Here is a 56251-nt window from a genome sequence, read left to right as displayed (position 1 = left end):
GTGACGAGCACGGCGGTCTGATCGGATTCGCGGACCGGCTGGCCGCCCATCTGAACACGCTCCACCCCGGGCTCGCGTACGCCAATCTGGCCGTGCGCGGCCGCCGGATCGCCGACGTGCTCGACCACCAGTTGCCGCTGACGCTGTCGATGCGGCCCGACCTGGTCACCGTCTGCATCGGTATGAACGACGTCACGCGGCCCGGCCGGTCGTTCGGCGCGGCCATGGCCGATCTCGACGTCGTCTACGCGAGGTTGGCCGCCTCCGGCGCCACCGTCGTCACCACGATGTTCCCCGACATCGCCGCGATCCTCCCGGTGGGCAGGCTGATCAGCGGGCGCGTGCGCCGGATCAACGGCGTCATCAGCACCGCCGCGCACCGGCACGGGTTCCGGCTCGTCGACCTTTTCCACGCCGAGTCGATGCGCGAACCGGACACCTGGAGCGCCGACCGCGTGCACGGTTCGGCCAAGGGACACCGGCTGTTCGCCGCCGCCGCGGCCGAGGCGCTCGCCCTGCCCGGCAGCGACCACAGCTGGGCGGCCGCGGACGCGCGCGCCGAGCAGTCGTCGATCCGATCCCGGGCGGCGTCCCAGGTGTCGTGGACGCGGAACATGTTCGTCCCGCACCTGTGGGCGCACCTGCGGGGCGTGCCCAGCGGCGAGGGGCTCGCGCCGCGGCGGCCGCATCTGGCGCCGGTGTCAGATTCCGGACCAGGACTCGTCGATCATCTCGGCGACGTTGATGACCTGCGCCTGCTTCGACTCGGGGCTCTCGATCTCGCCCGCGACGTGGGCGGCGATGAAGCGCTTGATCTCGGAGTCGATCCCACCGATGACGCGGACCACCTCGGCGCGCAGGGACTTGGACGTCACGTGGATCGAGATGTCCGACGGCCGCGGCTTCTTGACGTCGAGGATGAGTAGCAGCGGATGCGCGGCAAGCGCCGACGCCCGTAGCGAGATCTCCCCGTACACAACGAATTTCGGCTTGTCGATGCGCAGATCGACGGTCATGTCGATCTCGAGCGGGATCCGGATCGCGAACGTGATCATCTCGCCGACGTGGCGGGTGACCCGGGGCTGCTGGATCTTCACCCGGGCGGTCACCTTGGCGATGCCGCCGGGCCCCTGACCCATCGGGCCCATCTCGAACGCGTCGCCGGCGATCTCGCCGATCGCCGCGCCGACCCGTTCCTCGGTGACGGCGACTTCGAAGAACCTGCGTCCGAAGTCCTCGTAGGTCATGTGTTGGCGGTCAGACATGGTCGTCATACCGTCTCATGTCCGAGTTCCGGTGAGGTGCAACCCGGCCGTCCCGCCCCGATTCAGTTGCCCTGCTGCTGTGCCCGGGCCTCCGCGCCGCTCTGCTCGTCATCGAGAGCGTCGTCGCTGCCGGTGCGGCCGACGTACGTGCCGTCCTCGTCGTCGCTTTCCTTCCCGGCCCGGGAGGAGGCGACCTTCTGGTCCTCACCGACGTCGGTCTCGTTCTTGTCGGCTTCATCGCTGGGTGTGCTCACGGGGCAGGTCTACCCGCGGTCCTGCACGGTTAACCGCGCGAAGAGACGCAGGCGCGTGATCGTGATCGGCCGGGCCTCGACGTCGGCGATCACCACCACGGATTCCCCGTCCGGCCTTCGCAGCGCGGCCACCACGTGGCGCCCGGCGGCGACGAGCTTGTCGCACCGCGCACCGGCGAGCAGGGCGAGCAACTCGGCCCCGCTCATCGGAGCATGATCACCGACGGTGACCCGCGTACCCCTGCCGAGCCTGCGCCGCACCGCGACCTCGTCGCCGGCCGCGGCGTCGCGGAGCAACCGGTCGACCTCGCCCCTGCCTGCGGTACCCGCACCGCGCAGCCCGGCGAGGAACCCCGCCACACCGGCCGGCCCCTGGTTGCGCAGCAGCGCGACGCCGAGCGCCCCGCCGACCGGCACCGCCCGGGGTCCGCTGCGCACGAACTGGCCGACCATGGCGCGCAACTCCCAGTACGCCCGCAGACGGGTGATCTTGAGTTCCCCGCCCACCGCGGCGAGGTCGTACCGCAGGAAGGCGGGGATGTGCATCGTCACGTCCGGGGACATCCGGACCTCGAGATCGACGTCGCGGAGGACCGTCTCGTCGACCACCAGGTCGGTCCGGACGTGGAAGGTGATGTCGCGCGGTGCGATGAACGTCGCATAGAAGCGGTCGATGCGATCGGTGCCGCGGTGTGGCCGGCTGCCGACCGGATCCTCGATTCGGGCATCGGGCGTGTACAGCGAGACCCATCCGGCACGGTCGTGCGCGGCCGCCAGGTGAGGTGAGCGTTCGACGGCGGACAACAGGTCGGCCTGGGTGAACGTCATGCGGTCGCCTCTCTGTCGCGCCTCGGAACGAAACGTGAGTACCGTGAGTGTTGCGGTACTTGAGGAGGACGGCAATGAGCAGCAACGGACCATTCGGCTTCGACCCCGACGACTTCGACCGGGTCGCCCGCGAGGCATTGGAAGGTGTCGGCCGGTTCTTCACGACCTCCGGTGAGCGCGCCGGGTGGAGCGCACTGCTCGACGAGCTGGGACGTGTCAGCCGTCCGCGGACCGAACCGGAGACCACGGGCGAGACCGGCGACGGCGTGTGGGCGATCCACACCGTCGACGCCGACGGCGGCGCCCATATCGAACAGGTGTATCCCACCGAACTCGACGCGCTGCGCGCCAACAAGAACAACACCGACCCGACCCGACGGGTGCGGTTCCTGCCGTACGGGATCGCGGTCAGCGTGCTCGACGCGAATACGCCCGACGAGTCCGCGGAGTAGGCGGAAAGCGGTCGCGCCCGAGGGCCACCGGTTACGCTTTGCCGCGAGGCCATCGAGTCAGCCGTGAGGGTGGGACATGTTTCGTGAACTCTTCGTCGCCGCGACGATCGCGGGTGCCGCTGTCGGATTGGCGCCGGGCGCCGTGGCAGATCCCTCCAACGACTTCCACGACGATCCGGGCCGGTATCCCACCGACGTACCGGGGATGAGTTACGAGGCCAAGCTCGGGGCGCCCTGCTACAGCTGGGAGCGCAACGTGTTCGGCCGCGGCCGCGGTGGTGAGCCGCTGCAGTGCAAGTGGATCCCCAACCAGTGGCCGCCGGTGTACACCGGCTTCTGGACGACGACCTACGCTCTGCACGGCGTCCAGGACATCGGCGCCCCGTGCCCCGGACCGCAGTCGACCGCCCAGGCCCCCGACGGCAGGCCATTGCTGTGCGTCGGCGCGCGCGGATGGCAGCCGACCGTGCTGACCGGCAGCGGGCTGCACCCGGCCTGAGACCTCCGACCATACGGAGAGCGCGTGGTTGTATGGTCAACTCCATGACCGACGGTGGTGTTTGTTTCGATCTGTCGACCGTGTTCAAGACGGTCGCCGAAGCGGTTCCGGACAACACGTTCCTGGTGTGGCGGGACCGCAGGCTCAGCTACGCCGACGCCGATGTCCGGATCGACGGCGTCGCGCACTACCTCACGTCGGTCGGGTTGGGCTGCCACACCGAACGCGACCGCCTGCAGGGCCACGAATCCGGTCAGGACCATCTCGGGATCTACCTGCGCAACGGCAACGAGTATCTCGAGGCCATGATCGGCAGCTACCGCGCGCGGGTCGCGCCGTTCAACGTGAACTACCGCTACGTCGACGAAGAGCTCAGATACCTGCTCACCGACGCCGACGCGAAGGCGCTCGTGTACGCGGCGGAGTTCGCACCCCAGGTGGCCGCGGTCCGGGACCGGCTGCCGAACCTGCGCGTGCTGATCCAGGTCGCCGACGACTCGGGCAACGAACTGCTGCCCGGCGCAGTCGATTACGAAACCATCGTCCCGACGTCTGCGCCCGCGGCGGGAATGCCCGTGCCGACCGGCGACGATCTCTACATCCTCTACACCGGCGGCACGACCGGCATGCCCAAGGGTGTGCTGTGGCGCCAGCACGACATCTTCCTGTCCTCGATGGGCGGGCGGCCGTTCGGCAGCGACACGTTCATGACCTCGTATGACGAACTCGCGGAGCGGGCGCGCGCCGGCGCGGGCGCGATGGGCCTGTTGATGATCCCGCCCTTCATGCACGGCGCCGCGCAATGGGCCGCCTTCAACGCGGTGACCATGGGCGGCCGGCTGGCCATCCCCGACCACGTCGACCGCCTCCACCCCGACGACGCGCTCCGCGTCGCCGCCCGCGAGCGGGTGCTGAGCATCCCGATGGTCGGCGACGCGGTCGCCCGCCCACTCGTCGACGAGATCGAACGGGGCGACTACGACCTCTCCGGGCTGGTGACGCTGACCAACGGCGGCGCACCGCTGTCGCCGACGGTGCGGGACCGCATCCTCGCCGCGCTCCCGCACGTCATCGTCATGGACGCGGTGGGGTCCTCGGAGTCCGGCGCACAGATGAGCACCTACGCCAGTGCGGGCGCCGAGGTCGAGGCCGCGACGTTCACACCGCAGAGCGACACCGCCGTCGTGTCAGCCGACTTCACCCGGGTGCTGCAACCCGGTGAGGGGCAGGGTTGGCTGGCCCGCCGTGACCTCGTCCCACTCGGGTACCTCGGAGACGCGGCCAAGACCGCGAAGACGTTCCCCACCATCGACGGGGTCCGCTGGTCGGTGCCGGGTGACCGGGCGAATGTGTTGGACGACGGTCGAATCGAGCTTCTCGGCCGCGATTCGGTCACGATCAACTCCGGCGGAGAGAAGATCTTCGCCGAGGAGGTGGAACGCGCGGTCGCCGCGCATCCGGCGGTCTACGACGTCGTGGTGGTCGGTCGGCCCTCCGAACGGTGGGGCAGCGAGGTCGTGGCGGTCGTGCAGTTCGCCGAGGGCGCGTCGGCGACCGACGAGGAACTCGCCGAGGTGTGTTCCCGTTCCATCGCCCGGTACAAGCTGCCCAAGGTCTACATCCGGACCGACAGGGTCGTCCGTTCACCCGCGGGCAAGGCCGACTACCGGTGGGCCAGATCTCTTGCCGCGGAAAGCGTCAGTAGCTGAAATTTCCGCACTGAGCGCCTCCTGCTCCGGCCGGGGATGAAAGGATCGTCCCGATGGATGTGCGCTCACGGAACAACGTCCGGATCGTCGGGGCCGACCACGGACCCACAGTCATGCTCGCGCACGGATTCGGTTGCGACCAGAATCTGTGGCGTCTGGTGACCGCGCGGTTGGTTCCGGAATTCCGGGTGGTCCTGTTCGACCACGTGGGCTCGGGTGCGTCGGACCCCGCCGCCTGGGACGCCGAACGGTACTCGTCACTGCGCGGCTACACCGACGACATCCTCGAACTCGTCCGCGAACTCGACCTGCACGACGTCGTGTTCGTCGGGCATTCGGTCGCGGCGATGATGGGCGTTCTCGCCGTCTGCGCCGATCCCGCCCGGTTCGCGAGACTCGTGCTGCTCACCCCCTCACCGTGTTACGTCGACGACGGCGACTACCGGGGCGGCTTCTCCCGGGCCGACATCGACGAACTCCTCGAATCCCTGGAGAGCAACTACCTCGGGTGGTCCCGCGCCATGGCCCCGACCATCATGGGGGCGCCGGATCAGCCCGAACTCTCCGAAGAGCTGGCCGAGAGCTTCTGCCGCACCGACCCGACGCGCGCCCGGGTTTTCGCGCGCGCGACGTTCCTGTCCGACAACCGTGGCGATCTCGGCGGCGTGTGTGTGCCCACGTTGGTCATCGAGTGCGCCCACGACGCGATCGCCCCCCGGGGGGTCGGCGCGTTCGTGCACGGCCGCATCGCGGGCAGCACCCTGGTCACCCTGGACACCACCGGCCACTGCCCTCACCTGAGCGCCCCGCAGGAGACCGCCGAGGCCATCGCGGCATTCGCCCGGTCGACGTGACCGATCCCGAGGGTGCGGCACCCGCACCGGAGCCCTCCGTCGAGGACCTCTACGAGCTCGCGCCGTGCGGCCAGTTCGCGACGGGACCCGACCGGCGGATCACCGCGGTGAACCAGACGCTGGCCCGCTGGCTCGGCCGCTCCCGCGATGAGCTGATCGGCACACCGTTCACCGAACTGCTGACCGTCGGGAGCCGGATCCACTTCGAGACCCACTTCGCCCCCCTGCTGCACCTGACAGGTGAAATACAGGGCGTGGCAGTCGATCTCATCGCCACCGCGGGGACCCGGCTGCCCGCCCTGATCGCCGCGAACGTCCACACCGACGCGTCGGGGAAACCGACGACGATCCGGTTCGCACTCCAGGACGCGAGCGACCGGCGGGCGTACGAGCGCGAACTGCTGGCCGAGCGGCAGCGCGCCGAACAGGAACGCGCCAGAGCGACCGCGCTGGCGCGGACGCTCAAGCAGTCGCTGCTGCCGCCCGCCCTCCTGCCGCCTGCGGGTCTGCAGGCCTGCGCCCACCTGCACGCGGCATCGCACGACGAGGTCGGCGGCGACTTCTACGATCTGTTCCCGCTGGCCGACGGCCGGTCGGCGTTCTTCCTGGGCGACGTCTGCGGCAAGGGTGTCACCGCGGCGACGGTCGCATCGCTGACCCGCTACACGCTGCGCGCCGCCGCCGTCTTCGACGACGATCCGGTCGCGGTGCTGCACAACCTCGACACCGTGCTGCTGACCGAGTTCGGCGCGGACCGTTCGCATTTCTGCACCGTGATCTTCGGGGTGCTCATCCACCGTGACGACGGCTTCGACGTGCGCGTGGCCAGCGGTGGCCATCCGCCGGCGCTACTCCTGCGGGCCGACGGCAGCGTCGAGAAGATCAACACCGAGGGCGGCCAGGCCGTCGGGATCTTCGCCAACGCCCGATTCGCCTCGGCGCGCGTTCATCTCGGCGCCGGTGACACGCTGGTGATGTACACCGACGGTGTCACCGAGGCCCGGATCGGCCGCGGCGCCGAGCGCTTCGACGACCACGACGCGCTGATGGAGTTGGCCCGCGCGCACGCGCCCACCACCGCGACCGGAATCGTCAAGACACTGCGGAGCCTGCTGGCCGACCTGGGCGAAGGAGTCGAAGACGATGCGGCGGTGCTCGCGCTCGGAGTCCCCCGGTGACGGTGTTCCTGCACGACCTGGTGACGACCGCGGCCGCCTCGGATCCGGACCGTCCGGCCGTCATCGGACCTGACGGTGCCGTCACCTCGTACGCCCGGTTCGACCGGGAGATCCGCTCGGTCGCCGGCTGGGTCGCGGCCCACAGCCGCCCGGGTGATCGCATCGCCGTCATCGCCGACAACAGCACCGCCTACGCCCGGTTGTATTACGGGGTGCCGCGCGCAGGCCGTGTGCTGACGTTGATCAACCAGCGGTTGAAGGCCGCCGAGCGGTACCCACAGTTGACCGTCACCGAACCCACCGTGGTCATCGGTGATCGGGCCTACCTGAGCGAACTCACCGAACTCCCCGAGGTGGTCCCGTCGGTGCGTCACGTGGTGGCGGCCGACTCACCGGAGCTCACCGCCGCATCCGCCGACCCCGTCGACGACGCGCGGTGCACCACCGACGACCCGGCCTGGCTGCTGTTCACCAGCGGGTCGACCGGGACCCCGAAAGGTGTTGTGCACAGTCACCGTTCGATCCTGGCCGCGGTGCGCGGATCGGTCATCGGCCGCGCCGTGCCCCGTGGTGGGGTGTATCTGTTGCCGTTCCCGATGTGCCACGTCGCCGGCTACAACATGCTCGTACAGCACGCCGTCGCCGCGACCGTCGTGCTCGCGGCGCAATTCCGGGCCGAGGCCATCGCAGCGACCATCAACGAGCACGCGGTGACCGCCTGTTCGCTGGCGCCGACCATGTTGCACGCACTGCTGGACCACCTGCAGGCCACCGGTGTCACGCTGCCGACGCTGCGGTCGATCGCCTACGGCTCCGCCGCCATCCCGGCCGACCTGTTGCGCACCGCGCTGGATCGCCTCGACGTCGACTTCCACCAGGGCTACGGCATGACCGAGACCGGGGGCAACGTCACCTTCCTCAGCCCCGAGGACCACCGGCGCGGACTCGCCGGGCAGACGGCGATCCTCGCCGGCGCGGGGCGGCCCCATCCGCATGTCGAGGTCCGGATCGGCGGCGACGGGGAGATCCTGATCCGCGGCGATCAGGTGGCCACCGGCTACTGGCCCGACCGCCCCGCGGTGGATGCCGACGGGTGGCTGGCCACCGGGGACGTCGGACGCGTGGACGCCGACGGCGGGCTCTACGTGGTGGACCGTCGCAAGGACATCGTCGTCACCGGCGGGGAGAACGTGTCCTCCCGCGAGGTGGAGGACGTACTCAGCCGGCACCCGGATGTGCGATCGGCCGCCGTGGTCGGGGTGCCGGACGACTACTGGGGTGAGGCGGTGTGCGCGGTCGTCGTCGCAGCCGACGGGAGACAGCCCACCGAATCCGGACTCATCGAGCACGTCCGGGCCCGGCTCAGCGGGTTCAAGCGGCCCCGCCGCGTGCTGTTCGTCGACGCTCTGCCACTGACGGCGAACGGCAAGGTGGACAAGAACCGGGTCCGTCACCTCGCCCGCACCGCCTTGCCGTGACCCGGGGACGCGAACGGCCCGCACCGTGCGCGGTGCGGGCCGAACGTCCGTGAGAGCCGGTCAGTTGTCGGTCTGTTCCGACTTCTGGCGCTCCTCGGCGACCTTGGCCGACCCGCGTGCGGCCTCGGCTTCGGCCTCCTTCTTGGCGGCGTCGCGTTGGGCGTCCGCCTTGTCCTGCTGGGCCTGGCCCTCCCGGTAGAGGTCGTCACGGCCGAGCACCGCGCCGGCGACCTCCTTGGCCTTGCCCTTGACCCCTTCGACCGCGCCCTTGACCGCTTCCTCGGGTCCGGTGTTGCCGCTGTTGTCGTCAGCCATCGTGCTGATCCTTCCTGGTCACAGCCCCACATCGAGGCGTCGGGACCTCTGTTCCCAGAAGTGATCACGTGTCAAACCTGTTGCGTCACCCCGATGGTGTCGCGTTCGTGACAGACCGCACGGCCCCGTTTGCCGCCGACGGCCACCGGCTAACCGTCCTCCGACGAAGGGACGGTCCCGATGTTCGGTTCAGCGTTTCGGATCGCCGGCCAGGTCGCCGAAGGCGTGGGGGCTCTGGTGGGAATCCGGCACGGCACCGAGGAACCCGCGCACACGACGCAGCGTCTCTCGGCGTCGGTCGAGGTCCGTCGTTACGACGAGCGCATCGCCGCGGAGACCACGGTTTCGGCCGACGAGGAAGCCTCCCGCAACGAAGGTTTCCGCCGCCTTGCCGGCTACATCTTCGGGGGCAACCGTCGCGACTCCGAGATCGCGATGACGGCGCCCGTCGCCCAACAGCGCGGCACCACCATCGCCATGACGGCCCCGGTGGCGCAGTCTGCGGGGTCGGCAGGCGAGTGGACGATCCGGTTCTTCATGCCGTCGAAGTGGACGATGGACACCCTCCCCACCCCGAACGACCAACGCGTGCGGTTGACTGTGGTGCCCGCCGAAACGGTCGCGGTCCTCACCTTCACCGGCGACCGCGGGCCGGAAGCCGTCGCCCGGCGCACCGAGGAACTGCGAAATGCACTGCGCAACAGTGATTTCGAGCCCGTCGGCGAGCCGGCGGCGTGGTTCTACGATCCGCCGTGGACGCTACCCTTCCGGCGTCGCAACGAGATCGCGATCGCCGTACGGGAGCGCACCGTCCACTGACCCGGGCGTCAGCTCATCCCGTCCCGCAACTGCTGCAGCGTCTTGGCGAGGATGCGGGAGACCTGCATCTGCGACACACCGATGCGCTCGGCGATCTGCGTCTGCGTCATCGAGGCGAAGAACCTCAGACTGATCACGGTCCGCTCGCGTTCGCTGAGCGCCGCCAGCAGTGGACGAAGCGATTCGCGATCGGTGATGTGCTCCATGTCGGCGTCGACCTCGCCGAGGGTGTCGGCGAGCGAACGGGTGGTGTCGTCCGCAGACGAGATGGGACTGTCGATCGAACGCAGGCTGTAGGCATCGCCGGCCACCAGGCACTCCACGACTTCCTGACGGTCGGCCCCCAGCTCGGCGGCCAGATCGGTGGCAGTCGGCGCACGACCGAGCGACTGCGTCAGGCGCGGGGTGGCCCGGGTGATCTGCACGTGCAGGTCCTTGAGCCGTCGCGGGACGTGCATCGCCCATCCGTTGTCCCGGAAGTGGCGCCTGATCTCACCGAGCATCGTGGGTACGGCGAACGACAGGAAGTTGGCGCCGTTCTCCGGGTCGAAGCGGTTGACCGCATGCATCAGTCCCACCCGCGCGATCTGCACGAGATCGTCGAGGTTCTCGCCCTTGCGGTGATAGCGGAACGCGATGTGGTCGGCCAGCGGCAGGCATCGCGTCACGATGCGTTCGCGCTGCCGGTCGTGCTCCGGGGCGCCTGCGGACAGGACCGCCAGGAGCCGGAACATGTCGGGAACGTCGGAGTAATCGTCCTGGGTACGGGTCGACGGCCTTCTGACCGTCATCTGGGGTGTGTCATCAATGATCGTCATCGCGGGTCCTTCCGGACTCGGTGCGGACGCGAAGACAACGCCAACTAAGGCGACGCGTGCCTGCTTATCCGGGAGGCGGCGGAGCTGCTGCCGCCGAGGGTGTTTCACCTGACAGCGGGAAAACGGCGGGAATGAGACCGTTGGCTCGATCGGACTTCCGCCTACAGCGGTCCGCTTTGAACTAAACGGTGACGCCTCCCGAACGGGATGTCGTTCACTCTACTCCTCCGAACCGGCTTCAGTGCCGTTGCGAACCACCCGGACCGAAGAACTACGTAATCAGTCGTGGCGAAGCCGCGATCACAGCAAATTCGTCCACCCGGTGCGCGACGCTCGGGCAAAACTGCAGGTAGAGGCGCACCTGAGAACCTCCTTAAGCTTGTAGTAATACGACGCATTCCGTAGTAATCTGCGTCACAGGTTGAGGAGAGCAGCCAGCGGCAAGGTCATCCGCGCAGGGCATGCCGGGTGGCCGCACAACCCGTCGGGGCAACACAATCGAGGGAGTTCCACTCATGATTGACGTCGGAACCATCCGGGTCTTCCGTCCCGACCCCTCGGCAGCCGAAGCGCCACAGCAGCGTGGGCGCGCAGTCTTCTCGATCACGTCACCCTCTCCGGTCCTCTCGGTGATCACCGCGGTCGGAGAGATCGACGCCACCAACGGGCGCGACCTCGGGCGCTACGTCGAGCGGCACACCGCCTCGGCGACACAGCTCATCGTCGATCTCACCCGGGTCACCTTCTTCGGCTCGCAGGGTTTCAGCGCGCTGCACTACATGAGCGTCAGCTGCACCCGGATCGACGTCGACTGGGTGATCGTGCCGGGCGGAGAGGTGCGCCGACTGCTGCGGATCTGCGACCCGCAGGGAGAACTGCCGCTCGCCGACAGTGTCGACTCGGCTCGCGCCCGACTCGACCGGGTCACGCGTCGGCGCCAACCCGTTTCGTGGGCCGGCTGACCCGAGGTCTTCAGGTCGCGAGTTCGACCTCGTAGCACACCGCATACCGGCGGAAGTTCGGCGTCGGCCGGAAGAGATGACCCGCGTCCGGTGACCACGTCACCACCCGCAGCAGACGTTTGTACGACGGCAGTCGCTTGGCCACCAACTCGGCCAGCGCAGCGCGCGGTGAGTACCCGCAGCGATCGTCAACGTCCTTCGGGAGCAGCACATCCCACATGGTTTCCTCAACCCGCATGCGAAAAGTCTCACGTGCGCACGGCCGTTCGCCGGGACCTCACGCCGTCGTGTCGCAGATCGAGACCAATTAGTGACCTTGGTCACATGTCAGTCGGCCGCCGGGTCGAAGCGAACCCGGTACATCGTCGACCAGTTCTTGCCGGTGATCAGATACTCCCCGTTGCCGGCGTACGCAATTCCGTTGAGCACGTTGGCATCTGACTCTGCTCCACGTAGCGCCGAAGCGTCCGCCGAGGCGGTCACCGCGCCGGTGCCCGGGTCGATCCGGATGATCTCGTCGGTGGGCCACACATTCGCCCACACCTGGCCGTCAACGCATTCGAGCTCGTTGAGACCGGTGACCGCCGCACCGTCGGATCGGGTGACGGTGACGCCGCCGGTCTCGGCGAAATCCGCGGGTGCGACGAACCGCAGCCGGTCGGTGCCGTCGCTGCGGACGATCCGGTCACCATCGAAGCAGACACCCCACCCCTCGCCGTCGATGCGTACCTCACGGGTAGGTCTCAAAGTCGTTGTGTCCCATTCGATCGCAACACCATCGCGATAGGTGACCTGCCAGATGCGATCGCCCACCGCGGTCATGCCCTCACCGAAGTACGCACCGGGAAGCGGCGTCGAACGGCGGACCGCGCCGGTGGCGGGGTCGAGTTCCCGCAGCTGTGACTGCCCGACGAGCCCGGTGGTCTCGAACAGTGCGGCGCCGTCGAACTCCAGACCCTGGGTGAATGCCGAGGTGTCGTGGGGTATTTCGCCGAGGACCGATATGCGGAGTTCCGACTGCGCGTCCGGCGCCGCGACGGCATCGTGGGCGTCGGCGCAACCCGCCGCCAGCAGCACAGCGGTGAGGCCCAACCCGGTCAGCACGCGTAACCCGCTCATCACCGACATCGTGCCCCATCCCCTGCGCCGGCGTTCAGCCGCGGTAGAACATCGCCGGCGGCAGGGGCCGCAGACCTCCCCCGCTGTTGCTCGCCGCGAAAGACACCGACGCCTGCGGGATCTCGTTGCCGAGCTGGATGTCGCCCACCCGGTGGAAGCGGCCGATCACGCCGCCGACGAGGAAGTCGAGCCGATCGCCGCGACCGAGTACCCCCGAGCGCGAACCGGCCGCGGCGGCGGCGCCGAAGACGACCGGACGCACGCCGGCGAGGTAGAGCCACAGCGAGGAGTAGAGCTGGTCGTCGGCGCGCGATCGCGGGAAGGTGAAGTGGTGCAGCGGGGCGCCGTCACCGGAGGACGCGAACAGGAAGTCCTGATCGCTTCCCGGTCCGTAGGCGTCGGGGAACTTGACACAGACCGTGCGCACCACGGCGTCGGTACTCCTCGGCGCGACACGGACGAAGGTCGTGTACCGCCGTCCGGGGCGCAACAAATGCGTGAGCCCGGGTGTCCGTGCGTCGTCGTCGAAGGTCACGTCGGCCTCGTACACCGGGCCGGGCTCGGCGAACAGCCGCAGCGGGTCGCCGAGCACCCCGGAGACGGTCGAACGCACAGCGGACGGCAGCGTCGCCAAAGTCTCAGACATACGGGCTGACTACCCACGCGCGGCGAATCTCAATATGGCGCGCTCCGGCGGCCCAGCAACCACGCCGTACCCGATCGTTCGTCGGCCGCGAGGATCTGCAGGTCGGCGAACGCGCCGGTGAGCGCACCGGGTGCGACCCGGTAGCGCCCCGGGGCCGCGCCGACCTCGCTCAGCGCGGCGATGGCGAGTAGCCCACCGGGCCTCAGGCGTGCCACCAGCGCCCGGTCCAGCCGCTCGTCGCGGAACAGGTGGCAGACCACGACGTCGACGGGTGGCCCCGGGGGGAGCCCGCCGTCGAGGTCCCCCACCTCGAACCGGCAGCGGTCGGCCACACGGTGCTGACGCGCGGCGGCCCTGGCGTGTTCGATCGCGACCGCGGAGATGTCACATCCGAGGACGGTCAGGCCGCGCTGGGCGAGCCACACCGCGGTGCGACCCTGCCCGCACGCGACGTCGAGCGCGGACCCCGCAGTCGGGAAGAGATCTGCGTGCGCGGCGAACAGTGTCGGCGGTCCGACCGACGCGGCCGCCGTGGGACCCAGTTCGGCGTATCGGCGGTTCCAGTGGTCGCCGTCGGTCACCGCCACCCGCGGGCTCCCGGTTCCACCCGATCGTGATTCCCGACGGCGGAACCGGCGCACACCCGGGCGGCCACCGCCGCGACGAGGAAACCGCCGAGCGCGGTCCATCCGCCTGCACCGGCCAGCCCCTGCTTGGCCATCAGCACCGCGGCCACCCCTGCGACGCAGACCAGTACGCCCGCGCAGGCCGCCCGGGCGCCGGCGGCGCCCGCCGGATCGTCCCACCACGGGAGCGGGCGGTGCTCCAACGGGGCGAGCAGCCGGAACAGCAGGGCCATGACGCCGGCGAACACGACCGCCCGTAGCGCGAGCAGCCCCCAGAAGTGCGGCGCATCCACGTCGTAGGCGTCCAGGCCGACGGCATGCAGCGAGAACGCGGAGATCGCGATCGCGGGGATGTGCCACAGGTAGAGCGTCATGGCTCCGGCGTTGCCCACCGCCACGACGTGCCAGACCCGCGGCCGCGCCGCCCACCGGCGCAGTGCCGCCGCCACGACCACGAAGGCGCACGACATCCACGTGCAGTGCAGGCCGAGCAGCAGCGTGGGCGGTGAGGTGTTCGACACCTGCTCGACGCCGGTCACCACCAGCGCGACCTCATACACGCCGCTGGCGGCGAGGACACACTGTGCGGCGAAGGCGGCGACCGCGCCGGCGAACGCGGCGGGCACGCTGATCGACCGGCGCGCGTAGGCCACGCCGATCACCACCGGAATCAGCCAGACCACGAGGAAGTTGAGCAAGCCGGCCTCGGGGGTGCCGACGGCGGACCGGACGCCGTCGACAACCCATGCGGCGGCGAGCAGCGCGGTGACCACCAGCGTGACCGAGGCGCCCGTTCGCAGACGGGTCAACACCGGCACGAAGGCCAGCGCGATGATATACACGCCCAGGAACCACAGCAGCGCGACGCTCTCGCGGCCGAGCGCGTCCGCCGACTTCGCGCCCAGGAGCACGCGCACCACGAGCAGGCCGGCCACCCACGCCGCCAGATACCAGAACACCGGCCGGCACAGCCGCTGCGCCCTGGTGAACAGCCACGCACCCCACGCCGTACCGGGGTGCCACCCGTAGGCGCCGGCAGCCCCACCCGCCAGGAAGAACAGCGGCATCACCTGCACGACCCAGGTGACGGGGGCGATCGCGGGCACCTCGCCCAACAGGTTGCCGATCCGCACTCCACCGGAGTCGATGGTGCCCAGCAACAGCGCGCAGTGGCCGAACATCACGACCACCAGGGCCGCGAGGCGGGCGACGTCCACAGCCCGGTCGCGGCGTCGCGCGGTGTCCTCGGAGGGACGCATGTCGAGTTCCGGCATGACCACAGCTTCCCCCGCCGAGCGTGTGCGCGGATGCGTAGGACTACCTGCATTCATGATCGAATATTTCGATTCGCCGAATCGGCGCGGAATCCCCGTGCCGCACCGCTTGGAACTCTAGAGTGCTGCGCATGGGGTGGAGGATCTCAGCGAAGGGCACGGGCCGCTGGATGGCGCTCGTCGCCTCGCTGGTCGTCTCCGCGGGGATGGTCTACGCCCAGGACACCGATGCCCCCGCGGTCGCCGCCGAGGCTCCCCCCGCCGCGGCCGCCCCGACCGACGTGCCCGAGGCCCCGCTGTCCGTCGCGCGCCCCGCCGAGGCCGAACTCCTGGCGGCCAGCGCGCCCGTGGCCGCGCGGGACTTCAAGTTCGAGCTGCCCAGCGGTGTCGCGCCGGAGGGCGGGCTGCAGGTGAAGACGATCTGGGCGGCCCGCGCCATCAGCGTGATGTTCCCCGAGATCAAGACGATCGGCGGATATCGCCAGGATCCGCTGAAGTGGCACCCGAACGGGTTGGCCATCGATGTGATGATCCCCAACCACGGTAGTGACGAGGGCATCGAACTCGGCAATCAGATCGCCGGGCTGGCGTTGGCCAACGCCCGCCGGTGGGGCGTGCTGCACGTCATCTGGCGGCAGGGCTTCTACCCCGGTATCGGCGCGCCGAGCTGGACGGCGGACTACGGCAACGAGACGGCCAATCACTACGACCACGTCCACATCGCCACCAACGGCGGCGGTTTCCCCACCGGGCGCGAGACGTACTACCTCGAATCGATGCGCCCGGCGCCGCCACCCTGACGTCCGCTCGGTGTGTGGTCCACCCGCCGACACAGCGGGCACCATGAGACGCATGGAACAGTCGACCGGATCAACGGCCCGTCGGCCCGGCTACCGCGCTCTGGTGGTCGACGACGAGACTGCGCTGGCCGAGGTGGTGGCCAGTTACCTGGAGCGCGAGCAGTTCGAGGCCTCCGTCGTCGGCAACGGCGCCGACGCCATCGCCGTCGCCCGCGGTCTCGACCCCGACGTGGTCATCCTGGACGTCGGACTGCCCGGAATCGACGGCCTGGAGGTGTGCCGCCAGCTGCGCACGTTCTCCGACGCCTACGTGGTGATGCTCACCGCCCGCAACGCGGAGATCGACACGGTCCTGGGGTTGACCGTGGGTGCGGACGACTACGTCACGAAACCGTTCAGCCCCCGGGAACTCGTCGCCCGCATCCGAGCCATGCTCCGGCGACCGCGCACCCTTCCCGGCGCGGGCGTCGCGTCGCCCGCAGACAGGCCGGCACCGCGGATCCTCGGCCCGCTGAGCATCGACGTGGCGGCACGTGAGGTCAGCGTGGACGGTGAGGCGATCCTGTTGACGCGCACGGAGTTCGACCTTCTCGACGCGTTGTCCGCGCGACCCGGGGTGGTACTCAGTCGCCGCCAGCTCCTCGAGCTCGTGCGCGAGGGACCGTGGGTGGGCAACGAGCACCTCGTCGACGTCCACGTCGGCCATCTGCGGCGCAAGCTCGGCGACGACGCCGCCAACCCCCGGTTCATCGTCACCGTCCGGGGTGTGGGCTACCGGATGGGACCCGCCCGGTGACCGGCCGACCGCGTACGGGACGCGTACGGCGACGCCCGGGCATCGGCGCGCGCCTGTTCGCCGCACAGGCCCTCGTCCTCGCGGTCGGCGCCGCCACCACGTCGATGGCCGCCGCGATCGTCGGGCCACCCCTGTTCCGCGACCACCTCCACCAGGCGGGCGTACCGGCGAACTCGCTGGAGGAGATGCACGCCGAGGAAGCCTATGGATACGCCACCGCCCTCTCCATCAGCGGTGCGCTCGCAGTCTCGGCCCTTGCGGCATTGGCCGTCAGTTGGTATCTGAGCCGCCGACTCCAGCGGTCGGTCACCGAGGTCGCCTCGGCGGCCACCGCGGTCGCAGACGGGAGGTACGACATCCGCGTCTCACCGCCCCACCTCGGTGAGGACTTCGACGCACTTGCGAACGCGTTCAACCAGATGGCGTCGCAACTGCAGTCCATCGAGGCCACTCGTCGCCGCCTGTTCAGCGACCTCGCGCACGAGATCCGCACACCGGTCGCCGTGCTGGAGGCCTACGTCGAGGCGATCGAGGACGGGGTCCGCAGCCTGACACCGCAGACCGCCGCCATGCTGCGCGACCAGACCGAACGCCTCGTCAGGTTCGCCAACGATTTCGCGGCGCTGGCACGAGCCGAGGAGAGTTCGGCATCGTTGGAGTGCACGATGATCGACACCGCGCCGCTGGTACGGCGTTGCGTCGCGGCCGCTCAGCCCGGCTACTCCCGAAAGGGCGTGGAGCTCACGACCGCAGTGGATGTCGACCTGCCTCGACTCTGGGGCGACGAGCTGCGCCTGAGCCAGGTGCTGGGAAATCTGCTCGACAACGCGTTGCGCCACACCCCAACCGGAGGACATGTCGAGGTCGCCGCCCGGCGTGACGGGGGCTCCGTCGTGATCCGCGTGTCCGACAACGGTGGAGGTATCGCCGCCGAGCATCTGCCCCACATCTTCGAGCGGTTCTACCGGGCCGATTCCGCCAGGGCCCGCGAGAACGGCGGCGCGGGAATCGGTTTGGCGATCGCGAAGGCCCTCGTCGAGGCCCACGGCGGCACCATCACGGCCGACAGCGGCGGACCCGGCGGCGGGGCGGTCTTCACGGTCGCGGTTCCCGTTCGCCAACCCGCACCGCATCGCACGACCGCCCCTGCCGTGCCGGCCGCGCGGCCCTGAATCTCACAGCTCCTTCAGCAGTCTCTCCATGGTGGTGATCTCCTCCTGTTGCGCGGACACGATCGCCCGTGCCATCTGCACCGCCGGGGGAAACTTGCCGCCGTCGATCTCCTGCTGGGCCATCGTGATCGCGCCCGTGTGATGCTCGATCATCTGGGTGAGGAACAGCCTTGCGGCCTCGGCGCCCTGCGCGTTCTGCAACGCTGTCATATCGCCCTGCGACATCATCCCGTGGCCGCCCGCTCCCATTCCGGGCATGTCGTGACCCGGTGCCATGGCACCCGATCCGGGCGGACCTGAGACACCCCACTCGTCGAGCCACCCGCGCATCTGTTCGATCTCCGGCGCCTGAGCGTCTTTGATGTCGTTCGCCAGTGCGACCACCTGGGGATCGATCCCCTGCTTGGTCAGCAGCATGTCGCTCATCTCGACGGCCTGTTGGTGATGCGGGATCATCATCTGCGCGAACATCACATCGGCGTCGTTGTGTGCGGACTCCGCAACGGCACTGCTGCCGGTCGGCGCTGCCGCCCGCGACGTCGTGCCAGACGGTTGCGTCTCGGTCCCCGAGCCACCGCACGCGGTGAGGGTGAGCATCGATGTGACCGCTGCCGCTGCCAGGTAGCCGTACCGCCTGTTGTGCATTCCTGCCCTTTCGTCGTCCGTAGCGATGCCGAGTCTTGGCGTGCCGGATGTGGGTTGGCTCGAGGTGACGTCAAGATCTCGTCAAGGTGCGTAGAGGAGACCGATTCGTGACGGTTGCGTGATCTTGACCCGCGGCGGGTAACCACGCCCCATCGACGAAGGGGATGACGTCATGGGTACGGGCTGGTTCGCCGACAAACCGGGTATGGCTGTGTGCAGGGCGTGTGGATATCCCACGTTGGGCGTGAAGTACTGCGCGCTGTGTGCGCATGACGTGGTCGCCGCGGCCGCGCACCCCGGCCATGACGCTCATCTGGATCCGGGGGTCAACCCGGCAGCGTGAGGTTCGCGCGGCTCAGCCGTCTCCGCCGCGCTTTTTCTCCTGCTCTCGCTTCTTCTCTTCCTTGTCCGGCTTGCCACCGGGCTGAACTCGTGGCTGTTCGACAACCGACGACGGCGCCGGCGGTGGAGGAGCACTGCTCGACGTGGGCGGCGGAGGACTGCTGGTGCTGACCGGACCCGTTGACGGTGCGGTGGAGAACGGGTCGGCAGCCACTGCGAGACCGGCGACGGTCAGGCAGACCAGAATCGCGGCCGCGAAGATCGCCTTGCGGGTGCGCCCCGGCAAGCGGCGCCACAGCGATGGGGCGGGGGGTGGCACGACGTACTGGGCCGACGGTGGCAACGGCTGGTCGAGAATCCTGGTGGCAGGCCGCGGCGACGCCGCCATCGCGGGTGCCGCTCCGGCGAGAAGCGCCTGACGGTCGCCATTGACCGCGGCACGCATCTGGGCGGCGTCGCCGAAGCGCCGGGCGGGGTCGCGGGTCATGGCGCGGTCGATCGCGCCGGCCAGCGCAGGGTCGAGGTCGGGCCCGATCTCGCTCAACGGCCGCGGCGGGTCGTCCATGATGGCCCGCGCCAGGGCGACCGGCGTGTCCTGCGGGAACGCCCGGCGGCCCACGATCGCTTCGTATCCCACGACACCGACCGCGTAGAGGTCGTCGGCCACCGACGCCGGCGCGCCGGTGACGCGCTCGGGGCTCATGTAGGCCATCGTGCCGACGATGTGCCCGGTCATGGTGTGAGCGGCACCACCGGCCTTGGCGATGCCGAAGTCCGCGACTTTGAAGCTGTCCGCCGTCGCCGAGAGCAGGATGTTCGCCGGTTTGATGTCGCGGTGCAGCACTCCCGCGGAGTGGGCGACGGTCAGGGCCGCCAGGACGTCGTCGAGCATGGAACGGACGTGGTCGGGCGGCATCGGACCGTGTGCCATGACGTCGAGGAGTGTCCCGCCAGGCAATCTCTCCATGACGATGAACGGGGTGCCGTCCTGCTCGCCGTAGTCGTGCACCGCGACGATGTTCGGGTGCGACAGCATCGCCGCCGACCGCGCTTCGTCACGGAATCGGTCGAGGGTTTCCGGTTGCGCCTTCATCGCGGGGTGCAGGAGTTTGATCGCGACGGCACGATCGAGCCGGGTGTCCCAGGCGTCGCGCACCTCGGCCATCCCGCCGGCTCCGAGCAGCCCGCGCAGCACATAGCGGCCCGCGAACAAGTCGTCCCCAGTCACGTCCACAGCTTGCCCCACTCAGCATCGCCGTGACAGCGGGGTGCCCCACACCGGTTTCTCAGCGATTCCCCGTGGCCCGGCAGGGGTATCAGTCTCCGCCGCCCCCGCCGCAGTCACCACTGCCATACGTTCCGCCGGTGCCATAGGTTTCTGACCCGCTTCCGGTGCCCCCCGCCCAGCGGAGAAGTCGTTCCAGGCGCTTCTGTCTACTCCGCCTGAAGCCGACGATGAACGGGATGGCGAGCATCGCGAGGAGCACGGCCGTGACGGCCCACCCGAGTGCCGCTTCGCTCATGACCGCAGGTTACGCCCGCAACTTCGCCAGCATCGCGAGATCGCCTCTCGCGATACGACTCTCGAGATGTGCGGCGGGTCACCCGGCGAGAACGGAGGCGACGGCTCGTGCCTGGCTCGTCAGCGCGACACACATCCTGTTGAGGTTGACGACACCCAGCAGCATTCCCGACATGACCCGGCATGCGCTGCCCGTGCCGGGAGGTGCCGTCGACCTCGGCGAGAGGGCGTACGCGCCGCAGACCGGCCATGCACCGATCCCCTGGGTGCGCAAGACGCGCTCGGCGATGAGGATCTGGTACTCGCGCGGTGTCCGCTCCGGGGAGCCGACACCGCCGTGTTCCCGCCAGGTGGCCGGCAGGAACTGCAGGCCGCCGTAGAACCCGTTGCCCGTGTTGATCGCCCAGTTGCCGCTCGATTCGCACTGCGCGATCGCATCCCAATTCACCGTGCTGGCTTGGGCGTTCGGCGTCCCCACTGCAACCGACGTCACCGACAGCGCAGCGGCGGTCAGGGCCACACCCACTCCCTTGACTATGCGCACTCGAATTCCCTTCTCCGCCGAACGCCGAGTGAGGCGCCCTGACGTAGTGGTCGATCTTCGATGACGGCCATTGTTACTCGTGATATCACAGTGAACTTTGAGGAGACGGTGATAGTTGTTCACAACTTCGAGGTGGCGTGCGCGGTGTCGGCCGGCGCCCGCACCACGGAAAAGGCGGCCTCCGAGTACTCGGAAACCGCCTCTCAACTGCAAGAACTTGGTCGGGCTGACAGGGTGGTATTTCAGGACATCGGAATACCGCCGCGCAACCCAACGAACGCTGGCAAGCCGACTTCACCCACTGGCGCCTCAAAAACGGCACCCGAAATCGAGATCCTCTGCTGGCTCGACGACTGCTGACGCCCAGCCATTGCGCGATCAGGTGACAGTTTCGGTCACGCGGCCTGTCGACGTCGGCGGTGGTAGGTGCGTTCGATCCAGGTGACGATTGCGATGCGAAGTTGTTCGCGGGTGTCCCAGCGGCGGCGGTCGAGCACATTCTTCTGCAGCAGGGAAAAAAGCTCTTCATGGCGGCGTTGTCGCCCGCACAGCAAAATTCGTTGCGCCTACAACCAGCTGTTCACTCTCTTCAAGCTAGCACTTCTAACAGCACGCCAGGACGCTATAGTCGGTTGACTGGTGGCCGGGGGGCGACTATCCGATGAACGAGGGGGCAAACACATGGGCGGGAATCTACGAGCGCTTCGCGGACTTGCCGTCGGCGTTGTCTTGGCAGGTTGTGCAATCGGGTTGGCCAGCCCGGCTTCTGCCGAACTGGTCGACGGCACCTACCAAGAGACGTTCGAGGGTGGGTCGTCATCAACAACGAAGGTGGTTACCTCCTGTGGTAGTGGCTGCAAACTCGTCAGAGCAGCCAACGGGACCACCTTCGAATTCCACCTGCAAGGAAACACCTGGACCGCCACTGCGCCCTCCGGCGCCTCGGTGGTGACAATCAACAACGACACTCTTGCTGGTGCTCTCGACACCGGCGGAATGGTCAGTAATTTTCAGTGGGTCAAGATAGGTTGACACCGCAGGCCCCCGCCAGGGACTTCTCTGAACCCTCCGAGTCGTCGGCCGGCGGATCACTCTGCTCGGCGGGCGGCTCCTCCTGCTGCCCGGCTTATAGAGCCGGTTCGGGTATTCCGTTTGGAAACAACAAGAAAGGCACCTCCTCGAAGTGAGAAAGTGCCTCTGACCTGCGTCGGGCTGACAGGATTTGAACCTGCGACCACTTGACCCCCAGTCAAGTGCGCTACCAAGCTGCGCCACAGCCCGTTGCCGCGCGAGTGCTCCTGCGGCAGCACGTGAGCCTACCGCACCGACGGTCCGCAATCCCAACCGCCCGCGCCACCTGCCGCGACGACACCGCGAAAACCAGGTGGTCGTACCACATTTGATTGATCAGGACAGCGCATCGGTCGCTCACCGGATGAAACCCGAAAACCAGCACTCGAGCGGCCGATAATCGACCACTGGGGGGGTCGAAGAGGAAGGGAAAAACCATGGCCGAGGCAGCACTATGCACAGTGTTCGGACAGCCCGTACCCGGCCGGGAGAAGCAAGCCCTGAAGGTCTACGCAGACACGGTGGACTACTGGGGGCGTCTCCAGAAAGAAGGACAGATCGAGCGCTTCGACATCACCGTGCTCACACCGACCGGTGATCTGAACGGGTTCATCCTGGCTCGCGGTAGCGCCGCGAATCTCGACACGATCCGCCGCTCCAAGGAATACCGGCAGCTGATCAACCGCGTCCAGCTCGTCGTGTCACACCTGCGGGTCTGCGATGCCTTCGTCGACGAGGGACTCGCCGAGGTCATGACCCAGTACCAGGAAGTCGTCGAACAAGCCGACTGAATGGCGGGCTACTGCGCCGGTTCCTCCAGTTCGGGGTGCAGCCCGTACAGACAGTCCAGACTGCAGAAGCGGTCGCTGCCCGCCAGATGCGGCCAGCGCTTTCCCTCTGGAGGGACACGGCGGCAGTTCGTACACCGGCTCATCGGCCCCAACAACACAACACTCATCGCTTCTCCACAACCGCAGTTTCGACCCGCATACCCTTGCATGCGGGAATCATTCCTGCCGGTTGAGGGTGTTCCGCGCGTATGACGCGTCGCTGACGCCGCGCGAAGTCACGCATGGCGACCGCGCAACGCTCGTAGTCTCGGATCGGTGACCGATACGCGGGACGACACCCCCCTGTGGCTGTTCGCCGATCAGCTCGGCCCGGCCGTCCACGGTGGCGAGCATGCCCACCGCGAGGTGCTGCTCATCGAGGCCGAGCACGCACTCCGCAAGCGCCGCTACCACCGCCAGAAACTGCACATCGTGCTCTCGGCCCTGCGCCACGCCGACCGCGACCTGGGCGACCGCGCCACCCTCATCCGCTCCGAGACCTACACCGATGCGCTCGAACGCTTCGGCCGGCCCGTGCTCGTCCACGAACCGACATCCCTCGCCGCGGAGAGATTCGTCCGCCGCCTCACCCAGCAGGGCCTGGTCGCCGACGTCCTGCCCACCCCGACATTCGCGCTGCCGCGCAAGGATTTCGAGCAGTGGGCGGGCAACCGCACCCGCTTTCGCATGGAGGATTTCTACCGCGACCAACGGCGACGGTTCGACGTGCTGATGAACGGCGCCGACCCGATCGGCAATCGATGGAACTACGACGAGGAGAACCGCGAGTCCCCACCGAAGAAGCAGCGCACCCTCGATGTGCCCGCACCCTACAAACCCCGCGAGGACGACATCGACGAGCAGGTCCGCCGCGACCTCGACCGGATGGATCTCGACACCGTCGGCGCCGACGGCCCTCGCCTGTTCGCCGTCACCCCGGCCGAGGCCAGAAGGGCCCTCACCCGTTTCATCGAGCACCGCCTGCCGACCTTCGGCCGCTACGAGGACGCCATGATGGGCGAAGACTGGGCGATGTCGCACTCACTGCTGTCGGTCCCGCTCAACCTCGGCGTACTCCACCCACTCGACGCCGTGTACGCCGCCGAACAGGCGTACCGCCGACAGCAGGCGCCGCTGGCCGCGGTCGAGGGCTTCATCCGCCAGATCCTCGGCTGGCGCGAATACATGTGGCATCTCTACTGGCATTTCGGCGAACGGTACGTCGACAACAACGAACTCGCGGCCCACACCCCGCTCCCGGACTGGTGGGCCGACCTCGACGCCGACGCCGTCACCGCCGAGTGCCTGCGCCACGCGCTGATGGGCCTGCGCGACCGCGGCTGGACCCACCACATCCAGCGCCTGATGATCCTCGGCAGCCACGCGCTCCAGCGCGGATACCGCCCCCGCGAGCTCACCGAGTGGTACGCCACCGCGTACGTCGACGGTTTCCGCTGGGTCATGCCCACCAACGTCGTCGGCATGAGCCAGCACGCCGACGGCGGCAGGCTCGCCACCAAGCCCTACACGTCCGGCGGCGCCTACATCAACAAGATGAGCGATCACTGCGGTGACTGTGCCTACGACCCGAAGAAGCGTCTGGGCGACGACGCCTGTCCCTTCACCGCCGGCTACTGGGCGTTCGTGCACCGCCACCGCGACCTGCTCGAGCGCAACATGCGCACCCGGCGGGCGGTACAGGGCCTGGACCGGCTCGGCGACCTCGACGACGTCCTCGCGCAGGAGAAGGCGCGGACGACGTTCTAGACCGTCACCAACCGCCACAGACCGATCAGCCCGACGACCACGATGACCCCGCGTAACGCGTTCTGCGACAACCGGCGACCGTAGTGCGCGCCGAGGAATCCGCCGATCAGTGATCCGCCCGCGATCAGCCCGGCCGCCGCCCAGCTGATCCGGTCGAAGGCGACCACGGTGTAGGCGACGGCCGCGACGATGTTGACGATCAGCGACAACAGGTTCTTGGCGGCGTTCATCCGCTGCATGTCCTCGGGCAGCAACGCCCCCATCACCGCGATCAGCAGGATGCCCTGGGCCGCGGTGAAATACCCCCCGTACACGCCGACGGCGAAGGTTCCCGCCACCAGCGCCACCATCCGCGCGGCGCTCACGTGGTCGGCCGACCGGCCGCTCTCCTCGGCGCGCCGCCGCGCCCACGCCTGAATCCGCGGGCCGACGACGACCAGGGCCAGCGCCGCGACCAGCAGCACCGGCACCACCTGGGTGAAGACCTTCTCCGGGAGATGCAGCAGCAGCCAAGCCCCGCCCAGCGCCCCGACCAGTGAGGCCGGCATCTGCCAGCGCAGCCGGTGCCACTGCCCGCGTAGTTCGCGGCGGTAGCCCCAGGTGCCGGACACTCCCCCGGCCACCAACCCGACCGCGTTCGACATCGTCGACGTCACCGGCGGATAGCCCAGTGCGACCAGCGTCGGGAAGGTGATCAGCGTGCCCGACCCGACGATCGCGTTGATGGCCCCGGCCCCCACGCCCGCCAGGGCGATGAGGACCATGTCGACGACGGGCACCCCGGGAACCCTAGTGCCTACCGCTCAGACCGGCCTCAGCGCACCTCGTCGGCGGTCTCCGCGGGTCGCTCGACGGCCGTGACCTGCGCCTCGAGCTCCTGGGGCACGTACGCCGGGGCGCGCATGATCCGCCACGCGAGCACCAGGAACACGGCCCACGCGATGACGATCACCGAGTAGATGAACGTCGACCACGGCCATCCGACGCCGAAGTAGTGCACCAGTTTCTGCGCGTTGGTGAGCACGATGACACCGCCCACCCCGGTCCCCAGCAGCGCCGGGCTGATCCGGCTGACCAGCCAGGCGGCGATGGGCGCGGCGATCACCCCGCCGATGGCCAGCGCCGCCACCACGGCGAGATTGTCGAAGAACTCGTCCCGCAGACCGACGAGGAAGCCCAGCGACGCCGACAACGCGACGAGGAACTCCGACGCGCTGACCGAGCCGATGACCGTGCGCGGCGCGGTCTTTCCGCTGGAGAGCAGGGTGCTGGTGGTGATCGGCCCCCATCCGCCGCCCCCGGAGGCGTCGATGAACCCGCCGAACAGCCCCAGCGGGGTGAGGAACTTGGCTCCGTGTTTCGTGCCGTTGCCGCCGATCACCGGCGGGGTGCGCAGTGAGAAGCGCAGCAGGACATAGGCGCCGATGCACAGCAGGATCCCCGCCATCAGCGGTGCGGCGTCCTCGGTCGACAGCGCCGAGAGCACGTTGGCGCCGACGAAGGCGCCGACCGCCCCGGGTACGCCCAGCTTCGCGACGATCGACCAGTCGATGTTCTTGAACCGCCAGTGCGAGACGCCCGACGCCAGCGTGGTGCCCACCTCCGCCAGGTGCACCGCGGCGCTGGCCTGGGCGGCAGCGACCCCGGACAGCACGAGCAGGGTGGAGGCGGTGACACCGAACGCCATCCCGAGCGCACCGTCGACGAGCTGGGCACCGACCCCGACGAGGGCAATGATCAGTAGCGAACGCATGGGTCCGGCCTTCGACTTCGCGGCGCCTGGGCAAGGCAGCCTGATTCAGCAGTGGGCGCGTGTCAGGGACGCGGACAACACCACTCGTCGAAAGCCATCAGCCGGCGCGACGGCCAGAAGGGCTGAAGGGCGCAGGCGTGCGAGGGTGCGGCACGGAAGGCTCGTTCAGCCACCGTCGTCCCCTCTCGTCGTCTGCTGATCCGTTCACTGTACTAGCGGGCGCGCGAGCCCCGCTTCTCGCGTACCCGGACGTTGATCCGGATCGGGCTGCCCTCGAAGCCGAAGGTCTCGCGCAACCGCCGCTCGAGGAACCGGCGATAGCCCGCCTCGAGGAATCCGCTGGTGAACAGCACGAAGGTCGGCGGCCGTGCGGTGGCCTGGGTGGCGAACAGGATTCTGGGCTGCTTACCGCCCCGCACCGGCGGCGGGGTGGCGGCGACGATCTCCTTGAAGAACGTGTTGAGCCGGCCCGTCGGGATCCGGGTGTCCCATGACGCCAGCGAGGTCTCCAACGCGGGCACCAGTTTCTGCACGGCCCGGCCGGTCATCGCCGAGATGTTGACCCTCGGCGCCCACTGCACCTGTGCCAGTTCCCGGTCGATCTCGCGGTCCAGCAGATAGCGGCGATCCTCGTCCAAGAGATCCCACTTGTTGAAGGCCAACACCAGCGCGCGCCCGGCCTCGATGACCATCGAGAGCACCCGCTGGTCCTGTTCGGTGAGCGGCTGAGAGGCGTCGATCAGCACGAGCACCACTTCGGCCGCGTCGATGGCGCCGTGGGTGCGCACCGAGGCGTAGAACTCGTGGCCGCTGGCCTGGCCGACCTTGCGGCGCAGACCGGCGGTGTCGACGAACCGCCACGTCTTGCCGCCGAGTTCGATCAGCGAGTCGACGGGGTCGACCGTCGTGCCCGCGACGTCGTGCACCACCGAGCGTTCGTCACCGGCGAGCCGGTTGAGCAGTGAGCTCTTCCCCACATTGGGCTTGCCGACCAGCGCGACGCGGCGCGGACCGCCGCCCCCGCCGCCGACCTCCGACACCTCGGGCAGTCTCTCGAGCACCCGGTCGAGCAGGTCGGCGACGCCGCGACCGTGGATGGCGCTCACCGACAGCGGCTCCCCGATGCCCAGCGACCACAGCGCGGCCGCATCGGCCTCGCCACGTTCGGTGTCGACCTTGTTGGCCGCCAGGAAGACCGGCTTGCCCGACTTGCGCAGCATCCGCGCGGCGGCCTCGTCGGCGGCGGTGGCGCCCACGACGGCGTCGACCACGAGGATGATCGCGTCGGCGGTGCGCATCGCGACGGTGGCCTGATCGGCGACGAGCTGTTGCAGACCTTTCGCGTCGGGCTCCCATCCCCCGGTGTCCTGGACGACGAAACGCCGTCCCGACCACATCGCGTCGTAGGAGACGCGGTCACGGGTGACGCCCGGGATGTCCTGCACGACCGCTTCACGCCGGCCGAGGATGCGGTTGACCAGCGTCGACTTACCCACGTTGGGCCGGCCGACGACCGCGACCACCGGTGGCGGCGCGGCCGCCTCCTCGATGGCCTCGGCGACCTCCTCAGCGCCGAGTTCCCAGTCGCGTTCGTCGACCCAGGTGCCGTCCTCCGGTGACGTCATCGCCGCGCCCCCGCCCTCTGGTGCACCAGATCCTGAAGGTGCGCAACCACTTCGGTCTCCGTCATGTCGCTGGTGTCGACGATCAGCGCGTCGTCGGCGGCGCGCAACGGGGAGACCGCGCGGGTCGAGTCGAGGTGGTCACGGCGCCGGACGTCGGCCAGCACGGAGGCGTAGTCGTCGGCCAGTCCGCTGCCGACGTTCTGCGCGTTGCGCCGGCGTGCCCGCTCCTCGGCCGAGGCGGTGAGGAAGATCTTCACGTCGGCGTCCGGCAGGACCACGGTGCCGATGTCGCGGCCCTCCACGACGACGCTGCCCGATCCGTCGGCCAGCCTGCGCTGCAGGCCCACCAGCCGCGCCCGCACCGCGGGCACCGCCGACACCGCCGACACCGCACGGGTGACGGCGTCACCGCGGATCTCCGCCGAAACGTCCTCTCCGGCAAGCACAGCGCGGTCCTCGTCGGGGTCGTGGCCGACCGCGAGCTCGACCTCGTCGATCGCCGCGGCGACCGCGTCACCGTCGGCGGGGTCGATACCCGAGCGCAACACCGCCAGCGTCACGATGCGGTACATCGCCCCGGTGTCGAGATAGCGGGCACCGAGTGCACGCGCCAAACCCCTTGACACCGAGGACTTTCCGGTTCCGGCGGGACCGTCGACGGCGATCACCGTTGCGTCAGTCACATTCCCACCGCCTTGTACAGTTCACCGATCTCCTTGCGGGTCAACACCCGGATGCTTCCCGGGCGCTGGTCACCGAGCGAGACCGCCCCGATGTCGGTGCGCACCAGCTCCTGCACCGGGAAACCGACCGCCGCCAACAAGCGACGAACGATACGCTTGCGCCCCTCGTGCAGCGTCACCCGGACCATCGACCGGCCGGGCAGTGCGTCCACCACCGCGAAGTCGTCGACCCGGGCGGGTCCGTCGTCCAGCTCCACGCCGGCGCGCAGCTTCTTGCCCAGGCCGCGCGGGACGGTGCCCAGCACGGTCGCCACGTAGGTCTTCGGCACCTCGTAGGACGGATGCATTAACCGGTGCGCGAGCTCGCCGTCGTTGGTCAGCAACATCAGGCCCTCGGTGTCGGCGTCCAGGCGGCCGACGTGGAACAACCCCTTGTTGCCGCGCACCCGGTGTTCGACGAGGTCGCCGATGCAGGGCCGGCCGCGGTCGTCGGACATCGTCGAGTGCATCCCGCGCGGCTTGTTGATCGCCAGGTGCACGAGCGTGTCGTCGAGCAGGACCCGGGTGCCGTCGACCCGGATGTCGGCCGAGCCGGGATCGACGCGGGTGCCGAGTTCGGTGACGATGTTGCCGTCGACCTCGACGCGGCCGTCCATGATCATCTTCTCGGCGACGCGGCGCGACGCGATTCCAGCCTGCGACAACACTTTCTGCAGCCGGACACCATCGGGTTCAGTCATCGGTCATCCTTGTCCACGTCGTAGGACATCGGCTGTCCGGTGGGTGCGGGCACTCCGCCCAACTTCATGAATCTCGGTTCGTCGGCCAGTGTTTCGCTCAGGTCGTCGATCACGTCCACGTCGGGCAGCAGCGGGGCGATGTCGGGCAGATCGGCCAGCGAGGACAGCCCCAGCCGCTCGAGGAACAGCTCGGTCGTGGCGAAGGTGACCGCGCCCGAGTCCGGATCCGTGCCGGCCTCGGTGATCAACCCGCGGGCCAACAGGGTGCGCATCACGGCGTCGACGTTCACGCCGCGGACCGCGCTGACGCGCGCGCGGGTCACGGGCTGGCGGTAGGCGACCACGGCCAGTGTCTCCAGCGCCGCGCGGGTCAGCTTGGACCGGGCGCCGTCGAGCAGCAGCCGCTCGACGTAAGGGGCGTACCGCGACCGGGTGTACATCCGCCAGCCACCGCCCGCCTCACGCAGGTCGATGCCGCTGTCCCGGGCGGCCAGCTCGGCGGCCATCTCGGTGAGGGTGGTGACGATCCGGTAGCCGGGCTGCCCGGTCACCTCGGCCAGCTGCTCGACGCTGGCGGGGGTGTCCACGACCAGGAGCAGGGCCTCGAGCACGCTGCGCAGTTCGGAGTCGTCGAGCTCGGGGGCGGTCGCGACGTCGATGCCGAGGTTGCCGTCGGAGATCTCGTCGGTCATTGCTCTCGCTGTTCTCCCGCGTCGACGGTTGCCAGTTGTTCGTTGGTCGGCCGATCTCCGGTCCACGAAACCTGGAGCACACCTAGCGGTTCTGCCTGCTCGAATGCTACCGCCCGCGCCCGGTACAGCTCGAGCAGCGCCAGGAAACGGCCGACGATCTCGATGCCACCCCGGCAGTCGGCGACCAGATCGGTGAACGTCGCCCACTGTCCGACCCCCCGCCGCTCGAGCAACGCCAGCAGCCGCTCGGCCTGTTCGGGCACGGACACCGCCGGTGCATGCAGGTGGTCGGTCCCGACGCTGGGCACCGGCCGCGGGGTGAACGCCGAGGCGGCGATCTCGGCGAAACGCGCCGCATCGACCCCGAGCATGACCTCGGGCAGCAGGTCGCCATACCGGGGCTCCAGCGACACCGCGCGCGGGTAGCTGCGCAGCGCGGCGGCTTCCAGTTCGGCGAACATCACCGCGACGTGTTTGAACGCCCGGTACTGCAGCAGGCGCGCGAACAGCAGGTCCCGCACCTCGAGCAGGGCGAGGTCCTCTTCGTCGTGCACCTCGCCGGCGGGCAGCAGACGCGCGGCCTTGAGGTCGAGCAGCGTGGCGGCGATCACCAGGAACGCCGTCGTCTCGTCGAGTTCGAGCTGTCGTCCGATCGCCTTGGTGTAGGCGATGAAGTCGTCGGTGACCTGGTGCAGCGCGACCTCGGTGACGTCGAGGCGGTGGGCGAAGATCAGCTGCAGCAGCAGGTCGAACGGACCCTCGAAATTGTTCAGCCGAACCTGGAACCCGCTCTTGTCTGGCTGATCGGCGTCCTCGCCGCTCACGCGCCGAACCGGTCGATGACTTCCCGCGCGAGCGCCCGGTACGCCTCGGCGCCGGCCGACTTCGGTGCCCACGTCGTGATCGGCTCACCCGCGACGCTGGTCTCCGGGAAGCGCACGGTGCGAGTGATGACGGTGTCGAACACCAGGTCGCCGAACCGCTCGACCACCCGGGCCATGACTTCCCTGGCGTTGACGGTGCGCGGGTCGTAGCGGGTCACGAGGATGCCGCTGATGTCGAGCTTGGGGTTGAGCCGGTCACGGACCTTGTCGACGGTGTCGGTGAGCAAGGCCAGCCCGCGCAGCGAGAAGTACTCGCACTCGGTGGGGATGATGACGCCGTCGCTGCAGGCCAGCCCGTTGACCGTGAGCAGGCCCAGCGACGGCTGGCAGTCGATGAGCACGTAGTCGTAGCGGTCGAGCACCGGGTACAGCGCCCGGCCCAGCGTCTGTTCGCGGCCCACCTCGTTGACCAGCTGGATCTCCGCCGCGGACAGGTCGATGTTGCTGGGCACCAGATCGAGGCCGTTGACGCGGGTGGTGATCAACACCTCGTCGATCGACACCCGCGGTTCGACGAGCAGGTTGTGGACCGTGTGGTCGAGTTCGTAATGCGGGACACCGAGCCCGGCCGACAGCGCCCCCTGGGGGTCGAGGTCGACCAGCAGCACGCGTCGGCCGTACTCGGCGAGGCTGGCGCCGAGGTTGATCGTCGAGGTCGTCTTGCCGACGCCGCCCTTCTGGTTGCACATCGCGATGACCTTGGCCGGACCGTGTGTGCTGCGGGGTGCGGGTTCGGGTGTCGAGCGGTACGGACGTCCGGTCAGGCCCGTCGCCACGGGCGCGTCGGCACCTGCGGCGTCATCGGTCATGCCGGACCGCCGCAGGCCGGGCACTCCACACGCAGGGCGAACATCCGGTTGAGTTTAACGTCGCGGGACCGCCGATACCGGCAGACCCGCGAAGGACTTGCCGCCTCGGCCGGCGGCGTGCCTGCCGCTCGGCGCGGCCTCGCCGATGCCGAACCGGTGGTGCAGACGGGTCAGCGGCGCCGGGGCCCACCAGTTCGCCGGGCCCATCACATGCATGAACGCCGGTACGAGGACGAGGCGGACCAGCGTCGCATCCATCAGCACCGCGACGGTGAGTCCGAGCCCGAGCATCCGCATGAAGGACACCTCGGCCGCGATCAGCGCCGCAAAGGAGATCGACATGATCACCGCCGCGGCGGTGATCACCCTGCCGGTACGGGCCAGCCCCAGGGCGACCGCCTCGTCGTTGGCCGCCCGGGTGCCGGCCGGGACACCGCGCGGGGCCAGCCAGTACTCCCGGATGCGCGCCATCAGGAACACCTCGTAGTCCATCGACAGCCCGAACGCGATGCAGAAGAGCAGCACGGGGACGGCGACACCGATGGTGCCGGTGCTGGTGGTGCCGAGCGCCGAGAGGTGTCCCTGCTGGAACACCCACACCAGTGCCCCGAAGGCCGCGGTGAGCGACAGCACGTTGAGCACCACCGCCTTCACCGGCAGCACCACGCTGCCGGTGAGCAGGAACAGCAGGATCAGGGACGTGAGCCCGATGATCCCCAGCACCAACGGCATTCGTGACACCACGGCGGCGACGATGTCGCGGTTGCTCTGGGCGGTGCCGGTCAACAGGACCTCGCGGCCGTCCGGACCGGATACGTCGCGCAGCGCGTCCAACTGGGCCTCGGACTCGGCCGAGTCCAGCGGGGCGGAACTGGCGACGGTGAGGAAGGCACTCCCGTCCGCCGTTCCCGTGGGCCCCGACGGCGGGCCGGTCTGACGGCCCGCGGCGAAGGTGCCCGCGGGCGAGGACACCCACGGCACGTCCGGCACCCGGGACAGTTCGGCGGCGAACTCTGCCAGCGCGGCCGGTTCCAGGCCTGCGATGTCGGGTAGGACGACGGTGACGGTGGTGGCCGAGTCGGCGGTGAACTGCGTGCGTAGCTGGTCACCGACCCGGTGGGCGTCCGCGGTCGTCGGCAGCACCCGGTCGTCGGGGAATCCCCACCGCGCGTCGAGGAACGGGGCGCCGAGCAGCAGCAGCACGGCGACCACGGCAACGCTCAGCGCGGCGCCGCGGCGCGTCACCGCCTTGGCGGTGCGGTACCAGAAGGTCCGCTCGACCGGACGGGGTGCGGGCGGCGGCCTGCGCAGGAGCCGCCGCAGGAGGCGCCGCACGTCGAGTGCGTCGAGGCGGTCACCGGACAGCGTGATGACCGCCGGGGTGACGACGAGCGCGGCACACGAGGCGAACACCACCACGGCGACACCGGCGTAGGCGAACGACCTGAGGAAATACATCGGGAACAGCGCCATCGGCAGCATCGACAACCCGACGATCACCGCGGAGAAGACCACGGTCCGCCCGGCCGCCGCCATGGTGCGCACCAGCGCGTCCTCGCCGGACTCCCCGGCGGCAAGCTCGTCGCGGTAGCGGCTCAGGATGAGCAGGGTGTAGTCGATCGCGAGGGCCAGGCCCATCGCCACGGCGAGGTTCAGCGCGAAAACCGACACGTCGGTCAGCAGCGTGAAGCCGCGCAGCACGGCCATCGACCCCACGATCGCGAGCGCCCCGACCGCCATCGGCAACATGGCGGCGAACAAGCCGCCGAACACCCAGACCAGGACCAGGAAGCTCAGCGGAATGGCGAAGGCCTCCATCGTCAGCAGGTCCTTCTCGGTCTGCGCGTTGATCTGGGCGTTCACCGCGGCGGCGCCACCGGCGCGCACCGTCACCCCGCCGGTGTCGCCGGTGAGTGCGGCGGAGAGGTCCTCGGCCGCTGCGGCCGCGTCGCTCTCGTCACCTTCCAGACCCGCAACCACAAGGGCCGTCGTCCCGTCGGTGCTGACGAGTCCACCCGCTGTCTCAGGTGGCGCCCCCCACGGTGCCTCCACGTATCCGACTGCCGGCGAGGCCTCGAGCGCGTCGACGATGTCCGCGCCGACCGAGGCGGCGGCCCCGGTCAACGCGCCGCCGCGCGCGGCGACGGTCAGCAGCAGTTGCATCTCCGGGCGGCCGAACGTATCGGCCAGGATTGCCGACGCCCGTGCCGAATCCGATTCGGGATCGCGGAAGCCCCCGCCGGACAGGCTGCCCGCGACCGGGACACCGAAGACCGCACATCCGATGAGCACCACGACGGCTGCGGCGAGGACGCGCTTCGGCGCGTCGATCGCCACCCGGGTCACGGCCTGCAACACGGCGACTCAGCGGATCAGAATGGGCGCGCGGTCCAGCTCGTCGGCGATGTGCCGGGCGACGTGCTGTGACTGTTTGGCGACATAGGAGATCAGGCCCGGACGCGAGAGGAACCCGACGAATCGCAGTCCAGGGGCCGCCGGGGTGGCGCCGCAGGACCGTGGAAGCCCCCGCTCGTCGAGGACCCCGAGGTGACCGACCATGGCGTCGAGGCCGCGGCTGTAACCGGTCGCGCAGATCACCGCATCCGGCCGCAGGCGTCTGCCGTCCACCAGGTCCACGGTGTGACCGTCGAAGCGCTCGATGGTGGGGACCACCTCGAACTTCCGGGCACGGATCGCGCGCACGACCTCCCGGTCGACGATGACGGGTGCGCGGCCGAGGCGTTTACCCCTGGCGAACACGCCCTCGGACGGTGTCGGCAGGCCGTACTCGGCCAGGCTCCCGACGTCGATGCGCTGCCCCACCCGGGAGACCGCATCGGCCAGCCATGTCGGCGCGTCGAACAACGGCGTCGCGAGGTAGTCGGAGGGCAGACCGCCCGGCAGCGCCCGGATCATGATGTGCGGTGCGGTGCGGACGGCGAGCCAGGCGCACAGCGCGCCGCCGGTCGCGACGTCGTGCACGATCTCCATCGCCGAGGACCCGGCCCCGACGACCAGCACCCGCTTACCCGAGTACGGCCGCGGATTGCGGTACTGCGAGGAATGGCAGATCTCACCGGAGAACGACTGCATTCCCGGCCATTCCGGGATCTTCGGGCTGTGTTCGTAGCCGGTCGCCACCACCACCTGCCGCGCGGTGAGGTCGCCCGACCCTGTTTGCGACGACGTATGCAGGCACCACCCCGCGGGATGAGGGTCGATGCGGTCGACTGTCGTGCCCAGCAGCAACTCGATGCCGTCCTCGTGGGCGTGCCGGTCGAGGTGGGCGACCACCTGGTCCCGGGTGGGGAACGCTCCGGTTCCCCTGGGGTACGGCCGGTTCGGCATGTGCGAGGTGCGTCTGCCGGTGTTGAGTCTGAGCCGGTCGTAGCGCGCCTTCCAGGACGATCCGACGTGATCGGCGCGGTCGACGAGCAGCGGGTGCAGGCCTCTGTCCCGCAGGCTCAGCGCGGCGGCGACACCTGACGGCCCGGCTCCGATCACGACGACCCGGTGTTCGCGCACCGCCGTCACCTCCTGCCGCGCAACGCGGTCAGTACGGCGCCGGTGGACGCCCGGCCGCCCACGGTGATGCGGACACCGCCGTCGGCGCAGTGTTTGACCCGGACGCCGTCGGCGCCGTCGAAGACCTCCGGCCACGGTCGGTCGCCGACGGGCAGGTACACGAAGTTGGCGTGCCCGTCGATGCTCGTGACGCCCAGCGACCGCAACCTCGTGCGGAGGTTGCGACGTTCCGACGTGATCAGGCGGATCCGTTGTCGCAGTTGGTTCTCGGCCCGGTAGGACGCGGCGACGGCCACGAGGCCGGTGCTGGCAATCCCGAACGGTAGCTGCATCGCCCACAGTTCGGCGGTCAGGCCCCAGGAGCCGATGCCGTATCCGATGCGCAGTCCCGCCAGCCCGTAGGCCTTCGAGAAGGTCCGCAGAACCAGCACGTTGGGGAACCGCTCGATGAGGTCGACGGCGTCGATACGCCACTGTGGCGCAACGAACTCCACATAGGCCTCGTCGAGGATCACGATGGTGTCGCCGGACAACCGGCTCAGGAAGCTCTCGAGCGCCGCGGCGCTCTCCACGGTGCCGGTCGGGTTGTGCGGCCGGCAGATCACGACGAGCCGGGCACCCACCGCCGCGTCCGCCATCGCGTCCAGATCGTGGTGTCCGTCACCGAGCAGGGGAACCTTCTCCACCTGGAGTCGGGTCATCGCCGAGGCGATGGTGTACCCCTCGAACGTCGGCACCGGCAGGACGATCCGGTCCCCGGGCGAGGTGAACGCGTGCATGACCTGCACCAGCACCCCGGTCGCCCCGGCTCCCACGACGACCTGCTCGTCGGGTACGGCGATGTGGCCCGCGATCAGATGCCGCAGGGTTTCCGGGAGGAACTCCGGGTATCTGTTGACCGCCTCGATCGACTCGATCATCGCGGTTCTCACGGCGGGTAGCGGCGGGAACGGATTCTCGTTGAGCGACAACGCCATCGGGTTCACCGCCGTGGGCAGCGCGAGGATCGCGGGCGGCACCGGCCCCGATGCCGACGACGCGGGGCCGGGTTCGGCGACGAGGGTCATGCTGTTCGACCGCCCCAGCGCACCGCCGCGGCGCCGGCGAAGTCACCGGCGTGCGCGAACGCGGCCATCAGCACCGTGTCGCCGTGTTTGAGCTGTCCGTCGCTGATCGCGCGGTCCAGGTTCATCGGGATCCCCACTGCGAACAGGTTCCCGCATTCGTCGAAGGTGTCGCGGTGCCGTTCCTTCGGCAGCTCCAGCGCATCACGCCAGTTGCGCAGGAACACCCGGTTGGGCTGATTGGTGACGAACAGGTCGAGTTCGGAGGGCTTGATCCCCAACCGGTCGCACACCGCGAACGACACCTCGGGCACCTGGCGGTTGCCGCGGGCCAGCACCTTGGTGATCTTGGCTTCGGTGAACCCGATGCACCCTTCTCCCGGGCCGGGCTGCCACCATTTCCGGAACGGTTCGATCGAGATCGTCATGTCGCCCGCGTATTCGCCGTAGGTACGGCACTCCACGTCGAGCACGGGCGATTCGTCGGACAGCGTCACCAGACCGACGGCGGCGCCGTCGCCGGGCACGCACGACTGGGCCTTCTGGCGGGTGAGGGGCTGATCGAAGATCTGCCCGGCTGCGTTCTGCGCCAACGCGATCAGCGCGGTGCGTCCTTCCCCGGCGAGCATGAGCGTGCGGGCCAGCTGCAGCGCGAGGATGAACGCCGCACACCCGCCGTTGTGCAGATCGATCACCGTGCGCGGCTTCATGCCGAGACGGTGCGCCATGCCGCCGCCGCCCCCGTAGAACGGCATGTCCGGCATCTGGGTGTGGGTGATCAGGATGTCCACGTCGGCGATCGTGTCGTGTCCGTGCCGCTGCACCAGACCCGAGGTCGCGCGTTCGACCATGTCGACGGCCGTCTCGTCCTCGGCCACGTGGTGGCGGAACTTGGGCGCCCGGAACATCAGGTGTTCACGGAGTTCGTCGGCGCTCGCGAAGCCGGCGTAGTACTCCGCACTGATGGGGTCGCCGGGAAGGTAGGTCGAGACGTCGACCAGGCTGACGGTCATCTGGGCCCCTCAGTCCATCCAGGCCGGTTTGATCGGCAGGCCGTGGTGATGGCGGTATTCGGCGATCGCCTTGAGATTCTTCAGCTCCAGTAGGTGCCCGGCGCCGAACATGTCCCAGAAGTCGCCCACCCACACCGGCCGTTCCGGCGGGGCCGTCTCCGGGTAGGGGTTCTTGTCGTAGAACGGGTGGTGGCAGTTCGTCCACAGCACCACCGAGCCCGGCTTGTCGAGGACGACCCGCGCGTCGACGACGCGCATCAGGTAGATCATCCACAGGTGCTTGCCCTGGTCCCAGGCGCAGTGGTAGTCGACCGTCCCGGCCTCCCGGTTCGCCACGGTCCTCGTGTAGATCTCGGTCTCGGAGCCGAGCCGGTCCCACGCCAGCCAGAGCCCGTCCTCCTCGGTGGGTTCGAACCCGCGCAGGCTGTAGGTCCACTCCTCGAGGCTGCGCGTGTCGGACAGGTACTCGAACAGTTGGTCCGGCGGACAGTCGACGTAGCTGTTGACCGTGCAGAAGTCGCCGAACACCTCGTCGTGCGGATAGACCGACCGCATCATGTCCATGATGATCGGGGTGGCCTTCTCGCGCGGCGACGTCTCGATACGGATCACGCCGTCGATCGGCCCGGTGCTACCGGTGTGGGTGACGATATCGTCAAGCGCTGGCAGGGACATCGATCGGTTCCTCCTCGTGGATGGCGGGCGGGGTGGTCGTTCTGGCAACCGCCAAAAACGGTGCGAAGGGCGGCATTTCGTCGGCCGAGCACTCGACCGAGACGACCGAGGGGCCGTGGGCGGCCAGCGCCGAGGTGAGCGCATCGGCGAGGCCGGTGACATCGGCGACGTCGACCGACGGAAGGTTGGGGAACATGGCACGCAGCCCCGCGCCGAGGTGGCTGGCCGTGAACCTGTTGTAGCTGTAGGTGCCGTCGTAGTAGAGCTGCTCGCGCGTCACGCACATCGCGTGGGCGTTGTTGTTGAACAGCACGAATGTCACCGGGAGCCGGTGCTGGATCGCCGTGTGCATCTCGAGACCGTGCATGAAGAAGGATCCGTCGCCCGCGACGACCACGGTGCGTCTGCGCCGGCCGAAGGCGACGCCGATCCCGGCGCCGAAGCTGTAGCCCATCCCGCCCATGCCCAGCGCCACGATGAACCTGCCCCGCCTGCGGACGGGAAGATGGTGAACGGCTGCGGCGCCGGTGTTCCCGGCGTCGACGACGATGTCGACGTCGGCGGGCAGCAGCCGGTCGAGGGCCTTCATCGCGTCGCGGTAGCGCACCCCGTCTCCGTCGAAGGCAGGCGGCGACAACTCCTCCTGCGGGATCGTGTCGGCCACCTGCAGTCCGCGCGGGCGCCCGTGTCCGATCAGCCCGCGGGTCAGTTGTGGCAACGACGCACGCAGATCATCGCTGTGGATGTGGGTGCACGGGACGAAGGGTGGCGCCGAACCGATCGACAGGGTGCGGGTGCCGGCCAGCGCGGTGTCCAGATTCGCCCGCGCCGTCACCGGGAGGCGCGTCCCCACCAGCAGACACATCGCGCTCTCCCCGATGGCCTCGGCGGTGCCGGGGTGTCCCATCACGCCGGTGACCCCGACCAGCGACGAGGAGCCCATCCCGGGTGTGCCCGCGGCGTCCTTCGCATCGGGGGTGACGGCCACCCGCGCGCGCAACACGGCCCGCAGTTGTTCGAGTTCTGCGCGGGCGTCGTCGCGGACCACCTGTTCGCCGACGACGATCGTGACGGGTCCGTCGACCTTGCGCAGCGCCCGGACGATCGGATGCGGATCGCCGATTTGCCTCGACACCGGGAATCGTGCGGGCCGCTCGGCCGGGCGCCGGCCGGCGAGCACAGCCTGCTGAACGTCCTTCGGCAGCAGAAGCACCGCCGGCCCGCCGGAGAAGGCGGCGCGCACGGCACGTGGCAGTGCGGTGAAGATGTCCGCGGGTTCGGTGATCCGCTCGCAGAACACCGACACCGCGGAGAACAGCGCGACGGCATCCAGCGACCCGTTGCACCCGCTGGTGTCCTGGAAGCTGCCGCGGCCGTCGAGCGTCAGCGGCGGCTGACCGACCAGGGCAAGCACGGGCACACGGCTGGCCAGCGACTCCCCCAGCCCGGGAACCAAGTTGAGTGAACCGCCGCCCGAGGTCGCCATGACGACACCGAGCCCGGCGCCGCTGCGGCTGTACCCGTCGGCCATGGCGGCCGCCGAGAACTCGTGCTTGGCGAGCACCGCGGTGACGTCGCGGTGGAAGTGGGCCGCGTCGTAGACGTCCTCGATGTTGGCGCCGTCGACCCCGAAGAGATACCTGACCCCACCCGCGGCCAGATGGTCGACGATGTGATCGACCACGCGCGAGCGGGGCGCCGCACCGACCGCACTGCCTTCCATCGCCAGCCCCGCTTTCTTCGCCACCCCGCCGCGGACCGCGGCCCCATAACGCCGATCGCCTTCTATGACTGGGATACGTTACGCCGCGGCCGAAAGGTTCAATGCCCGTCCTGCGCAATTTCTCGCGAATCTTTTCCTTATCAAAGACGGTGTCGTTGCGCGCCACATCGGCGAACGTGTTCACCTGCCGATTCTGCAATACAGGCAAATTCGCGAGCCTGGAATTCAGCGCCCGCCGTGACGTCCTCGCAGACAGCCCCTGTCGAGCCCACGACGCCCGCCCGCACGCCCGTTCGCATACACAGCAACGAAAGTTGATCACCGTGAATCCACAGAAGCACCGTCTGTACTGCGGGTAAGTCCCGACCGCCTATCGTGTCACCCTTGCGCCCGCAAAGGCGGGTCCTACTGCACACCGCTGTCCACCCGGGGCACGCACCGTAGCGTCGCCGGCGCGGCTCGCCAGGTTGCTGCGCCGCCTCGCAAACTGACCTTGTGTTGCATACTGGTATTGCTACCCGCCATTCGCCACCGCAATAAACAAAGAAACGACATACACAATGAATAGTGATTTACAAATAAGTCAATTACACAATTGTGAACACGTTTATCGGCGATCCAGTGCCGATCACGACGGCGCAAATACGACTCCGCGCTCTGTACGGGCCTCGGGCGCCGGGGCCCTCGCCACGACTCCTGTCGGCGCCGGCGACCCTGCGTGGCCGCGATGGTCGTGGCCGCCGTCGGAAATCCACCCCGCAGGCGACCGACCAGCGCGAACACGGATCAGGGCAATCGCCTGCCGAAGGGACGCGGGCCGGGCCACCCTTGAACGGCAGAGAATCGGCGGCGGCACGGGAGCGGTGATGCGAACACGCGGAACTTCCTCGCCGACTGCGCGCAGCAAACGCGCGAGTTCCTCGCTGTTGTGGGTGCGCAAACGCCGCCCGGCACCACCGGACGCCACCCGCTCGACCTGCCTCCGAGCGCACCGCGGCGCCTTTAGCGTGTCCCGGAGAAGTGAGGGAACGCCGTGGTGAGGCTCAATTCCGTCACCTCTCCGGCTGCGTTTCTGCGCGCCGCAAGAGCCGCAACAGATCCGGTCGGGTACTTCACGAGTCGTGCCGACGACCAACGTCCCTTCGAGCTGCACTTCCCCGGCCTGGGCCGGGTCGTGTTCCACGGAACGGCCGACGCGGCGCGGGATGTCTTCACCGCACCCTCCCACTCGTGTCGCGCACCGCTGCCCAACCCGATCGAACCGGTGGTCGGTGCGGCCTCGTTGATCCTGCTGTCCGGTGAGCAGCACCGCCGCGAACGCGCACTGCTGACTCCGGCGCTTCACGGCGAACAGGTCAAGAGGTATGCCGATGTGATCGCCGCGGCAGCGTCTGCGCAGACCCGCGCGTTGCGGCCGGGACAGTCGGTCGACGTCTACGACCTCGCCGTCGACATCACCCTCGACGTCGCCATCCGCGTGGTGTTCGGCGTCGCCGATCCAGCCCGGCGCACGCGATACACCCGCGCGGTCAAGGATCTGCTCGCGGCCAACACCGCGCCGCTGATGCTCGTGCCCGCCTTGCGCCGCGATCTCGCCGGCGTCGGGCCCTGGGCGAAACTGCTGCGGCTCCGCGACGAGCTCGACCGATTGCTGTCGGAGGACATGGCGACGCGCCGACCGTCCGCATCGTCCGGCGGGGACATGCTCGATCTGCTGTTGTCGGCCACCGACGACGCAGGACGCGGACGTACCGACGCCGAGACGCTCGACCAGCTGCGCACCCTGCTCGCGGCCGGTCACGAGACCACTGCCTCGTCACTGACCTGGGCGCTCTACCACGTGCACCGTGACGAAACGGTGCGCACCCGGCTTATTGCCGAAATGGACTCCTGTGCAACACCTTCGGAGATCGCCGCGCTGCCGTATCTGGGCGCGGTGGTCAAGGAGGTCCTGCGGATGCACCCACCGGTTCCCATCGTGCTCAGACGGCTGACCCAGCCGCTCGCCGTCGCGGGAGTGGCCCATCCGGCCGGACGGGTGGTCGGCGTGGCCCTCCACGCACTGCACTTCAATCCGGCGATCTGGTCCGAACCCCACCGGTTCGACCCGGACCGGTTCCTGACCCACCGCCCCACTCCGTTCGAGTACGCGCCGTTCGGCGGCGGGTACCGGCGCTGTATCGGTGCCGCGTTCGCCACCTCCGAACTCGCGATCGCGCTCGGGACGATTCTGTCCGAGCTCGAACTGCGGATGCCGCTGGGCGAGGACACCGCGACTCCCCCACGCAGCGTCACGCGCGGTATCGCGGTGGCGCCCGCGGCGACGATCAGGCTCGAGGTGACGGCGCGTCGGAGTCCGTGTCCTCCGTGATCCCGGGGAGCGTGTGCTCGCGGTACTGCTCGCGCAGAGCGGTTTTCAGCAGTTTGCCGGTGGCGGTGTGCGGCAGTTCGTTGACGACGACCACGTCGTCGGGCAACCACCACTTCGCCACCCTGCCTGCGAGGTCGGCGAGGAGTTCCTCGCGGTCGATCCGCTGACCCGGGCGCGGTACCACCAGCAGGAGCGGGCGTTCGTCCCACTTCGGGTGCGGGATCCCGATCACCGCCGCCTCGCCGACCGTCGGGTGCGCCATCGCGGCGTTCTCGAGGTCGATCGAACTGATCCACTCACCCCCGGATTTGATGACGTCCTTGGCGCGGTCGACCAGGTGGACGTAGCCGTCGGGGTCGATGGTGGCGACGTCGCCGGTCGGGAAGAACCCCTCGGGGTCGAGTTTGTCGCCGCCTTCGCCCTTGAAATAGCCGCTGGCGATCCACGGGCCCCGGACGTGCAGGTGCCCGAACGCCTTACCGTCCCACGGCAGCGCCCGGCCGTCCTCGTCGACGATCTTCAGGTCGACGCCCCACACGCCGCGGCCCTGTTTGAGCTTGACCGCAGTCTGGTCCTCGCGCGGCAGCCCGGCGTGCTTGGGCAACAGCCTGCTGATGACGCCGATGGGGCTGGTCTCGGTCATCCCCCAGCCTTGCAGCGCGGTCGCGCCGAAATCCCGTTCCAGGCGCTCGAGCATCGACTGGGACAGTGCCGCACCGCCGACGCCGGCCAACTGCAGACCCACCTCGTGGGCGTCGATCTCGGGGTGCTCGTCGAGGTAGGCGAACAACATCGTCCACACCGTCGGCACACACGCCGCGAACGTCACCCGCTCGCTGCGCATGAGGTCGTAGACGCTCTCGCCGTCGAGGTGCGGGCCGGGCAGCACGAGTTTGGCGCCGGTCATCGCCGCGGCGTAGGGGGTACCCCAGGCGTTGGCGTGGAACATCGGCACGACCATGAGGAGGGTCGTGCCGCTGTGGATGTCGAAGGTGTCGCGGGACAGTTCCATCAGGGCGTGCAACACCGTCGAACGGTGCGCGTACAACACACCTTTCGGGTTCCCCGTGGTCCCCGAGGTGTAGCACAGCGACGAGGCGCTTCGCTCGTCGAATTCCGGCCACACCAACTGCGTCGACTGGGCCCCGACCAGGTCGTCCCAGCACAGCAGGTTCGGCACGTCGATCGTCGGCATGCTGGCGCGATCGGTCATCACGACGAAGCTCTCGACCGTGTCCAGTTGCGGGGCAAGGCGTTCGACGAGCGGAGCGAACGTGGTGTCGAAGAACAGTGTGCGATCCTCGGCGTGGTTGACGATGTAGGCGATCTGTTCGGGGAACAACCGGGGGTTGATGGTGTGCAGCACTGCGCCGACGCCGGACACGCCGTAGTACATGGCGAGGTGCCGGTCGCTGTTCCAGGCGAGTGTGCCGACCCGGTCACCGGCGCCGACACCCAGTTCGGCCATCGCGTTGGCGACCTGTTTGGCGTGGTCGCGAAGCTCACTCCAGGTGCTCCTGCGGATCGGCCCCTCGGGTAGCCGCGACACGATCTCGGTGTCGGCATGGAACGTGGCCGCATGCTCGATCAACGACGAGATCAGCAGCGGACGGTCCTGCATCAAGCCGTCCATAACGCCTCCTCCTCCCGCACGATCGTGGCACCGATGCCGGGCAAGAAGGCGGTTACCGCGTAAACCGGTGCAGATCACCGGGCCCGCGGATGCGCTCCCGCCCACACCTCGCGCAGCGCGTGCACCGTCACCATGGTGTAGATCTGCGTCGTCGTGACTGAGGCGTGCCCGAGCAGTTCCTGCACGACGCGCACGTCGGCACCGCCGTCGAGCAGATGTGTCGCGAACGAGTGTCGCAGCGTGTGCGGGGACACCGCAGAGGTGATCCCGGCCCGTTCGGCGGCGTCCTGGAGCACCTGCCATGCGCTCTGCCGGGACAACCGCCCACCGCGGGCGTTGAGGAAGATCGCCGGGGTGCCCCTGCCGCGGCGGGCCAGATCCGGCCGCCCCCGCACGAGATAGGCGTCCAGCGCACTCACGGCCGGCCGGCCGATCGGCACGAGTCGCTGTTTGCCGCCCTTGCCCCTCAGCAGCACCGAGCGCGCATGCGTGTCGACGTCGTCGATGTCCAGGCCCACCGCTTCGGAGATGCGTGCGCCGGTGGAGTACAGCACCTCGAGCAGTGCGCGGTTTCGCAGGGTCAGGGGGCCGTCGGTCTCGCTGTCACCCCCGGCCCCGTCGAGGAGCGCGAGGACCTCGTCGATCGACAGGCTCTTGGGCAGCCGCCGGCCGGGGGTCGGCGGTTTGACCTCGCGGGCGACGTCGACGTCGGTCAGCCCCTCGGCGGCGGCGAAGCGGTGCAGGCCCCGGACCGCGATCAGCGCCCGGGCCGCCGACACCGCCGACAGCGCCTGCGTGCCGGTGTCGGGGTCGCCGCGACGCAGCGCGACCAGGAAGTCGCTGACATCGGGTTCGGCGACCTGCGCGAGGTCGTCGATCCCGCGGGCGGTGAGGTGCTCGGCGTAGCGGCGCAGGTCCCTGCGATACGAGCTCAGCGTGTTCGCGGCGACGCCGCGCTCGATGGTCAGGTGGTCGAGGTAACCCTGCAGCTGTTCGTCGAGCACCGACCGTCGAACAGCCGAGGTGGTCATCAGTGACCTTTCCGCCGGGCGAAGGCTCGTGGCCGGTCGGCCCACTCAGCGTCGACCGGGCGCAGCGACTCGACGTCCCCGAGCGCGTGCACCGCCAGGATTCCCGCCACCGCAATCGAATTGACGATCTCTCCGGACAGCACCATACGGACGGCCTCCGACAGCGGCACCCGCTTGACGATCAGGTCGGCTTCCTCGTCGTGCGCCTCGGGCCGGTCGATCTCGCTGAGGTCCGTCGCGAGGAAGACCCGCACGCTCTCGTCGCTGAACCCGGGCGCGGAGTCGAGGTCGACGAGGACCCGCCACTGCGCCGCGGACAGACCCGCCTCCTCCTGCAGCTCCCGCGCCGCGGTCACCTGCGGCGGTTCGCCGCCCATGTCGAGCAGTCCCGCGGGCAGCTCCCACAACCGGCGGCCGAGCGGGTGACGGTACTGGTAGACCAACGCGATGTTGCGGTCGTCGTCGACCGCGGCGATCGCCACCGCGCCGTAGTGCTCGACGACCTCGCGGCGGGCGGTGTTCCCACCCGGCATCCGCACCTCGTCGGCGCGCAACGCGAAGATGTTGCCGACGTAGACGGTCTCGCTGGTGATGATCTCGAAGTCGTGCTCAGCCACGAGACGCGGGTTCTTGCAGCAGCTGCCCGGCCGACCTGTCTGAGTTCTCGTGGTGTTCCACACCGTTGGACCGCTGCTCGGGGATCTCCACCGGCAGCCGCTCGGCGGCCTTGTAGTCCAGCGCCGCCCCGATGAAGGCGGCGAACAGCGGGTGCGGACGGGTGGGCCTGCTCTTGAGTTCGGGGTGCGCCTGCGTGCCGACGAGGAACGGATGGGTGTCGGGGTCGTACTCGACGAATTCGACCAGATGGCCGTCGGGCGAGGTCCCGGAGAAACGCAGTCCGCTCTCGGCGATGCGGTCGCGGTAGCTGTTGTTGACCTCGTAACGGTGCCGGTGCCGTTCGGAGACCTCGGTTGCCTGATACGCCCGCGCGACGATCGAGTCTTCTTGCAGCACAGCCGGATACGCGCCCAACCGCATGGTGCCGCCCAGATCCGCCTCGCCGGCCACGGCGTCGCGCTGGTCGGCCATGGTCGAGATGACCGGGTCGAGGGTGTCCGGATCGAACTCGGCGGAGTTCGCGCCGGTGATGCCGACCGAGCGGGCCGCCTCGATCACGATGCACTGCAACCCGAGGCACAGGCCGAGCACCGGCAGGCCACGCTTGCGGGCGTAGGTGATGGCGCCGATCTTGCCCTCGATCCCCCGGATGCCGAACCCGCCGGGGATCAGCACCCCGTCGACGTCGGCCAGTGCCGCGGCCGCGCCGCCGTCGAGTTCACAGTCGTCGGAGGCCACCCACCGCATCTCCACCTTCGCGTGGTGGGCGAAGCCGCCGGCGCGCAGCGCCTCGGTGACCGAGAGGTAGGCGTCGGAGAGGTCGATGTACTTGCCCACCAGGGCGATCCGGACCGTCTCGTGCGGTTCGTGCACCCGCTTGAGTAGGTCGTTCCACTGCGTCCAGTCCACATCCCGGAACGGCAGGTTCAACCGCCGAACCACATAGGCGTCGAGTTCCTCACGGTGCAGCACCTTGGGGATGTCGTAGATCGACGGCGCGTCCGGCGTCGAGATCACCCCGTCGATGTCGACGTCGCACATCAGCGCGATCTTGTTCTTCAGCGCCTCGGGCACATCCCGGTCGCAGCGCAGGATCAGGGCGTCCGGCTGGATGCCGATGCTGCGCAGCGCGGCGACCGAATGCTGCGTGGGTTTGGTCTTGAGCTCACCGGAGGGCGCCATGTAGGGCACCAGGGAGCAGTGCAGGAAGAAGCAGTTCTCGCGGCCGACTTCGTGGCGCACCTGGCGCGCGGCCTCGAGGAACGGCAGCGATTCGATGTCACCGACCGTGCCGCCGACTTCGGTGATCACCACGTCGGGGCGGTGGCCGTGCTCGTCCGGTGCGGCCATCGCCAGGATGCGGCTCTTGATCTCGTCGGTGATGTGCGGGATCACCTGCACGGTGTCACCGAGGTACTCGCCGCGGCGTTCCTTGGCGATCACCGACGAATAGATCTGACCGGTGGTCACGTTCGCGGAGCCCGACAGGTTCCGGTCGAGGAACCGTTCGTAGTGGCCGACGTCGAGGTCGGTCTCGGCGCCGTCCTCGGTGACGAACACCTCACCGTGCTGGAAGGGGTTCATGGTGCCGGGATCGACGTTCAGATAGGGGTCGAGCTTCTGCATCGTCACCTGCAGGCCCCGGGCGGTCAACAACTGTCCGAGACTCGAGCCCGTCAGACCCTTGCCCAGGGAGGACACGACGCCACCCGTGACGAAGAGGTGCTTCGTGGCCGTTTGCGGATGCTTGCGTAGCGCGGGCAAGAACTACCTCCGTGACGACGGGCAGGGCTTACTTTTCTAGGCTTTGTCCTAGCTTTGGGGCCTGCCGACCCACGGAACCCCACCTTAACACCGACTCCGACAGGTCGTCGGTGGCGCGCCGGGCCTCACTGGGCGAGCGTGACCGACCCCGCCCCCTGCCCGACTCCGTACTGGCCGGGCCGGGCGCCGCCGATCAGATCGGCCAGCGCGAGCACCGTGGTGATCCGTCCCGATTCGGTGTCCACGTCGTCAACCGTGCTGACCGCGCTCGCCAACGCCGTGTCCGACCTCGTCACCGCGACCGCGCCGGTGCCCGAGGCGGACCCGTCCCGGCCCACCAGGACGGTGCCGGATCCGTGTTCGGCAAGCCCGGCCGCGAACCGCGCCACCGTTGCCCCGCGGTTGCCCGCATCGTCGCCGAGGGCGCCGCCGGTGACCACGAGCGCCGTGTTCGCGGCGCGCACGGGTTCGGCGCCGAAGGTCAGGAACCCGGTGTCGCGCAGCGCGGTGAGCACGGTGTCGCGTTCGCCGTCGCTCACGACCGGTGCCGCCGGGTCCTTGTCGAGCAGCAGGGCGATGCCGAGCAGATCCCCGGCCTGTGAACCCTGATCGACCGAGGCGGTGCTGAGTTGCTTTCCGGCGGGCAGGATCGGCGAGTTGACCACCGACAGGAGCTTTTCGGCGGAGTTGGCCTCCACGAACTCCTGGGTGAGTGTCACCGTGCCGCCGACCGTCCCCCCGGCCTGTCCGATCGACCGGGTCAGCGCGTCGACGTCGTCGTCGGAGGCGTCCGGCGTGCGGAACAGCACCACCGACTTGCCGCCGAGAGTGTCACGAAGGACACGCGGGGCGATCTGCGCGTCGAATTCGTCTGCCGCGCTGAGCCGTTGGTTCAGTGCGTTCTTCTCATCGGTGAGCACGTTGATCTGGTTCTGCAGATCCTGCTTGTCGTCCTGCAGGCCGGACAACACCGTGTTCGACAACAGTCCCGATCCCAGCGCGACACCGATGGCCAACGCCAGGAACACCGCCGCCAGCGAGATCGCGTGTGCGCGCAGGGATATCACCGTGACCGCCTAACTGACCAGGCCCTGGGCCCAGAGCACCAGCTGATTCCAGTACTGCTGGATCCACTCGATGACCGCGGCGTCGGCCCGTGAGACCCACAACGCCGCGATGACCGCGACCAGCATGGCCAGGATGAGCAGCGCGATCGCGCCGCCGGACACCCGGCTGCGGTACAGCGTCGCAACGGCTTTCGCGTCGACGAGCTTCTCCCCCACCTTGAGGCGGGTCAGGAACGTCGACGGGTTGCTGCGCTGACGGTTGCGATCGAAGAACTCCTCGATGCTGGCGGTGTGACCGACCGTGACGATCAGCGACGCGCCATGGTGATCGCACAGCAGCAGCGCGAGGTCGGCGGCCGAACCCGCGGCCGGGAACGTCATCGCCCCCACACCGAGGTCCTGGATGCGCTCCAGACCCGCGGCGTGACCGTCGGCGTCGGCCGGCAGCACCACCTGGGCGCCGCTGCGCAGCACCTCGGCGCTCATGCGGTCGGGGTCGCCGACGATGAGGGCGGGACGGTATCCGGCCTTGCGCAGGATGTCGGCACCGGTGCCGACTCCGACCAGCACGGGCTGGTACTCCTTGATGAACGGTTTGAGCGCCTTGAGATCGTCGGCGGCGTGCGGTTCCTCGGCGACGATCACCACGTGGCGGCGGTTGAGGTCGACGTCGATGTCCGGGATGCCGATACCGTCGATGAGCAACGGGCTCTCGCTGCGGATGAACTCGATGGTGTTGCCCGCGAAGGCCTCGAGGTGCGCGACCAGCCCGCTCTTGGCCTCGTGCATCAACTCATGGATCTCGTGGTCGGTGCGCTCGCTGCCCGCGATCAGGCGCCGGTCACCGGAGTAGACGCCGCCGTTGTGCAGACGCACCCGGTGGCCGTCCTTGACCTTCTTGAAGACCTCGGGGCCGGTTTCGTCGATCAGCGCGATCCCGTTGGCCACCAGCACCTCGGGCCCGAGGTTGGGATAGCGCCCGGAGATCGACGGGGACGCATTGACCACGCCCGCCACCCGGGCCTCCACCAGTGCGTCGGCCGTGATCCGGTCGAGGTCGAGCGCGTCGATGACCACGATGTCACCGGGGCCGATGCGCCGCAGCAGCCGGTCGATGTCGCGGTCCACGCGGGCGGTGCCGGTGATTCCCGGCCGTGAACTGGCATTACGGGTGAGCAGCGCTGACATCTTCATGTCGGCGATTCTGTCGGCGAACCCTCAAGTAGAGGTGGAGGCGCGCCGTAACATCTGCCTCAGAAGTTACGTTCTGTCACATGCGTCCCACGTCGTGGTCAGCCGAAGGCCTCGAACAGTTCCACCTTGTTGCCCGCGGGATCGAGCACGAGTGCCTGTCTGCCGCCACGGCCCGTGACGATGTCGCCATGGACGCGCACACCGCTGCGACGCATGTCCTCCACCGCGGCGGCGAGATCGTCGACCTGGATCTGGAAGCGGTTCCACCCGCCGGGTTCCGGTCTGTCGCCGGGCACCGGCGAACGACCCGCGCCACCGCCCCCATCCGGGGAGTTGAGTAGGAGGCAGAGGTCCTCCCGGACGATCATCGCGAAGCCCGGACCGGGTCTCATCCGAACCTCGAACCCCAGATGCCGGGTGTAGAAGTCGACCGCAGCGTCGACGTCGTCGACGATGTAACGAATACGCGTCTCGGTCATCTTCGCACCTCCTGGGGGTTACGATACGCTCATGTCTCGCTATAGAACAGAACTGTTTCACGGTGGTTGAGCGCCCGCCCGACCCGCGCGTCGAGCACTCGCGCCGAGTCATCTGCCGCGCGGCACTCGAGGAGTTCGCCGCGTCGGGATATGCCGGGTTCCGCATGGACGCGGTGGCGACCCGCGCAGGCGTGGGGCGCAGCACCGTCTACCGGCACTGGCCGGACAAGGCGGCGCTGCTCACCGACGCTCTTCGCACCCTCAACACCCAACCCGACCCGGCGTCGGCCATCCCGGCCGGCACCTTTCGGCAGCGGATCGAACTGCTGTTGACCCACCTGGCCGGCGCGCTGTCCGACTCCGCGGTGTCGGCGGCCATCCCGGCGCTGATCCATGCCGCCGATGTGGACACCGGCATGCGCGCCCATCTGCACGCGTACTCGGCACAGCGCCGCAGGCGGTTGACCGACACCATCGCCGAGGCGGTGCGAGCGGGTGAGGTGCGGTCTGTGGATCCGGACTCGGCGTCGCTGGCACTGTCCGGCGCCGTCTTCTACCGGTGTCTCATGACGGCCGACGCACCCGACGCCCGCTTCATCTCGACCCTCGTCGACACCGTCCTCGGACGCTGACGATCAACGGGCGTCGGCGGCCTCGGCCCGCGCGGCGTCGAGCAGCTCCCGTGCGTGGGCCCGGCCGCTGTCGCTTTCACCGAGCCCCGCCAGCATGCGGGCCAGTTCGGCGACCCGGTCGTCATCGTCGATGCGGCGGACCACACTGGCCTTGCCCCGCCCACCGCTGTCGACCACCAGGTGGGCGTCGGCGTACGCGGCGACCTGGGGCAGATGCGTGACGACGATGACCTGGTGGGTGCGGGCCAGCCGAGCCAGGCGCCTGCCGATCTGGACGGCGGCGCGACCCCCGACGCCGGCGTCGACTTCGTCGAAAACCATGGTGGTGCCCTCCGCCGAGGCGGCCAGCACGACCTCGATCGCGAGCATCACCCGCGACAGCTCGCCGCCCGATGCGCTCTTCGACAGCGGCAGCACGTCGGTTCCGCGGTGCGCGGCGAACCCGAAGTCGACGGCGTCGACACCGTCGTGACCGGCGTGCACGACGACGCCGCCGGGCAGCGTCAGCGGCGCCGAGTCGTCGGCGCGGACGGCCAGCGGCGCGACGCCGACCGTGAACTCCGCCCCGGCCATCGCCAGACCACCCAGCTCGGCGGTAACCGCCTTGGCCAGCCCCTTCGCGGCCTTGAGCCGGGCCTTGGTCAGATCCGCCGCCGCCGCGACGACCTCCGTTTCGAGCTCACCGACCCGCCGTTCCAACCCGGCCAGCGCCTCCTCCGACACGTCGAGCTGGTCGAGCCGTTCGCGGGACTCCTGCGCCCAGGCCAGCACCCCGTCGATGTCGGCGGCGTATTTGCGTGTGAGCGTGCGCAGTTCGGCCTGACGCGCCAGCTTGGTCTCGAGGGTGCTGGCGTCGGTGGGCAGCGCGCCGAGGTATTCGCCGAGCTCACCGGCGACATCCCCGATCACGGCGACCGCCTCGGCGAGTTGGGCGGCCAGTGACCGGAGGGTGGGTTCGTCGGTTCCCTCGAGTGCTGATTTCGCCTGCGCGGCGAGGCTGGCCGCCGACAGCGCGTCCCCGGTGGGGTCGTCGTCGGCGCCCGTCAGCGCCGAGCGCGCGGTCAGGGCGGCCTCACGCAACGCGTCGAGTTCCGAGAGTCGCCGGATGTCGTCGACGAGGGCGTCGTCCTCCCCCGGCGAGGGGTCGACGGCGTCGATCTCACCGAGTCCGAACTTGAGCCGGTCGGCCTCCTGGGCGAGTTCGCGCTCGCGCCGCCGGCGGTCGGCCAGGTCGCGGCGGGCGGTGAGCCATTCGTCCTTCGCGGCGCGGTAGCGGCGCAGCGGTTTGTCGACCGCGGCGAAGCGGTCGAGGGCTGCGCGCTGTTCGTCGGGCCGCATGAGACGCAACTGGTCGTTCTGGCCGTGCAGCGTGAGGAGTTCGGTGGTGAAGGTGCCCAGCGACTTCGCCGGGACGCTGCGGCCCCCGAGGTAGGCCCGTGACGGTCCGTCCTTGCTGACCGAGCGAGCGGCGATGACGCTGCCGTCGTCGTCGCGTTCGGCACCCGACGCGTCGAGCAGGTCGTCGACGCGGCGCGCGACGTCGTCGCCGAGGTCGGCGGTCGAGAACCGGCCCTCGACCACGGCGCGCTCGGCGCCCGACCGGACGCGGTTCGGGTCGGCGCGCGCCCCGCCGAGCAGGTGCAGCCCGGTGACCACCATGGTCTTGCCTGCTCCGGTCTCACCGGTGAGCACGGTGAGACCGCGGTCGAATTCGGCGGTGGCAGCGCTGATCGCGCCGAGGGACTCGATGCGGATTTCCGACAGCACGTGGGTTACTGCCCCCGCCAGCCGGTGACGGGGAGCCGGAACTTGCGCACCAGACGGTCGGTGAACGGTGCGCTGTCGAGGCGGACCCACTTCAGCGGCGTCCCGCAGCGGGTCACCTCGAGCCGCCCGCCGGCCGGCACCACCATCTCGCGGCGGCCGTCGCAGAACACCAGGGCGTCGTGTCCACCGGCTTCGATCTCGATCGCGATCGTGGCGTCCGGGCTGGTCACCATCGGCCGGGCGAACAACGCGTGGGCATTGTTGGGCACCACCAGAATCGCCTCGAGGTCGGGCCACAGCACCGGCCCGCCCGCCGAGAACGCGTACGCGGTGGAACCGGTCGGGGTCGACACCAGCACACCGTCGCAGCCGAACGCCGACACCGGCCGGCCGTCGATCTCCACGACCACGCCGAGCACGCCCAGGCGCGGGCCCTTCTCGAGGCTGGCCTCGTTGAGCGCCCAACCCCTGGTGAGGAGGTGCCCTTCCGCGCGCACGGCCACGTCGAGGGTCATCCTCTCCTCGACGCGGTAGTCCCGGCGGACGACGTGGTCGAGCACGGCGTCGATCGCCTCGGCCTCGGCCTCGGCCAGGAACCCGATGCGTCCGAGGTTCACCCCGAGCACGGGGATCTCGACGTTGCGGGCGAGTTCGGCCGCGCGGAGGAAGGTGCCGTCGCCGCCGAGTACCAGCACGAGCTCGCACCCTTCGGCGGCCCGTTCGTCGGCGTCGACGACGTCGATGTCGACGCCGAGCGCGCGCATGTCGTCGGGCGACAGGTGCACCGGACCCCGGTCGACTGCCTCGGCAGCCAGAACCCGAAGGCCGATGTTGTTGTCGCTCAGCACCTTCTGCACCCGTCGGGCGACCTCGGTGGCATCCTCGCGTCCCGTGTGAACCACCAACAGGATGGTGCGTTCAAACGTCATTGCGGTCCTTCCGTGACGGCGCGCCGCACCGCCTGCTCGAGGTCGTCGCCGCCCAGCCCGCTGTCCGTGCGGGCCCGCAGCCACAAGAAGTATTCGACGTTGCCCGACGGGCCCGGCAACGGGCTCGCGGTCACGCCGACCGTCTGCCAGCCGAGCCCCGCCGCCCTGGCCGCCACGGACAGCACCGACTCCGCGCGCAACTCGGGCGCGGAGACGACGCCACCCGCGCCCACCCGGTCCTTGCCGACCTCGAACTGCGGCTTCACCATGGGAACGATATCGGCGTCGGGCGACGCGCATGCGGTCAGCGCGGGCAGAACCGTCGCCAGCGAGATGAACGACAGGTCCGCCACCACGACGTCGACGGGGCCGCCGATCATGTCGGGGCCGAGTTCGCGCACGTTGGTGCGCTCGACGACCACCACGCGAGGGTCCGAGCGCAGCGACCACGCCAGCTGGCCGTATCCGACGTCGACGGCGACGACCTCACGGGCGCCGCGGTCGAGCAGCACCTCGGTGAAACCGCCCGTCGACGCCCCGGCGTCGAGTCCGCGCCGACCCGTGACGTCGAGGCCGAAGGCGTCCAGGGCCCCGATGAGTTTGTGCGCGCCTCTCGACACCCAGGATCGTTCGTCCGCGGTGTCGACGGCGATGTGCGCGGTGACCGCGACCGCGGTCGCCGGTTTGGCCGCCGGCATACCGTCGACCGTGACCCGGCCTGCGCCGATGAGCTCGGCGGCCTGTTGACGCGACCGGGCCAACCCCCGGCGGACCAGCTCGGCGTCGACTCGTGCGCGCCGCGTCACGAGCGCTCAGCCCTTCTCGACCGCCGCCAGCGCCTGCACGAGCAGATCGTGCGCCTCCTCCAAGCGCGCGGCGACGGTGTCGATATCGCTGTCGGCGAGGTCACCGGCGTGATCCGGTTCGGGCAGGTCGGCGAGCAGGGCCGCGACCTGGATACGAAGCTGATCGGGGTCGTTACTCATGTCGACAGCCACGCTAGTCGATCGCGTCGCTGAGCAGCGACCAGCGCCGCAGCGCGGCGGCCGCGGTGTCGTCACCCGCGCGCACCGCGAACGGTGTGCCCGCCAGCTCCGACCGCCAGACCACGTGCGCGGTCGCGCGCAGCACCGACAGGTCGTCTCCTCGGTCGGCGCCGTCCGCGTGGACGGTCACGCCCCCGTCCTCCACGTCCACACGCCAGCCCGGATGTGGACCCACCCGCAGATCGTCGGCCGGCGTCTCGAGCGAGCGCAGATCCTCCGCGATGTAGTCGGGCCGCTCCCGAGGCACCGCGCGCAGCACCTCGTCGGCGGTGCTGACGCCGCTGAGCACCATCAGGCTCGGCAGGGAGGCCGCAATGGCGCCGGCGATGTCGGTGTCCAGTCGGTCGCCGATCACCAGTGGCGCCTGAAAATCCCCACGGCTCAGGGCATCTCGCATCAGCGTCGGCTGCGGCTTGCCGGCCACCTGCGGTTCGCGCGCGGTCGCGGCCTGCAGTGCGGCGACCATCGAACCGTTGCCCGGCAACAGTCCCCGCTCCGACGGCAGGGTCAGGTCGACGTTGGCCGCCACCCACATCGCGCCCGCGCGCAACGCCAGCGCCGCCTCGGCGAGGTCCGCCCACGCCGTTTCCGGGTTGTGGCCCTGCACGACGGCCGCGGGGTCGTCGGCGAACTGCCGGACCGGGGTCAATCCCACGAGAGCGACCTCGGCCGCCAGCGCCTCGGTCCCGACGACCAGCACCCGCGCGCCTGCGGAGAGCTGACCGGCGAGCAGATGGGCTGCGCTCTGCGCACTGGTCACCACGTCGTCGGAATCCGCCGCGAACCCCAACTCGACGAGATGGTGCGCGACGTCGCCGGGGCTGCGCGAGGCGTTGTTGGTGACGTAGAGGACCCGCGCACTGAGTCCGGCGAGGCTGTCGACGGCACCCGTGGTCGGCTCATGACCGCGAAACACGGTGCCGTCGAGGTCCAGGAGCAGACAATCGTGTTGCTGCACAAGGCTTGTCACGTCAGCTGAGTTCCGTTATCCGGTCCTCGGCGTCGGTGACGCCTTCCACGTCGGCGGCCGCGGCGTTGAGGAACCACTGCAGCGCATCCTGGGTGCGGCCGAGCGCGAGAAGCGTGTCGGCGTAGACGTAGAACAGCCGGGCGGCGGTCGGCCCGCGCCGCGACGGATCCAGTTGCGGCGTGGACAGCACGGCGAGCGCCTGTTCGAGTTGTCCGAGGTCCGACCGGGCGCCGGCCACGACGATCTTGAGCTCGTCGGCGTCGTCGCCGGTGAGCTGATCGGCTTCGGGGCCACGCGCCAGCTCGATCGCGCGTTCGGGGCGTCCGACGCCGCGTTCGCAGTCGGCGATCAGCGGCAGCAGCGGGGACTTGCTGCCCATGCGGCGGGCGGCCCGCAGTTCCGCGAGTGCCTGCGCCCAGTCGCCGCAGTGGTAGGCGGCGATCCCGACCGCTTCACGCACCGCGGCGATCCGGCCGGAGCGGGCGCGGGCGGCGCGGGCGTGGGCAAGCGCAGCCTCGGGATCGTCGTCGAGCAGTTCACCCGCCGCGACGAGGTGCCTCGCGACCGCGTCGGCGGTGTAGCGGTCCAGAGTCGTGAGTTCGCCGCGGATCTCGGGCGCGAGTTGCTTCGCCTCGATCTCCGGGGGAATCGGGGGGCCGTCGAATCGCGGTGTGTCCGATGCGGTTCGGGGCTGCGAGGAGCGGGCACGGTGGGGACCGGAGGTCCGCGGCGCGGCGCGCTGATCGCGGGGCCGGCGGGGCCCACTCGAGTTCGACGTCCGCCGCGGGCGACGTTCGTCGCGTCCACCCGGCTGCCTGTCCTCGCTCACGTATACCTCTCGCTGTCGCCCCGCCGCGAGTTTACGTGCCGGCGTGAATTGCCGACAATTCGCCATTGATGAAAGAAATGCCTCGGCCCTCCGATTGTGGTCGGAGGGCCGAGGGGAAAGGGTGTTCGGCGGTGTCCTACTTTTCCACCC

Annotated in this window: 57 protein-coding genes, 1 tRNA gene and 2 pseudogenes (1 of these 60 cut by a window edge); 18 read left to right on the top strand and 42 right to left on the bottom strand. The window is 69.3% G+C overall.

Going from position 1 to position 56251, the window contains the following annotated elements; all coding sequences use genetic code 11:
- A pseudogene (locus AU196_RS25000) lies at nt 1-707 on the top strand (SGNH/GDSL hydrolase family protein) (its annotated part extends 61 nt beyond the left edge of the window); the annotation flags it as partial.
- On the opposite strand, the gene AU196_RS03890 reads toward AU196_RS25000, so the two are convergent.
- From AU196_RS03890 to AU196_RS03880, 3 genes are read right to left on the bottom strand one after another with little or no spacing between them, the layout of a single operon-like run.
- Nucleotides 702-1274: a hypothetical protein gene (locus AU196_RS03890; RefSeq protein WP_059093775.1), complete on the bottom strand. Its 573-nt coding sequence runs from the start codon at nt 1272-1274 to the stop codon at nt 702-704. The pseudogene AU196_RS25000 and the gene AU196_RS03890 overlap by 6 nt on opposite strands.
- A 53-nt stretch (nt 1275-1327) precedes the next feature.
- The gene (locus tag AU196_RS03885; protein WP_059093774.1) at nt 1328-1519 is read right to left on the bottom strand and encodes a hypothetical protein; all 192 of its coding nucleotides are present in this window, start codon (nt 1517-1519) and stop codon (nt 1328-1330) included.
- Between the two features lie 9 nt (nt 1520-1528).
- Nucleotides 1529-2347 (bottom strand): nuclear transport factor 2 family protein, encoded by an 819-nt coding sequence (locus tag AU196_RS03880; protein WP_059093773.1) that lies wholly within the window; start codon nt 2345-2347, stop codon nt 1529-1531.
- Between the two features lie 74 nt (nt 2348-2421).
- On the opposite strand from AU196_RS03880, the gene AU196_RS03875 reads away from it, so the two are divergent.
- The 6 genes from AU196_RS03875 to AU196_RS03850 all read left to right on the top strand — a co-directional run bounded on the left by AU196_RS03875 (nt 2422) and on the right by AU196_RS03850 (nt 8517).
- Entirely contained in the window at nt 2422-2799 is a 378-nt protein-coding gene (locus AU196_RS03875; RefSeq protein WP_059093772.1) for an Rv0313 family protein, read from the top strand.
- 76 nt (nt 2800-2875) lie between these two features.
- Entirely contained in the window at nt 2876-3298 is a 423-nt protein-coding gene (locus tag AU196_RS03870) for a hypothetical protein (RefSeq protein ID WP_059093771.1), read from the top strand.
- Between the two features lie 32 nt (nt 3299-3330).
- Entirely contained in the window at nt 3331-5007 is a 1677-nt protein-coding gene (locus tag AU196_RS03865; protein ID WP_059093770.1) for an acyl-CoA synthetase, read from the top strand.
- A gap of 53 nt (nt 5008-5060) precedes the next feature.
- Nucleotides 5061-5861 (top strand): alpha/beta fold hydrolase, encoded by an 801-nt coding sequence (locus tag AU196_RS03860; RefSeq protein WP_059093769.1) that lies wholly within the window; start codon nt 5061-5063, stop codon nt 5859-5861.
- The gene (locus tag AU196_RS03855; RefSeq protein ID WP_059093768.1) at nt 5858-7039 is read left to right on the top strand and encodes a PP2C family protein-serine/threonine phosphatase; all 1182 of its coding nucleotides are present in this window, start codon (nt 5858-5860) and stop codon (nt 7037-7039) included. Before AU196_RS03860 ends, AU196_RS03855 begins: the two co-directional genes overlap by 4 nt.
- A 2-nt stretch (nt 7040-7041) precedes the next feature.
- The gene (locus AU196_RS03850; protein WP_059093864.1) at nt 7042-8517 is read left to right on the top strand and encodes an AMP-binding protein; all 1476 of its coding nucleotides are present in this window, start codon (nt 7042-7044) and stop codon (nt 8515-8517) included.
- A 60-nt stretch (nt 8518-8577) separates the two neighbouring features.
- Here the strand turns inward: AU196_RS03850 and mbp1 are convergent, their stop codons facing one another.
- Entirely contained in the window at nt 8578-8832 is a 255-nt protein-coding gene (gene mbp1 / locus AU196_RS03845; RefSeq protein ID WP_059093767.1) for a microaggregate-binding protein 1, read from the bottom strand.
- Nucleotides 8833-9012: 180 nt separating this feature from the next.
- On the opposite strand from mbp1, the gene AU196_RS03840 reads away from it, so the two are divergent.
- The gene (locus AU196_RS03840; RefSeq protein ID WP_059093766.1) at nt 9013-9651 is read left to right on the top strand and encodes an SOUL family heme-binding protein; all 639 of its coding nucleotides are present in this window, start codon (nt 9013-9015) and stop codon (nt 9649-9651) included.
- Between the two features lie 8 nt (nt 9652-9659).
- Here the strand turns inward: AU196_RS03840 and AU196_RS03835 are convergent, their stop codons facing one another.
- Nucleotides 9660-10469: an RNA polymerase sigma factor SigF gene (locus AU196_RS03835; protein ID WP_059093765.1), complete on the bottom strand. Its 810-nt coding sequence runs from the start codon at nt 10467-10469 to the stop codon at nt 9660-9662.
- A gap of 515 nt (nt 10470-10984) precedes the next feature.
- Here AU196_RS03835 and AU196_RS03830 point away from each other — a divergent pair.
- Nucleotides 10985-11431 carry an STAS domain-containing protein gene (locus tag AU196_RS03830; protein ID WP_059093764.1) on the top strand — a complete coding sequence of 149 codons (447 nt, stop codon included), beginning with the start codon at nt 10985-10987 and terminating at the stop codon, nt 11429-11431.
- Nucleotides 11432-11441: 10 nt separating this feature from the next.
- Here the strand turns inward: AU196_RS03830 and AU196_RS03825 are convergent, their stop codons facing one another.
- The 5 genes from AU196_RS03825 to AU196_RS03805 all read right to left on the bottom strand — a co-directional run bounded on the left by AU196_RS03825 (nt 11442) and on the right by AU196_RS03805 (nt 15096).
- On the bottom strand, nt 11442-11669 hold the full coding sequence (locus AU196_RS03825) for a hypothetical protein (protein WP_231737330.1): 228 nt from the start codon (nt 11667-11669) through the stop codon (nt 11442-11444).
- Between the two features lie 89 nt (nt 11670-11758).
- The gene (locus tag AU196_RS03820; protein ID WP_059093762.1) at nt 11759-12559 is read right to left on the bottom strand and encodes a glutaminyl-peptide cyclotransferase; all 801 of its coding nucleotides are present in this window, start codon (nt 12557-12559) and stop codon (nt 11759-11761) included.
- A 25-nt stretch (nt 12560-12584) separates the two neighbouring features.
- Nucleotides 12585-13196 carry a hypothetical protein gene (locus AU196_RS03815; protein WP_059093761.1) on the bottom strand — a complete coding sequence of 204 codons (612 nt, stop codon included), beginning with the start codon at nt 13194-13196 and terminating at the stop codon, nt 12585-12587.
- 29 nt (nt 13197-13225) lie between these two features.
- Nucleotides 13226-13777: a class I SAM-dependent methyltransferase gene (locus AU196_RS03810; RefSeq protein WP_059093863.1), complete on the bottom strand. Its 552-nt coding sequence runs from the start codon at nt 13775-13777 to the stop codon at nt 13226-13228.
- Nucleotides 13774-15096: an acyltransferase family protein gene (locus AU196_RS03805; RefSeq protein WP_059093862.1), complete on the bottom strand. Its 1323-nt coding sequence runs from the start codon at nt 15094-15096 to the stop codon at nt 13774-13776. Before AU196_RS03805 ends, AU196_RS03810 begins: the two co-directional genes overlap by 4 nt.
- Nucleotides 15097-15227: 131 nt before the next feature.
- Between AU196_RS03805 and AU196_RS03800 the strand changes: the two genes are divergently transcribed.
- The 3 genes from AU196_RS03800 to AU196_RS03790 are packed head-to-tail and all read left to right on the top strand — an operon-like array spanning nt 15228 to nt 17864.
- Nucleotides 15228-15896 (top strand): VldE C-terminal domain-containing protein, encoded by a 669-nt coding sequence (locus tag AU196_RS03800; RefSeq protein WP_059093861.1) that lies wholly within the window; start codon nt 15228-15230, stop codon nt 15894-15896.
- 43 nt (nt 15897-15939) lie between these two features.
- Nucleotides 15940-16692 (top strand): response regulator, encoded by a 753-nt coding sequence (locus AU196_RS03795; RefSeq protein ID WP_059093760.1) that lies wholly within the window; start codon nt 15940-15942, stop codon nt 16690-16692.
- The gene (locus AU196_RS03790; protein ID WP_059093759.1) at nt 16689-17864 is read left to right on the top strand and encodes a sensor histidine kinase; all 1176 of its coding nucleotides are present in this window, start codon (nt 16689-16691) and stop codon (nt 17862-17864) included. The genes AU196_RS03795 and AU196_RS03790 overlap by 4 nt, the downstream gene beginning before the upstream one ends.
- A gap of 3 nt (nt 17865-17867) precedes the next feature.
- Here AU196_RS03790 and AU196_RS03785 read toward each other — a convergent pair whose 3' ends face one another.
- From AU196_RS03785 to AU196_RS03775, 3 genes are all read right to left on the bottom strand, one after another.
- Nucleotides 17868-18509: a DUF305 domain-containing protein gene (locus AU196_RS03785; RefSeq protein ID WP_059093758.1), complete on the bottom strand. Its 642-nt coding sequence runs from the start codon at nt 18507-18509 to the stop codon at nt 17868-17870.
- 355 nt (nt 18510-18864) lie between these two features.
- Nucleotides 18865-20079, bottom strand: coding sequence for a serine/threonine-protein kinase (locus AU196_RS03780; protein WP_082695620.1), 1215 nt, complete (start codon nt 20077-20079; stop codon nt 18865-18867).
- A 373-nt stretch (nt 20080-20452) separates the two neighbouring features.
- Nucleotides 20453-20911, bottom strand: a complete 459-nt coding sequence (locus AU196_RS03775; RefSeq protein ID WP_059093859.1) for a transglycosylase family protein — start codon at nt 20909-20911, stop codon at nt 20453-20455.
- Between the two features lie 66 nt (nt 20912-20977).
- Here AU196_RS03775 and AU196_RS25465 point away from each other — a divergent pair, with 66 nt between their 5' ends.
- Nucleotides 20978-21277 carry a hypothetical protein gene (locus tag AU196_RS25465; protein WP_157546020.1) on the top strand — a complete coding sequence of 100 codons (300 nt, stop codon included), beginning with the start codon at nt 20978-20980 and terminating at the stop codon, nt 21275-21277.
- Nucleotides 21278-21312: 35 nt separating this feature from the next.
- On the opposite strand, the pseudogene AU196_RS25460 reads toward AU196_RS25465, so the two are convergent.
- A pseudogene (locus AU196_RS25460) lies at nt 21313-21461 on the bottom strand (IS3 family transposase); the annotation flags it as partial.
- 137 nt (nt 21462-21598) lie between these two features.
- Here AU196_RS25460 and AU196_RS25455 point away from each other — a divergent pair.
- Nucleotides 21599-21949 carry a hypothetical protein gene (locus tag AU196_RS25455; protein ID WP_157546018.1) on the top strand — a complete coding sequence of 117 codons (351 nt, stop codon included), beginning with the start codon at nt 21599-21601 and terminating at the stop codon, nt 21947-21949.
- Nucleotides 21950-22124: 175 nt separating this feature from the next.
- Here the strand turns inward: AU196_RS25455 and AU196_RS03770 are convergent.
- Nucleotides 22125-22198 (bottom strand) — tRNA-Pro (locus AU196_RS03770).
- Between the two features lie 227 nt (nt 22199-22425).
- On the opposite strand from AU196_RS03770, the gene AU196_RS03765 reads away from it, so the two are divergent.
- Together AU196_RS03765 and AU196_RS03760 are read left to right on the top strand one after the other, a co-directional pair.
- Complete coding sequence (locus AU196_RS03765; RefSeq protein WP_059093757.1) at nt 22426-22779, top strand: hypothetical protein; 354 nt, start codon at nt 22426-22428, stop codon at nt 22777-22779.
- A gap of 315 nt (nt 22780-23094) precedes the next feature.
- Nucleotides 23095-24585 (top strand): cryptochrome/photolyase family protein, encoded by a 1491-nt coding sequence (locus tag AU196_RS03760; RefSeq protein WP_059093756.1) that lies wholly within the window; start codon nt 23095-23097, stop codon nt 24583-24585.
- Here the strand turns inward: AU196_RS03760 and AU196_RS03755 are convergent.
- From AU196_RS03755 to AU196_RS03690, 14 genes are all read right to left on the bottom strand, one after another.
- Complete coding sequence (locus AU196_RS03755; protein WP_082695615.1) at nt 24582-25349, bottom strand: sulfite exporter TauE/SafE family protein; 768 nt, start codon at nt 25347-25349, stop codon at nt 24582-24584. The genes AU196_RS03760 and AU196_RS03755 overlap by 4 nt on opposite strands.
- 50 nt (nt 25350-25399) lie before the next feature.
- Complete coding sequence (locus tag AU196_RS03750) at nt 25400-26338, bottom strand: sulfite exporter TauE/SafE family protein (protein ID WP_059093754.1); 939 nt, start codon at nt 26336-26338, stop codon at nt 25400-25402.
- Nucleotides 26339-26550: 212 nt separating this feature from the next.
- Complete coding sequence (der, locus tag AU196_RS03745; RefSeq protein ID WP_059093753.1) at nt 26551-27963, bottom strand: ribosome biogenesis GTPase Der; 1413 nt, start codon at nt 27961-27963, stop codon at nt 26551-26553.
- A complete protein-coding gene (gene cmk, locus AU196_RS03740; RefSeq protein WP_059093752.1) occupies nt 27960-28646 on the bottom strand; it encodes a (d)CMP kinase in 687 nt (228 codons plus the stop codon). Before cmk ends, der begins: the two co-directional genes overlap by 4 nt.
- Nucleotides 28643-29386 (bottom strand): pseudouridine synthase, encoded by a 744-nt coding sequence (locus AU196_RS03735; RefSeq protein ID WP_059093751.1) that lies wholly within the window; start codon nt 29384-29386, stop codon nt 28643-28645. Before AU196_RS03735 ends, cmk begins: the two co-directional genes overlap by 4 nt.
- Nucleotides 29383-30078, bottom strand: a complete 696-nt coding sequence (gene scpB / locus AU196_RS03730; RefSeq protein ID WP_059093750.1) for an SMC-Scp complex subunit ScpB — start codon at nt 30076-30078, stop codon at nt 29383-29385. The genes AU196_RS03735 and scpB overlap by 4 nt, the downstream gene beginning before the upstream one ends.
- Nucleotides 30075-30902 carry a segregation/condensation protein A gene (locus AU196_RS03725; RefSeq protein WP_059093749.1) on the bottom strand — a complete coding sequence of 276 codons (828 nt, stop codon included), beginning with the start codon at nt 30900-30902 and terminating at the stop codon, nt 30075-30077. Before AU196_RS03725 ends, scpB begins: the two co-directional genes overlap by 4 nt.
- A complete protein-coding gene (locus AU196_RS03720) occupies nt 30899-31771 on the bottom strand; it encodes a ParA family protein (protein ID WP_059093858.1) in 873 nt (290 codons plus the stop codon). Before AU196_RS03720 ends, AU196_RS03725 begins: the two co-directional genes overlap by 4 nt.
- 54 nt (nt 31772-31825) lie before the next feature.
- A complete protein-coding gene (locus AU196_RS03715) occupies nt 31826-34129 on the bottom strand; it encodes an MMPL family transporter (protein WP_059093748.1) in 2304 nt (767 codons plus the stop codon).
- A gap of 6 nt (nt 34130-34135) precedes the next feature.
- Nucleotides 34136-35296 carry a flavin-containing monooxygenase gene (locus tag AU196_RS03710; RefSeq protein ID WP_059093857.1) on the bottom strand — a complete coding sequence of 387 codons (1161 nt, stop codon included), beginning with the start codon at nt 35294-35296 and terminating at the stop codon, nt 34136-34138.
- A gap of 5 nt (nt 35297-35301) precedes the next feature.
- Nucleotides 35302-36363, bottom strand: a complete 1062-nt coding sequence (locus tag AU196_RS03705) for a pyridoxal phosphate-dependent aminotransferase (protein WP_059093747.1) — start codon at nt 36361-36363, stop codon at nt 35302-35304.
- A complete protein-coding gene (locus AU196_RS03700) occupies nt 36360-37373 on the bottom strand; it encodes a 3-oxoacyl-ACP synthase III family protein (protein WP_059093746.1) in 1014 nt (337 codons plus the stop codon). The genes AU196_RS03705 and AU196_RS03700 overlap by 4 nt, the downstream gene beginning before the upstream one ends.
- Before the next feature lie 9 nt (nt 37374-37382).
- Nucleotides 37383-38048, bottom strand: coding sequence for a DUF8713 domain-containing protein (locus AU196_RS03695; protein ID WP_059093745.1), 666 nt, complete (start codon nt 38046-38048; stop codon nt 37383-37385).
- Nucleotides 38029-39771, bottom strand: coding sequence for a thiamine pyrophosphate-binding protein (locus AU196_RS03690; RefSeq protein ID WP_059093856.1), 1743 nt, complete (start codon nt 39769-39771; stop codon nt 38029-38031). Before AU196_RS03690 ends, AU196_RS03695 begins: the two co-directional genes overlap by 20 nt.
- Before the next feature lie 1036 nt (nt 39772-40807).
- On the opposite strand from AU196_RS03690, the gene AU196_RS03685 reads away from it, so the two are divergent.
- On the top strand, nt 40808-42142 hold the full coding sequence (locus AU196_RS03685) for a cytochrome P450 (RefSeq protein WP_059093855.1): 1335 nt from the start codon (nt 40808-40810) through the stop codon (nt 42140-42142).
- Here the strand turns inward: AU196_RS03685 and AU196_RS03680 are convergent.
- The 7 genes from AU196_RS03680 to AU196_RS03650 form a co-directional block, all read right to left on the bottom strand.
- Entirely contained in the window at nt 42099-43775 is a 1677-nt protein-coding gene (locus tag AU196_RS03680) for a long-chain-fatty-acid--CoA ligase (RefSeq protein WP_059093744.1), read from the bottom strand. The two genes, AU196_RS03685 and AU196_RS03680, sit on opposite strands and share 44 nt — an antisense overlap.
- A 74-nt stretch (nt 43776-43849) precedes the next feature.
- Complete coding sequence (xerD, locus tag AU196_RS03675) at nt 43850-44806, bottom strand: site-specific tyrosine recombinase XerD (protein WP_059093743.1); 957 nt, start codon at nt 44804-44806, stop codon at nt 43850-43852.
- Nucleotides 44806-45423 (bottom strand): NUDIX domain-containing protein, encoded by a 618-nt coding sequence (locus AU196_RS03670; RefSeq protein WP_059093742.1) that lies wholly within the window; start codon nt 45421-45423, stop codon nt 44806-44808. The genes xerD and AU196_RS03670 overlap by 1 nt, the downstream gene beginning before the upstream one ends.
- A complete protein-coding gene (gene pyrG, locus AU196_RS03665) occupies nt 45416-47188 on the bottom strand; it encodes a CTP synthase (protein WP_059093741.1) in 1773 nt (590 codons plus the stop codon). The genes AU196_RS03670 and pyrG overlap by 8 nt, the downstream gene beginning before the upstream one ends.
- Before the next feature lie 125 nt (nt 47189-47313).
- Entirely contained in the window at nt 47314-48255 is a 942-nt protein-coding gene (locus tag AU196_RS03660) for a copper transporter (protein ID WP_059093740.1), read from the bottom strand.
- Between the two features lie 9 nt (nt 48256-48264).
- On the bottom strand, nt 48265-49449 hold the full coding sequence (steA, locus tag AU196_RS03655; RefSeq protein ID WP_059093739.1) for a putative cytokinetic ring protein SteA: 1185 nt from the start codon (nt 49447-49449) through the stop codon (nt 48265-48267).
- Between the two features lie 98 nt (nt 49450-49547).
- Nucleotides 49548-49928, bottom strand: a complete 381-nt coding sequence (locus tag AU196_RS03650) for a VOC family protein (RefSeq protein WP_059093738.1) — start codon at nt 49926-49928, stop codon at nt 49548-49550.
- Nucleotides 49929-49990: 62 nt separating this feature from the next.
- Between AU196_RS03650 and AU196_RS03645 the strand changes: the two genes are divergently transcribed.
- The gene (locus tag AU196_RS03645; RefSeq protein WP_059093737.1) at nt 49991-50560 is read left to right on the top strand and encodes a TetR/AcrR family transcriptional regulator; all 570 of its coding nucleotides are present in this window, start codon (nt 49991-49993) and stop codon (nt 50558-50560) included.
- A gap of 3 nt (nt 50561-50563) precedes the next feature.
- On the opposite strand, the gene recN is transcribed toward AU196_RS03645, so the two are convergent.
- Genes recN through AU196_RS03615 form a run of 6 tightly spaced genes read right to left on the bottom strand, consistent with a single transcriptional unit; the run spans nt 50564 to nt 56167 of the window.
- Entirely contained in the window at nt 50564-52327 is a 1764-nt protein-coding gene (gene recN, locus AU196_RS03640; protein WP_059093736.1) for a DNA repair protein RecN, read from the bottom strand.
- Between the two features lie 5 nt (nt 52328-52332).
- Complete coding sequence (locus tag AU196_RS03635; protein ID WP_059093735.1) at nt 52333-53256, bottom strand: NAD kinase; 924 nt, start codon at nt 53254-53256, stop codon at nt 52333-52335.
- Entirely contained in the window at nt 53253-54062 is an 810-nt protein-coding gene (locus AU196_RS03630) for a TlyA family RNA methyltransferase (RefSeq protein ID WP_059093734.1), read from the bottom strand. Before AU196_RS03630 ends, AU196_RS03635 begins: the two co-directional genes overlap by 4 nt.
- Nucleotides 54063-54068: 6 nt before the next feature.
- Nucleotides 54069-54242, bottom strand: a complete 174-nt coding sequence (locus AU196_RS03625) for a hypothetical protein (RefSeq protein ID WP_197415698.1) — start codon at nt 54240-54242, stop codon at nt 54069-54071.
- Nucleotides 54243-54255: 13 nt separating this feature from the next.
- Nucleotides 54256-55272: an HAD-IIA family hydrolase gene (locus AU196_RS03620; RefSeq protein ID WP_197415697.1), complete on the bottom strand. Its 1017-nt coding sequence runs from the start codon at nt 55270-55272 to the stop codon at nt 54256-54258.
- Nucleotide 55273: 1 nt separating this feature from the next.
- Nucleotides 55274-56167 (bottom strand): tetratricopeptide repeat protein, encoded by an 894-nt coding sequence (locus AU196_RS03615; RefSeq protein ID WP_502687206.1) that lies wholly within the window; start codon nt 56165-56167, stop codon nt 55274-55276.
- Nucleotides 56168-56251 lie beyond the last annotated feature (84 nt).

Origin of the sequence: Mycobacterium sp. IS-1742 (assembly GCF_001500125.1) — a bacterium.
Lineage (GTDB): Bacteria > Actinomycetota > Actinomycetes > Mycobacteriales > Mycobacteriaceae > Mycobacterium.
Note: the sequence above shows the minus strand (reverse complement) of the source record. Positions and strands in the feature narration are given on the sequence as shown.

What these genes read in the sequence shown, in the direction of transcription:
- der (WP_059093753.1), bottom strand. Translation starts at nt 27,963, where the DNA reads ATGACGTCACCGGAGGACGGCACCTGGGTCGACGAACGCGACTGGGAA.
- AU196_RS03875 (WP_059093772.1), top strand. Translation starts at nt 2,422, where the DNA reads ATGAGCAGCAACGGACCATTCGGCTTCGACCCCGACGACTTCGACCGG.
- AU196_RS25465 (WP_157546020.1), top strand. Translation starts at nt 20,978, where the DNA reads ATGACGGCCATTGTTACTCGTGATATCACAGTGAACTTTGAGGAGACG.
- AU196_RS03860 (WP_059093769.1), top strand. Translation starts at nt 5,061, where the DNA reads ATGGATGTGCGCTCACGGAACAACGTCCGGATCGTCGGGGCCGACCAC.
- AU196_RS03755 (WP_082695615.1), bottom strand. Translation starts at nt 25,349, where the DNA reads ATGGTCCTCATCGCCCTGGCGGGCGTGGGGGCCGGGGCCATCAACGCG.
- AU196_RS03705 (WP_059093747.1), bottom strand. Translation starts at nt 36,363, where the DNA reads ATGACCCTCGTCGCCGAACCCGGCCCCGCGTCGTCGGCATCGGGGCCG.
- AU196_RS03750 (WP_059093754.1), bottom strand. Translation starts at nt 26,338, where the DNA reads ATGCGTTCGCTACTGATCATTGCCCTCGTCGGGGTCGGTGCCCAGCTC.
- AU196_RS03825 (WP_231737330.1), bottom strand. Translation starts at nt 11,669, where the DNA reads ATGCGGGTTGAGGAAACCATGTGGGATGTGCTGCTCCCGAAGGACGTT.
- AU196_RS03870 (WP_059093771.1), top strand. Translation starts at nt 2,876, where the DNA reads ATGTTTCGTGAACTCTTCGTCGCCGCGACGATCGCGGGTGCCGCTGTC.
- AU196_RS03830 (WP_059093764.1), top strand. Translation starts at nt 10,985, where the DNA reads ATGATTGACGTCGGAACCATCCGGGTCTTCCGTCCCGACCCCTCGGCA.
- AU196_RS03680 (WP_059093744.1), bottom strand. Translation starts at nt 43,775, where the DNA reads ATGGACGGCTTGATGCAGGACCGTCCGCTGCTGATCTCGTCGTTGATC.
- AU196_RS03880 (WP_059093773.1), bottom strand. Translation starts at nt 2,347, where the DNA reads ATGACGTTCACCCAGGCCGACCTGTTGTCCGCCGTCGAACGCTCACCT.
- AU196_RS03795 (WP_059093760.1), top strand. Translation starts at nt 15,940, where the DNA reads ATGAGACGCATGGAACAGTCGACCGGATCAACGGCCCGTCGGCCCGGC.
- steA (WP_059093739.1), bottom strand. Translation starts at nt 49,449, where the DNA reads ATGAAGATGTCAGCGCTGCTCACCCGTAATGCCAGTTCACGGCCGGGA.
- AU196_RS03765 (WP_059093757.1), top strand. Translation starts at nt 22,426, where the DNA reads ATGGCCGAGGCAGCACTATGCACAGTGTTCGGACAGCCCGTACCCGGC.
- AU196_RS03890 (WP_059093775.1), bottom strand. Translation starts at nt 1,274, where the DNA reads ATGACGACCATGTCTGACCGCCAACACATGACCTACGAGGACTTCGGA.
- AU196_RS03800 (WP_059093861.1), top strand. Translation starts at nt 15,228, where the DNA reads ATGGGGTGGAGGATCTCAGCGAAGGGCACGGGCCGCTGGATGGCGCTC.
- xerD (WP_059093743.1), bottom strand. Translation starts at nt 44,806, where the DNA reads ATGACCACCTCGGCTGTTCGACGGTCGGTGCTCGACGAACAGCTGCAG.
- AU196_RS03700 (WP_059093746.1), bottom strand. Translation starts at nt 37,373, where the DNA reads ATGACCGTCAGCCTGGTCGACGTCTCGACCTACCTTCCCGGCGACCCC.
- AU196_RS03805 (WP_059093862.1), bottom strand. Translation starts at nt 15,096, where the DNA reads ATGCCGGAACTCGACATGCGTCCCTCCGAGGACACCGCGCGACGCCGC.
- AU196_RS03625 (WP_197415698.1), bottom strand. Translation starts at nt 54,242, where the DNA reads ATGAGTAACGACCCCGATCAGCTTCGTATCCAGGTCGCGGCCCTGCTC.
- AU196_RS03720 (WP_059093858.1), bottom strand. Translation starts at nt 31,771, where the DNA reads ATGACCGATGACGCCGCAGGTGCCGACGCGCCCGTGGCGACGGGCCTG.
- mbp1 (WP_059093767.1), bottom strand. Translation starts at nt 8,832, where the DNA reads ATGGCTGACGACAACAGCGGCAACACCGGACCCGAGGAAGCGGTCAAG.
- AU196_RS03615 (WP_502687206.1), bottom strand. Translation starts at nt 56,167, where the DNA reads ATGGCGAATTGTCGGCAATTCACGCCGGCACGTAAACTCGCGGCGGGG.
- AU196_RS03785 (WP_059093758.1), bottom strand. Translation starts at nt 18,509, where the DNA reads ATGCACAACAGGCGGTACGGCTACCTGGCAGCGGCAGCGGTCACATCG.
- AU196_RS03650 (WP_059093738.1), bottom strand. Translation starts at nt 49,928, where the DNA reads ATGACCGAGACGCGTATTCGTTACATCGTCGACGACGTCGACGCTGCG.
- AU196_RS03820 (WP_059093762.1), bottom strand. Translation starts at nt 12,559, where the DNA reads ATGTCGGTGATGAGCGGGTTACGCGTGCTGACCGGGTTGGGCCTCACC.
- AU196_RS03635 (WP_059093735.1), bottom strand. Translation starts at nt 53,256, where the DNA reads ATGACGTTTGAACGCACCATCCTGTTGGTGGTTCACACGGGACGCGAG.
- AU196_RS03840 (WP_059093766.1), top strand. Translation starts at nt 9,013, where the DNA reads ATGTTCGGTTCAGCGTTTCGGATCGCCGGCCAGGTCGCCGAAGGCGTG.
- AU196_RS03835 (WP_059093765.1), bottom strand. Translation starts at nt 10,469, where the DNA reads ATGACGATCATTGATGACACACCCCAGATGACGGTCAGAAGGCCGTCG.
- AU196_RS03735 (WP_059093751.1), bottom strand. Translation starts at nt 29,386, where the DNA reads ATGACTGAACCCGATGGTGTCCGGCTGCAGAAAGTGTTGTCGCAGGCT.
- AU196_RS25455 (WP_157546018.1), top strand. Translation starts at nt 21,599, where the DNA reads ATGGGCGGGAATCTACGAGCGCTTCGCGGACTTGCCGTCGGCGTTGTC.
- AU196_RS03690 (WP_059093856.1), bottom strand. Translation starts at nt 39,771, where the DNA reads ATGGAAGGCAGTGCGGTCGGTGCGGCGCCCCGCTCGCGCGTGGTCGAT.
- AU196_RS03695 (WP_059093745.1), bottom strand. Translation starts at nt 38,048, where the DNA reads ATGTCCCTGCCAGCGCTTGACGATATCGTCACCCACACCGGTAGCACC.
- scpB (WP_059093750.1), bottom strand. Translation starts at nt 30,078, where the DNA reads ATGACCGACGAGATCTCCGACGGCAACCTCGGCATCGACGTCGCGACC.
- AU196_RS03865 (WP_059093770.1), top strand. Translation starts at nt 3,331, where the DNA reads ATGGTCAACTCCATGACCGACGGTGGTGTTTGTTTCGATCTGTCGACC.
- AU196_RS03815 (WP_059093761.1), bottom strand. Translation starts at nt 13,196, where the DNA reads ATGTCTGAGACTTTGGCGACGCTGCCGTCCGCTGTGCGTTCGACCGTC.